Origin of the sequence: Deinococcus radiopugnans ATCC 19172 (assembly GCF_006335125.1) — a bacterium.
GTDB lineage: Bacteria > Deinococcota > Deinococci > Deinococcales > Deinococcaceae > Deinococcus > Deinococcus radiopugnans.
In genome coordinates, this window is record NZ_VDMO01000014.1 from 1 (window position 1) to 55,896 (window position 55,896).

The following is a 55,896-nucleotide window of genomic DNA, read 5'->3' on the forward strand; positions in this document are numbered from 1 at the left end:
AGGCGGCGGGTTTTGGTGGCTTCACACCTCAAAACACCGCCATTTCTCGTTTCTGTCGAGGGACAGACCGGAAGGTGACCTTCCCGCCGTCTGGGACGACTAAAAAATGAAGTTGTCAGCTACCGAGTATACGAGCATCTTTTTTGTCAAAAAAGTGAGATTCCATCTTTTTACAAATATTCTCAGCTTCTCCTCTACTCAATATTTCTACTTCCATACTATACCTCCTGATAAAAATAGCCAAGGGCTAAGTTTTCTGCTTCACATTTGAAGAATACTTATATGACTAGCTCTAATGTAGTAATTCCTCATCAAACCGCTGAACTTCCACCCTCTCCCCACTCGGCCCCTGCGCGTAGAAGTGGTAAATCCCGTACTCGGCGTTGTGCTTCGGCGCGGTCTCTGCCGTCACGCCCGCCGCCATCAGCCGTTCGTACACGCCGTCCACGTCGTCCGTCACCAGCGTCAGGACGACGGTGGGCGGCAGGGTTACGGCTTCGCGCAGGCAAAAGCCCAGGAACCCGCCGCCCGCCACCGCGTAGATGTGGCAGGTGCCCTGATCCCGCGCCAGCGTCAGCCCCAGCGTGCCGACATAGAAGCGGTGCGTGGCCGCCAGATCGGTGGTGGGGTAAAAGCCGATAAAGGCGTCGAAGGTGGGGGACATACGCCAGGATAGCGGGCGGGGGCGGGGCAGGTCAGACGGTTTGCATGGGCAGCCCCAGCGCGGGCGGCCTGTCCACAGCAGGCGTGCGGGGGGCGTATCCTCGCCACCATGACCCCCACCGTCTTTCTGGACATGAACGAGACGCTGCTGGATCTCTCGGCGCTGGACGGGCTGTTCGTGGCGGCGTTCGGCGATCCGGGGGCCAGAACGCAGTGGTTTGGCCTGCTGCTGCAACTGGCCCTGACCCACACGCTGCTGGGCGAGTACCGCGATTTCTCGGCGCTGGGCGGCGCGGCGCTGCGGGCGCTGGGCGAGGCCCGTGGGCTGGAGATCAGCGGGCAGTTTCAGGACGAGCTGTCGGCGGGCGTGCGGATGCTCCCGGCGCACCCCGACACCCGCGAGGGACTGGAAATCCTGCGCGCGGGCGGGGCGCGGCTGGTCTGCCTGACCAACAACCCCCAGCCCGTGCTGGACGCCCAGCTGGAAGGCGCGGGCTTTGCCGATCTGATCGACGGCGCGGTGTCGGTGGATCCGGGCCAGATGCTCAAGCCGGGGCGGGCCGCCTACGAGTACGGCCTGTCGCGCACCGGGGCGCACGCCCACGACAGCTGGCTGCTGGCGGCGCACGCCTGGGATATTGCGGGGGCCAAAGCGGCGGGATTGCGAACCGCCTTTGTGGAACGCCCCGGTCAGGCCCAGAATCCGCTGATGCGCGCCGACATCGCGGGGCCGCTGCCCGCCGTGGCCCGCGCGCTGATCGGGCGGCTGGGCGGCCAGGCATGATTCCGGCCCGGTCACAGCTTCGCCCCGGCCTGACCGTAGACATCGTGCAGAAGCACCACCAGCGGGGCGGGCAACTCACGCGCGGCGTGGTGGCGCAGCTGCTGACCAGTTCGGCCACGCACCCGCACGGCATCAAGGTGCGCCTGACCAGCGGCGAGGTGGGGCGCGTGCAGGCGCTGGTGACCTCTGAATCTGAGCGCCCCTGAATGAAGCGGCTCTGAATGAAGCGGCTCTGACGGTCTTTCTCACTCGCTGTCGCGGTCTCCCTCTTAACGTGCAGGGACAGGAGGGATTCCCATGCCAGACGCCTGGAGCAAGAAGGATGAACGCCAGTACCAGCACGTCAAGGACAGCGAGCTGAAGCGCGGCGAGAGCGAAGACCGCGCCGAGGAGATCGCGGGCCGCACGGTCAACAAGCACCGCCGCGAGGAGGGCCGCACGCCGAACAAGCGCACCCAGGGCACCGGCAACCCGGGCGCCGCGCTGTCTGACCTGACCCGCGACGAGCTGTACAACCGCGCCAGGGAAAAGAACATCAAGGGCCGCAGCAAGATGAGCAAGGCGGAGCTGGTGGAGGCGCTGGACTAGGGGGCTGGGGGCCTGAAGCACAGGCCAAAGCCGACACCCCCTGTCCTGTATTGGGCTTAGGCTCTGGGGCATGAGCGAAATTCTGCTGTTCCACCATGCCCAGGGCCTGACGTCCGGCGTCGTCGCTTTCGCGGACGCCTTGCGGAAGGCGGGCCACACCGTGCATACCCCCGATCTTTACGGGGGTCAGACCTTTGACACCCTGGACGATGGCATAGCCCACGCGAAGAAAGTCGGCTTCGGCAAGCTCGCGCAGAGTGGGGTGGACGCGGCCCAGAACCTTCCCAGTGCGCTCGTCTACGCCGGGTTCTCGCTGGGGGTTTCGCCCGCGCAGCAGCTCGCGCAGACCCGGCCCGGCGCCACGGGGGCGCTGCTCTTTCACGGCTGCCTGCCCGTCTCGGAGTTCGGCGCGTCGTGGCCGTCCGCCGTGCCGGTGCAGGTTCACGCGATGGAACACGATCCCTTTTTCGAGGAAGACGCCGAGGCGGCCCACGCCCTGGTGCAAGACGCGTCAGAGGGCGAACTGTTCCTCTACCCCGGAGACCAGCACCTGTTTACAGACCGCAGCCTGCCCGCCTACGACGAGGCCGCCACCTCGCTGCTGATGCGGCGGGTGCTGGCGTTCCTGCACAATCTGAGCTGACCGGCGGCGCGGCGGGACGCTCAGGCGTGAATGCGGCGCCCCCTCAGGCCTGCGCCCGGCGGCGCGGCAGCGTGATGCCCAGGCCCAGCAGCAGGCCGCCCACCACCGCCAATACGTAGGTGATCAGCACGTTGTTCAGCGGGGTGGGAAAGCTGGTGGAGCGGTTGGCGTTGGCGACGGCGTGCAGCTGGTTGATGTCGATGACGTCCTTGCCCAGCAGCAGCAGCGAGGCCACCAGCGCCACCAGCCCCAGCGCCACCACGATGCGGGAAACGATTTTCATGGCTGCATCTTACGGGCTGGCCTGTCACCCGGGTGGGAACCCCTGCCTGACCCCTTGAGGGGGACTTCAGAGGGCACCTTTCGGGGGCGGCAGAAGGGTATGCTAGGAGGCGTTATGACGCAGTGGCAGACCATCATGTCCGGCGGGAACGCGGCCTTTATCGAGGGGCTGTACGAGGCCTACCTGACCGATCCTGGAAGTGTGGACGCCGAATGGCGAACCCTCTTTGACGAGTTGCGCGGCGGGACACAGGAGGCCCTGCACTCGCCGGTTCAGCAGGCCTTCTATGACCTCGGCCAGAGCCGCCGGGGCGGGGCCTCCGTCACCGCCGCGCCCCCCGGCAACAGCGGCGCGCAGCAGGCCGGCAGCGCGCTGGTCACGGCGTACCGCGTGTACGGCCACATCAGCGCCCGCAACAACCCCCTCAAGATGCGCGGCCAGCCGGTGGTGCCCGAGCTGACCCCCGAGTTCTACGGCCTGTCCGAAGCTGACCTGAACGAGACCGTCACCGAGGGGCCGTTCAGCGGACCTTTGCGGGACGTGATCGCGCAGCTCCAGGCCACCTACACCGGCTCGATCGGCTTCGAGTTCAACTACCTGCCCGCCAACGAGCGCCGCTGGTTCCAGGAGCGCATCGAGCGCAGCCAGGGCCAGGGCCGCTACTCGTTTAGCACCGAAGAGCGCCGCCGCATCATGTTCAAGCTGAACGCCGCCGAGGGGCTGGAGCTGTACCTCAAGAACAAGTACCCCGGCGTCAAGCGCTTCGGCCTGGAAGGCTCCGAGAGCTTTATTCCGCTGATGGACCGCATCATCCAGCAGGCCGGGGTGTACGGGGTCAAGGAAGTCGTGATCGGGATGGCCCACCGGGGCCGCCTGAATACGCTGGTGAACATCTTCGGCAAGCCGCCCAGCGTGCTGTTCGACGAGTTCGACGGCAAGAAGAAGCTCAGCGACAACCCCGACGTGGCCGGCGACGTGAAGTACCACATGGGCTACTCGTCGGACGTGCGCACGCCCGGCGGCCCGATGCACCTGGCGCTGGCCTTCAACCCCTCGCACCTGGAAATCGTCTCGCCCGTCGTTCACGGCAGCGTGCGCGCCCGCCAGGATCGGCGCAATGATACCGAGCGCAAGACCGTGCTGCCGGTGACCATCCACGGCGACGCGGCGGTCAGCGGGCAGGGCGTGGTCATGGAAACGCTGAACCTGTCGCGCCTGCGCGGCTTCGCCACCGGGGGCGCGGTGCGCATCGTGATCAACAACCAGGTGGGCTTCACCATCAGCGATCCGCGCGACACCCGCAGCAGCCGCTACTGCACCGACATCGCCAAGGTGGCGAACGCCCCGGTGCTGCACGTCAGTGGCGACGATCCCGAAGCGGTGGTGTTCTGCGGCGACCTGGCGCTGGCCTACCGCCAGGAGTTCGGCAAGGACGTCTTTATCGACCTGATCTCGTTCCGCCGCAACGGCCACAACGAGGGCGACGAGCCGCGCATGACCCAGCCGATCATGTACCGCGAGATCGACAAGCACCCTGGCACGCGGGCGCTGTACGCCGCTAAGCTGGAAGAGGAAGGCGTGCTGGAGAAAGGCGAGGGCGACGCGCTGGTCGACCGCTTCCGCGACATGCTGGACGCCGGGAAGCCGGTAGTGGCCGAGATGGAAAACCTGGCCCAGAGCGAGCTGGCCGTGGACTGGTCTGAATATACCGGCACCCGCTGGGAGGACGAGGTCTCCACCGCCGTGCCGCGCCAGAAGCTGGAGGAGCTGGGCCTGAAACTCGCCAGCGTGCCGGAAAACTTCGTGCCGCACCGGGGCGTCGAGCGCGTGCTGAAGGCGCGGGCGGCGATGGCGCGCGGCGAACAGCCGCTGGACTGGGGCATGGGCGAGAATCTGGCCTACGCCACCCTGCTGGACGAGGGCTACGGCGTGCGGCTGGTGGGCCAGGACAGCGGGCGCGGCACCTTCGTCCACCGCCACGCCGTGCTGCACAACCAGAACGCCGACGATCCGCTGAACGAGGAGTACATGGCCCTCGCGCATCTGTCCCCCGATCAGGGCCGGGTGGAGGTGGTGGACAGCACCCTCTCGGAAGAGGCGGTGATGGCCTTCGAGTACGGGTATTCCACCTCCGAACCCAAGGGGCTGGTGGCCTGGGAAGGACAGTTCGGTGACTTCGCCAACGGCGCGCAGGCGGTCATCGATCAGTTCCTCAGCGCCGCCGAGAGCAAGTGGCTGCGCCTGAGCGGCCTGACCCTGCTGCTGCCCCACGGCTACGAGGGCGCGGGGCCGGAACACTCCAGCGCCCGCCTGGAGCGCTACCTGCAACTGTGTGCCCAGAAGAACATGCAGGTGGTGGTGCCCAGCAACGCCGCCCAGATGTTCCACCTGCTGCGCCGTCAGGTGCTGCGCCCCTACCGCAAGCCGCTGATCGTGATGACCCCCAAGAGCCTGCTGCGCAACAAGCAGGCCATGAACCCGCTGAGCGATTTCACGGAAGGCCGCTTCTCCGAGGTCATCGGCGATTACGACGTGACCGGCGCGCACCGCGTGGTCATCAGCAGCGGCAAGCTGCACTGGGAACTGGTGGAGGCGCGGGACGCCGATCAGGACGCCTACGCCGGCACCGCGCTGATCCGCCTGGAACAGCTGTACCCCTTCCCTACCGACGCCCTGCGCACCGAACTGGCCCGCCACCCCGGCGCGCAGGTGGTCTGGGCGCAGGAGGAACCGGAGAACCAGGGCGCGTGGCTGATGATCTGGGAAGACCTGGAAAGCGTCCTGGCCCCCGGTCAGGTGCTGAGTCACGCCAGCCGCCCGCGCAGCGCCAGCACCGCCGCCGGGTACGCCAGCGTCCACGCCCGCGAGCAGGCCGCCGTGATCGCCGCCGCGCTGGGCGAGCGGATCGATCCCGAAGTGATTGAGGATCAGGAACAGCTGGCCCAGGAAGCCGCGCAGCCGGGCTGAGGCTGACGGTTCAGAGGGCAGGGCCGGAATGACTTTCACTCCGGCCCTGCCTTTTGTAGTGGATCTTGTCGTAGGTCGAGGGTCTTTGCCCTTCCAGCTGATCCGGCCAGCCCTGAAGGCGCCGACGAAGGTCAGCGAAGGCGTTACCGCCGACCGCGCGCCCGCACCTTCTGACCCGGCACCGTCGCCTGCTTGAACTCCTTGCCCTGCAACTTGGCCTCGATGGCGCGGATCTGATCGCGCAGACTGGCGGCCCGCTCAAAGTCCAGATCTTCGGACGCCTGCCACATGTCCAGTTCCAGATCGGTGAGCTGGGCGGTCAGGGCGTCTCTGTCACCGCCGACGTTCGCGCTGCCGATCTCCTCGGGCTGTTCCTCGCCGCGAATGACGTTGCGCACGCCCTTGATGACCGTGGTGGGCGTGATGCCGTGTTCCTCGTTGTACGCCACCTGTTTCTCGCGGCGGCGGGACGTCTCGTCGATGGCACTGCGCATGGCCGGCGTGATCGTGTCGCCGTACAGGATGACCTCGCCGTTGACGTTTCGCGCCGCCCGGCCGATGGTCTGGATCAACGCGCGTTCGGAGCGCAGGAAGCCGGGCTTGTCGGCGTCCAGAATGGCGACGAGGGAAACCTCGGGCAAGTCCAGCCCCTCGCGCAGCAGGTTGATGCCCACCAGCACATCGTAGTGGCCCAGTCGCAGGTCACGGATGATCACCTGACGCTCCACGCTGTCGATGTCGCTGTGCATGTAGCGCGCCTTGACGCCCTTTTCCAGCAGGTACTCGGTCAGGTCTTCGGACATGCGCTTGGTCAGGGTGGTGACCAGGGTGCGCTCGCCGATGGCGGCCCGCTGCCGCACGCGGCCCAGCAGATCCTCGATCTGGCCGGTGATGGGCTGCACGGTCACGGGCGGATCGATCAGACCGGTGGGCCGAATGATCTGATCGGCCACGCTGTCGCTGATCTCGCGCTCGAAGGGGCCGGGGGTGGCCGACACGTAGACGGTCTGCCCGGTCTTGGACATGAACTCCTCGAAGTTCAACGGGCGGTTGTCCATCGCGCTGGGCAGGCGGAAGCCGTAGTCCACCAGCGTCTGTTTGCGCGCCCGGTCTCCGTTCGCCATCCCGCCGATCTGCGGCACGGTCACGTGCGACTCGTCGATAAAGGTGATGAAGTCGTCGGGGAAATAGTCGAGCATGGTGTACGGCGTCATGCCGGGGGCGCGGCCGTCGATGTGGCGCGAGTAGTTCTCGATGCCCGAGCAGTAGCCCAGCACCTTGAGCATCTCCAGATCGTAGAGGGTGCGCTCCTTGATGCGCTGGGCTTCGAGCAGCTTGCCGGTGGACTTGAAATACTCCAGCCGCCCCTCCAGTTCTTCCTGGATGGTCACGATGGCCCGCTCGATATTCCCCGCGCTGGACACGTAATGCTTGGCCGGGTAGACCACCGTGGCGTCCAGTTCGGCCAGCCGGTCTCCGGTGAGGGGATGCACCACGGCGATGCGCTCTACGTCGTCGCCCCACAGCTCAATTCTGAGCGGCTGCTCGTCGTAAGCGGGCCAGACCTCGATCATCTCGCCCTTGACCCGGAACCGGCCCGGCATCATCTCGATGTCGTTGCGCTCGTACTGCATGCCGATCAATCGGCCCAGAATCTCGTCGCGGCCCACCGCGTCGCCCTTCTTGAGAATCAGGTTGAGGGCCGTGTATTCCTTGGGATCGCCCAAGCCGTAGATGCACGACACCGAAGCCACCACAATGGTGTCGCGCCGCGTCAGCAGGCTGCGGGTGGTGGAGTGGCGCAGGCGTTCGATTTCCTGGTTGATCGCCGCGTCCTTCTCGATAAACAGATCCTTGCCCGGCACGTAGGCCTCTGGCTGGTAATAGTCGTAATAGCTGATGAAGAACTCGACGGCGGCGTCGGGGAAGAACTCGCGGAACTCGGAGGCCAGCTGCGCCGTGAGGATCTTGTTGGGGGCCATGATCAGGGCGGGGCGGCCCGTTTCCTCGATGACTTTCGCCATGCTGTACGTTTTTCCTGTGCCCGTCGCCCCCAGCAGCGTCTGAAACCGCAGGCCCGATTCCAGCCCCTCCACCAGCGAGCGGATGGCGGTGGGCTGATCGCCGGACGGCGTGAACTCGGATTTGACCTTGAGCATGGGGGAAACCTCCAGATGGGAAAGCGGGAGCAGTGGCAGACGCCGAAGCGTTTCCCACAGTTTACGCTCCGGACATAAGAGGAGTGTAGGCCAGATGGCGCATTTGAGAGACGGGCAAATGTGTGTTCGTCTCCCGGCCCCGAAGCTGTTGGCCTGCCCTCGGACGACTGATGATCAGGGCGCGCTGCATCACCTGAAGGAGGGCTATTCGGCTGGCTGGCCCTTCGCTGCCCCCAGCATCTCCTCCGCCACGCTTAAAAACGCCCGCACCACCGGATTGCGGCCCTCGTCGCGCCGCCACACGGCCACGATGTCCACCAGCGGGGCGTCCTCGACGGGGCGGTAGACCACGCCGGGCAGCGACAGGCGGTTGAAAAACTCGATGGGCAGAAACACGCCCACGCCCGCCGCCACCAGCGACAGCAGCGTGGGCACCTCGATGGCCTCCTGCACGACGTTGGGGGTGAAGCCGGCCCCGGCACACCAGCGCATCACCTGATCGAAATAGGTGGCGCGCAACTGACGCGGAAAGAACACGAAGGGTTCGGGGGCCAGATCGGAAATCTTGAGCCGGCGCTTGCGGGCCAGCGGGTGCCCGGCAGGCAGGGCCGCCACCAGCGGCTGCCGCCAGAGGGGGCGCGAATCCAGATTGGGCGCGCGAACGGGGAGCAGCATCAACCCCACGTCCAGCACGCCGCCGCGCAGCCCCGCCTCCTGCTCATGCGCGGTCAGTTCGCGCAGATCGACGCTGACGTTCGGGTACAGCTCGCGGAAGCGGCGCACGATTTCCGGCAGCCCACCGAAGGCCAGCCCACTCACGAAGCCCACGGTCAGGCGGCCCACCTCGCCCCGTGCGGCGCGGCGGGCGCGCTCCACCGTCTGCGCGGCCAGCGCCAGCGTCTCGCGGGCGCCCACCAGAAACTCCTGCCCGGCTGGCGTGAGTTGCACCCGGCGGGTGGTTCGCAGCACCAGCGGCACGCCCACCTCTTCCTCCAGGTTGCGGACGCTGTTGCTCAGGGCCTGCTGCACCACGAAGACACGCTCGGCGGCGCGCCCGAAGTGTTCCTCCTCGGCCAGCGCGACGAAATGGCGCAGGTGACGCAGTTCCATGTGCGCCCAGCTTGCCACATCGGGTGGGCGGAATGTCAAAGGCCCCGATCAGGGGGCCATCAACGTCCAGACGCGCATCTGCGGCGGGTGGCCTCAGACTTCCAGCGCCAGCTTGTCCACGTCGTTGAGCAGCGGGGTTCCCGCCGGGTACTCGCCGTTGAAGCACGCCAGGCACAGGCCCGGCCCGCCGACGGCCTCGCGCAGCCCGCGCTCGCTGATGAAGGCCAGGGTGTCGGCGCCGATCAGCGCCCGGATTTCCTCCTGGGTGTGCGTGCTGGCGACGAGTTCCTTGCGGGCCGCCGTGTCGATGCCGTAGAAGCACGGGTGGGTGATGGGCGGGCTGCACACCCGGAAATGCACCTCGGTGGCCCCCGCCTCGCGCAGCAGGTTCACGATCTGGCGCGAGGTGGTGCCGCGCACGATGCTGTCGTCCACCAGAATCACGCGCTTGCCCCGCACGGCGCTGGTGGGCGAGAGCTTCATCTTGACCTTCAGCTCGCGCGCCTCCTGCGTGGGGGCGATGAAGGTGCGGCCCGCGTAGGGGTTCTTGTACAGGCCGTAGTCAAAGGGAATCCCGCTCTCCCGCGCGTAGCCGATGGCCGCGCCAATGCCGCTGTCGGGAACCGGCACCACGATGTCGGCGTCCACCGGAAACTCACGGGCCAGTTGCTCACCCATGCGGATGCGGCTGGCATGGGTGTCGATGCCGTCAAGCTGGCTGTCGCTGCGGGCAAAGTAGATCCACTCGAAGGCGCAGGGCGTCGGCGCGCGCGGCTCCACCATCAGGCTGTGCAGGCCGCTTCGGTCCACCCACACCAGCTCGCCGGGCTGCACGTCGCGCAGCAGCCGCGCGCCCACCGCGTACAGGGCGCAGGGTTCGCTGGCCATGGCATAGGCGCCGTCGTCGCGTTGCCCGATCACCAGCGGGCGCACGCCGTGCGGATCGCGGAAGCCGATCAAGGTGTGGCGGTTCATCAGGACGCAGGCATAGCCGCCCTTGAGGCGCTGCATGGCGGCGGCGGTGGCCTCCACCAGATCCATGTGGCTCTCGCGGGCGATCAGGTTCAGCATCACCTCGGAGTCGTTGGTGGTCTGGAACAGCGCGCCTTCCTGGAGCATCTCGGCGCGCACTTCCAGCGCGTTCACGAAATTGCCGTTGTGCGCCATGCCCAGGATGCCCTTGTTGGTGCGGGTGGTCAGCGGCTGGGCGTTGAAGCGCAGGTTGCTGCCGGTGGTGCTGTAGCGCACGTGTCCGATGCTGACGCGGGCGTTGGGCAGCCGCACGCTGTCCAGACGGCGCTCGTCGAAGACCTGCGTCACCAGGCCCAGATCCTTCTCGACGTGGAACTTCTCGCCGTCGGACACGCACATGCCCGCCGCCTCCTGGCCCCGGTGTTGCAGCGCGAACATGCCCAGGTAGGTCAGCCATGCCAGATCGTTGGGCACCGGCGAGTACAGGCCGAAGACGCCGCATTCCTCGCGCGGCTTGTCGGTGCCGAAGTCGTTCTCGGACAGGGCGGCGAGGGAAGGCAGGGGGTTAGTGGGCATGGGTGGCTCCGGGGAGACAGAGGGAGGCAAGAGGACTTGCCAAATTTAGGGTCTGCCCCGTGGCCCCCTCACCCCCGGCCCCTCTCCCACGGGGGGAGAGGGGAGAAGGGCGGTAGATTGCGCTATGGCAACGCGCAACGTGACGCGGGGAACGCTGAGGGCGCGTGAATTGCGGCGGGATCAAACGCCAACGGAGCACAGGCTCTGGCGTGCTTTGCGAGGACGCTTCCTGAATGCGAAGTTCCGCCGCCAGTGGCCTATTGCTGGCTACATCGTTGATTTCGTCTGTTTTGAAGCGCGTCTGATCGTCGAACTGGACGGCTCTCAACATGCCGAAGATGCCGCCAGAGCTTATGACGAGGCGCGCACTCAAGTCCTGGAAGCAGGCGGTTTCAAGGTGTTGCGGTTCTGGAACAATGAAGTTAGCAGCAACCTTAGAGGCGTTTTGGAGGCCATCAACCTTCATCTGCAATAAGTCACCTTTCTCCCCTCTCCCCTTGTGGGAGAGGGGCCGGGGGTGAGGGGGACACCCCGCCAACGTTCCCGCCCAATTCATCCCAGAATCCCCACGAGCGGAGAGTCGTAGGCCAGGGTCAGCGCCGCGAGGTTCACGCTCAAGTGTAGGCCGCGCGCCGGGGCCGTGACCGTGACCGTATCGCTTCCGCTTTCGCCCAGTCGCACGAAGGGCACGTCCAGCTCACGCAATTTCTTTTCGGTGGCATCGGCTTCCTGCACCGCCACCACGACGCGGCTGTGCGCCTCGCCGAACAGCAGGGCGTCGGTGCGAACTTCTGCGGGCGAGTCCAGCGTCACGCTGAGGCCGATGCCCCCGGCCATCGCCATCTCGGCCAGGGCCACGGCCAGCCCACCCTCGGCGCAGTCGTGGGCGGTGTCGGTCAGGCCCGCGCGGATCAGGGCCAGCGTGCCGTCGATGACCTTTTGTTCCAGATTCAGATCCAGCGGCGGCACGTGTCCAGCCTCCAGCCCATGCACCGTTTCCAGATACTGCGAGGCCCCGATGCTGTTCGCGTGTTCGCCCAGCAGGTACAGCGTCTGGCCCGCCGCCTTCAGGCCCAGCGTCGCCCGTTTGGAGATGTCGGGCAGCACGCCCACCATGCCAATCGTGGGGGTGGGGTGGATCGCCACCCGCTCTTCGCCCTGGGTGTACTGGTTGTACAGGCTGACGTTGCCACCCGTGACCGGCGTGTTCAGCGCGCGGCAGGCGTCCGCGATGCCCTGCACCGACTGCTGAAGCTGGTAATAGACCTCGGGGCGGTGCGGGTTGCCGAAGTTGAGGTTGTCGGTGATCGCCAGCGGCGTGGCCCCCACGCAGGCCAAATTGCGCGCGGCCTCGGCGACGGCGGCGGCTGCGCCCGTGTACGGGTCAAGCTGCACGAAACGCGGATTGCAATCCGAAGTCGCGGCCACGCCCATGCCCGAACCCTTGACGCGCATCACGGCGGCGTCGGCGGCACCGGGAACAACAACGGTATTGGTCATCACCTGATGGTCAAAGCGCTGGAAGATCGGGCGCTTGCTGGCGATGGTGGGGTGGGACAGCAGTTCCAGCAGCACCGCGCCAGCGTCGCCGGGCTGGGGCACGCCGCTCAGATCACGCTCGCGGGCCGCCCTGATCTCTGAGGATTCCACGCCCTCGCGGGTGTATTTGGGGGCCTCGTTCAGCAGGGCCACGGGCAGGTCACACACCACCTCGCCCTTCCAGGTCAGGCGGTAGTTGTGATGTTCCTCCACCTGCCCGATATTCACCACGTCCAGTTCCCACTTGTCCAGCAGATCGTACAGCTCCTGCTCGCGCCCCGGCACCGGCACCAGGATCATGCGCTCCTGAGATTCGGACAGGCACAGTTCCATCGGCACCATGCCCGATTCGCGGGTGGGCACCTGATCCAGATCCATCGTGATGCCCAGGCCCGCGCGGTAGGCCATCTCGCACGTCGAGCTGACCAGACCCGCCGCGCCCATGTCCTGCACCCCGGCCACCACGCCGGATTCGATGGCCTCCAGCGTCGCCTCCAGCAGCAGTTTTTCCATGAAGGGATCGCCCACCTGCACGGCGGGGCGGTCGGCCTGGCTGGCCTCCGACAGGTCCGCCGAGGCAAACACTGCGCCGCCCAGCCCGTCGCGCCCGGTCTTGGAACCGACGTAGATGATCTGGTTGCCCACCTCGCCCATCGTGCCCGTCGCCAGATCCTCGTGCCTCAACAGGCCCAGGGCCATCACGTTGACCAGGGGGTTTTCCTGGTAGCTGGGGTGAAAGGTGACCTCGCCGCCCACGGTGGGCACGCCAATCGCGTTGCCGTAGTGGGCGATACCCTCCACCACGCCGTTGACCAGAAAGCGGGTGCGGGGGCTGTCGGGGTTGCCGAAGCGCAGGCTGTCCAGCACGGCAAAGGGCCGCGCCCCCATCGCGAAGATGTCGCGCAGGATGCCGCCCACGCCGGTTGCCGCGCCCTGCACGGGTTCCACGGCGCTGGGGTGGTTGTGCGACTCCATCTTGAAGGCCACGCCCCAGCCCTCGCCGATGTCCACCACGCCCGCGTTCTCGCCGGGGCCTTGCAAGACTTGCGGCCCGGTGGTGGGAAAGGCGGAAAACAGCGGGCGCGAGTTCTTGTAGCCGCAGTGTTCAGACCACATCGCACCCACGATGGCGGCCTCCAGCGCGTTGGGTTCGCGGCCTATGCGCGAGACGAGCAGATCGTATTCGTCGGTGGACAGGCCAAAGGTGGCGGCCTGGGGGCGGAGGGATTGGGTTGGGGGGGTGGATTGGGTCATGGACTCACCTCGGGAGAGCATTAGTTTTTGGCTGGATATTTGAGCTTGAGAAGGGTTGGGCTGACAATCTCAATTTCAACCACATCCATAACTCGGTAATGTTTTTGGAACCATTTTTTCAAGCCCTCACCCTTGACGCTAATACGAGCCGTGCCGTTGAGATTGGCCCGCCTGTTGACGTTGCCAGTGAATGTCACACTGGCATCTCCAGCGATGATCTTGATTTCGCCCTCGTCACCGCGGATAAACTGGTCATACGCGCGGACAACATTAAAGAAACCCTTTTCGTAATAGGTCCTTTGCAGAGTCAATTTAAAGATCGCTTTCTTCCGCATCCAATCAAATGCGTCAGGCATCAAAGCCTGTGCCACGGCATTAAGCTGGTCATCAAAACTGAGGAATTGCAACGTCTGTGTCTCTCGGATAATCAAGGCAGAGGCCAAGTGAAGGGCATCCATCGCACGCAGACCAGCGTGGGCTTTGAGAAGCTGGCTGGCGCGCGTGGACACGGAGTTCACGACGGCGATCTGGGTCACGGATTGCCAGTCCCGTTCGAAATCGGTGAAGTGCTCCTGGTAATCGGCCTCACTCACGCGGCCCTGATGGAAATTGCGGGCGAAGGCGCTGGCAACTTCGGCAAAAGCAATGGCAGAACTCGCCACCTCATCGGCATTGTCGGCCAGCGCTATAACCTGCTGGCGCTTCGCCTCGTCCTCGCGCAGATAGAGCTTGGCAAGGGCGCTGGAATCCAGATAGAGAACGCTCAAGGAAGCTGCCTGCCCCGGCCTTCGGCAATGATCTGCTCCACGGTTGGCCCGCCCTCAATAGACACGGCCCGCCCGCTGTACTGGAACTTTTTCGCTTTACTGGGATCGTAGACAGGCGCTTCATCCGCTACCTGCAAATGGGCGAGTGGGGAGGGCTTATCTTCCAGCATCTCCGCAAACTCCACTTTCTTCCCGGTCAACTGTTCCAACGCTTTCATCAGCACCCCAACCGTCGTGAGGTCAATACGCTGTGCCGGACGCCGAGCCAGCGCATAGACTGTATTCGGCGCAACCCGTCCCTCCACCTCTTTGACCAGACGGTAGGCAGTGATGTTGTGCTGCTCCAGATAGCTTCCGAGATTCAGCTTCAGCGTCATACTATCAACTTATCATACTGCAAGAAGTTGATAGTATAGTTCAAGCCTTCTGCCCCAGCACCACTTGGCCCCGGTGATAGGCCACATGCCGCAGGTGCAGTCCCACGGCAGCCAGGCGCGGGCGTTCGCCGCCTGGGGCGCTGGGCGAAAAGGTCATGCCCTCCATATCGGCGTCGCTGGCGTTTTGCAGGTAAGCCACAGCTTGCGCCCCCACCATCTCCAGCCGCGCCAGAATGTCGGCTTTGGAGGCGTCCTCCCGCACAGGGGCAGCGTCCGTTTTCATGGCCTGCGCCCAGGCCTTGTCCTCCCAGCCCAGGTAGTGGTAGTTGGCCGTCCGGTCACCCAGCACCGTCAGCCGCAGCCAGTCGGCAATGTGCAGCGCGTGCCACGCGGGGCTGTGGCCCAGGCGATCAACGCCAAACGCGTCTTCCGGGATGCCGGCCAGCACCGCGCGGAAGGCGGCGAGTTCGGTGCGGTAGTTGTCGGCCAGGAACTCCTGAAGACCCATCATTTGACCAGCGCTCCTTGCAGGCTCTGAAAGACGCCGCGCCCGTCCTCGCCGCCCAATAGCGCCTCTACGGCCCGCTCCGGGTGGGGCATCATGCCCAGCACGTTGCCGCGCTCGTTGACGATTCCGGCGATGTCGTTGAGGCTGCCGTTGGGGTTGTCCAGGTAACGGAACACCACGCGGCCCTCGCCCTCCAGCCGCGCCACGGTTTCGGCATCGGCGTAGTAGTTGCCCTCGCCGTGCGCAATGGGGATTTCAATGGTCTGGCCCTTCTGGTAGGCCGAGGTAAACGCCGTCGCGGTGTTCTCCACGCGCAGATGCACCGGCGCACAGTGAAAGTGCAGGTCACGGTTGCGGCCCAGCGCGCCGGGCAGCAGCCCCGCCTCGGTCAGCACCTGAAAGCCGTTGCACACGCCCAGCACGAAGCCGCCGCGTTCGGCGTGTGCTTTCACCGCTGCCATAATCGGGCTGCGGGCGGCAATCGCGCCGCTGCGCAGGTGATCGCCGTAGGAAAAGCCACCGGGAACGAAGACCAGTTCAGTGCCATTTGGCAGCCCCGCTTCGGTGTGCCACACGAACTGCGCGTCCGAATCCAGGGTCAGGCGGGCAGCGTGCAGGGCGTCGGCGTCGCAGTTGGAGCCGGGGAATTGAATCACTGCCGTTTTCATAGTCTTTGCAACTCCGCCACGGTGCGTTCGCTGGTGACATTGCCGGTGTTCAGGGTGCTGGCAGGCTCGAACATCATGATCCAGACTTCCTCGGTTTCCGCGACGGGCAGGTGTTCCACACCGCGCGGCACAACGATCAGTTCGCCCTCGTTGAGTACGGCCTCGCCGTCCCGGAACTTCAGCCGTAACACGCCCCGAACCACCATGAACAGCTCGTCCTCCTGCTCGTGGGCGTGCCACTCGAACTCCCCGGCAATCCGGGCAATCTTGACCTGCTGACCGTTCAATTCGGCCACGATCTTCGGTTGCCACTGTTCGGTGAACTGGCCGAATTTATCGGGCAGATTCACGGTCTGCGGCACGCTCACGCCGGCTCCAGCGCCACTTCTTCCAGCTCCCAGCGGGCGTCTTCCATGACGGGATTGCTCAGGACATTCTCGGTGATGTCGCGCAACTGGGCCTCGACTTCGGCACGTTCGCCGCTCAGGCGCAACTCGATCAGCTTGCCCACGCGCACGCCGCTGACATTGTCGTGTTCCAGATGCGACAGGGCGCGTTCCACGGTGCGCCCCTGCGGATCGAGAATGCTGGGCTTGAGGGTGACGTAAACGCGGGCTTGATAGTGGGGCATGGGGTCTCCAGGGAAAGAAGTTAGACGGCGCGGCAAACGTAGGCGGCAAAAATGCCCGATGGGCTGGAGGTGGCCTGCTCTATCTGAAATCCACTGCGCTCCAGCATGGGTTCCAGCAGCCAGGTAAAGGTGCTGTGTTCTTCCCGAATATGCGTTTCCAGCTCTGCACAGGGATAACCGCCCAGGGTGGACTTTTCCGCATGGCCCAACCAGGCGGCGAAGCGTTCTTCCGTTTGCGCCGGACTGAATGAGTAAACGAGATCCAGCAGACGCAAGACGCCGCCCGGCTTCAGGGCGGTTCGCAGCCTCATCAGGGCCTGGACTTTCCAGAAGTCGGGGAGATGATGGAGGGCGTTGCGGCAAAAGATGAAATCCACTGGCTTCACCTCGAAACTCAGAAATCCATCCTCGATTAGCGTGAGGTTCTGAATCCCCTCAGCCTGTGCTTTTCGCGCGGCGGCCTCCATCATGGCGGGCGACGGATCAACCAGAATGACCTGCTGACATTCCTTTGCCGCCTGGAGGGCAAAGGTGCCTGTTCCGCCTCCCACGTCCATCAGCCATGACGTCCGGGAAAGGCCCAGAACTTTCAGCAGCGCGAGGTCTGGCGCGGGATCGAACTGGGCCTTGGCGTCATAGGCTGCCACTTGTTCCGCGTCCAGATGTTCTCGCCCAGCTGCGGCAAGCTCATTGAAAAGCCAAGCGTGGGACATGAATTAAACCTCCTGCGTCACGCGCCGCAGCATCTCGGCATATGCATCTTCCACGCCGCCTAGATCGCGCCGGAAGCGGTCTTTGTCCATCTTCTCGCCGCTCTGGGCATCCCAGAAGCGGCAGGTGTCGGGGCTGATCTCGTCGGCCAGGATCACCGTGCCGTCGGGCAGCCGGCCGAACTCCAGCTTGAAATCTATGAGCTTCACACCGCGTTCCAGAAAAAACGGGGTCAGGAAGTCGCGCACTTTCAGCGCCAGCTCGCGCACGCGCGTCAGTTCGGGTTCGGTGGCCCAGTCCAGGGCGATGGCCGTATCGGTGTTGATCAGCGGATCGCCCAGCGCGTCGGATTTGTAGCAGTACTCGACGACGGGCCGGGACAGGGCCGTGCCTTCCTCCAGCCCCAGCTTCTTGGCAAAGCTGCCTGCAGCGACGTTCCGCACGATCACTTCCACTGGAATGATGGTCACGGCCTTCACGCGCTGCTCGGTCTCGGACAGTTTCTCGATAAAATGGGTGGGAATGCCCGCCGCCTCCAGCAGGGGGTACAGGTGGGCGGTGATGGCGTTGTTGGTGGCCCCCTTGCCCGCCCACTCGCCACGTTTCTGGGCGTTGAAGGCGGTGGCCTCGTCCTTGTACTGCACGGTGTACTCGGCGGGATTGGAGGAGGCGTACACGCGCTTGGCCTTGCCCTCGTACTTCAGCTCACCTGTGGTCATTGGCGCTCCTGGAAAAGAAACGTAGAACCGGCGCCCCCCGCACGGTATCGGGGCGACGCTCGGAAGTCGCGGCACTTGACATGTCTTTGCTCCATCTCCGCCTCACAGGGCGGACTGAACGGCTGTGGCAGCCGGGGCGCCTCACAGGACGCGGGTAGAGGTGATGTGCCGCCAGAGCCTGGAGGCCGGAAACCAGGGTAACACCCCCGGCAGCGCACCACACCGGGGATGTTCAGGGGAATCGGACGTTGGGCGGCAGACGGGTGGGCCGGGGGCCGCTCAGTGGATGTGTCCGCCGCCCCCGCCGCGCTTGCCCGCCACTTCCTCGCGGACCTCGGCCACCAGGAAAGTGCAGGCCTCGGCGCAGGGAATCGCGCCGGGCACGCCGCCGAAAAAGGTCTGCGGCAATTTGTCCCCGGCCCACAGACGGGTCCGCAGGCAGCCGCCGCACACATCCGCCGCCACCTCCTCCACCTGCGCGGGCGTGGCCTTCTGGACGCGGGCGTAGATGCCGGTCTGGCGGCGGGCGGTGGTCACCCAGGGGGTGGGGCGCAGCGTGTGGCAGCTGTGGGCGTAGGTTTCCTCGATCACGGCGGGGTACAGGTACTGCACGGCGCGCACCAGATCCGCCTCATTCAGCACCGCCCGCCAGCCGCGCGGCATGTTTCGCAGGGTATGCACCGGGCGGTGATGGCCGCCCTCATCGCGGCGGGTCTGATCGCGCACGCCTTCAGGGGTCACCAGCGTGTGCAGTTCGTGGCCGGGCCGCCCCTCGTCCAGCGCGTGACGCAGCTCGAACATGCCGCTTTCGGGAAACACCATGACCTCGCCAAAGCGCAGGCCCTCGCGGGCGCGGTCCATGAAGGTGGCCCAGGCGGCGTCGTGGGCGCGTTCGGTGTCGCCGTCGCTGCTGCTGGCCCCCGCCGCTTCCTCGGCCAGATGCAGGATCACGTCGGCCACCGCGCTGTGGGTGCCCACCGGCTTGGCGTAATACACCGTCTGCTCGCCGTGCGGATTGTCCGCGAACGTCGTGACCGCCCCTTCCAGCCCCATGTCCTCGGGAATGGTTTCCAGCGTGTGCCAGCCTTCAGAGGCGAAGAACGGCACGACCACGACGCGCGGAGCCTTGACCACGTCGGGCCACGTTCCCACCTTGGGATCTTCGTCCAGAAACAGGGCGTGGACCTCGGCAAATTGTCCGGCCTGCCTCAGCACCTCGGCGTTCTGGTACACGATCTTGTTGCTGTTCTCGTTGCGGGTGGTGCCGTGGCCCAGCACGATCAGGGCGGTGTCTTCGGGACTGGCGTCGGGCAGGGCCTCGTGGGCGCGGGCCAGAATCACTTCGCTCATGCTGGGATGCACGCCGTAAGGCAGGGTGTAGCGCACGGTGCGCCCACCCAGCACGCGGGCCACGCCCTCGGGCGGCACCGGCCCCTGGTGACCCAGTCCCATCTCACGGGGGATCACCGTCTCGGTGAAATACCCCTCCGAGATGAACATGGGAATCACGGTGACGTCCGTGCTGGCCACCGTTTTCAGCACCTGCCGCAGCGAGGGCTCCTCTTTCCAATACCCCTCGACGACCTCGTCGTACAGGCCGCGGGCGCGAATCATCTCGGCGTAGCGGTACACCGCCGAGGCCGACTCGCCGTTCAGGTGGGAGCCGTGACCGATCAGAACCAGGGAGCGCATATAGGCTGCACTGTATCGCCGCCCTCCGCCCGGAAATGTCCCGTTCGTTGCCGACTGGGAGACGGGAGATAAGTGAACCTGAACGCCCCCCTCACGCCGGCCCAATCCGGCACACGTAGCGTGGGAAACGCTACAAAGTTCAACGCCCCCTCAGGAGGTCCACCATGTTTTTCAACCAGAAAGACCGGCACGAACAGATGGCGAGAATCGATCCCCGCGACACCGACGGTGACGGCACCGTCAGCCCGCAGGAGGCCGCTGCCTACATTCAGGACTACATGCAAAACGCCTCGCCCGAGGAACGCCAGCAGATCCTGAAGGACTACATCGGCGGCATGTCGCCCGAGCAGCGCCAGCAGATGGGGGACGCTATCGTGAAAAGCCCGGCCAACCCGGTCCAGCGTGTCAACCACGACGATCCGGGCGATCTGGCCGACGCCTACGCCCGCACCGCGCAGGCCCCCCGGCAGGAAGACGGCAAGAGCCCGCTGGAAGCCGCGTTCAGCGAGGGCGGCATGCTCAGCAGCCCGCTGGTCAAGGCCGGCCTCGTGGGGCTGGCCGGCATGATCGGCAGCAAATTGTTGCGCGGCCGCTAGAGCATTTGTCAAAAGAGCTGTTTCCTTTTGACCGAACGGACTGGCACAGCTCGCAGAGAAGGAGTGAATTTCAACGAGCAGCTGGGACTGATACAGCTCCGAAAGAGAGAATGGAGGCATCAGAAGTCTTCTTTTCTGATGCTGCAATTCAGACACCTGCTCTAGGCCACAACCCAGAAGTTAAGACCCCACCGTTGCGTGGGGTTTTTTGTTGTCCTGGCAACAGTTATTCCAGCACCACGCCAAGCTGTGCCCGCAGGCGTTCGATGATGGCGCGGCGTATCTGAGCAGGCACATCCACTGTGCGCCACTCGAACGGTTCTCCGAAGGTGGGATCGTCAAAGATCAGGCCGCCAAACTCAACCGGCTGCGCGTAACGCGGCGTGAGGTGCCAGTGGACGTGCGGGTTGGGCCGGCCGCCTTTGAACGGCGGGTCCGGCTCGGCCACCCGGTAGGCCCAGTTGCGCTGGTATGCCATGTTGATCAGCGCCGCCCCGAAGGCCCGTTCCAGCGCGGGTTCCAGAGCGGCGGTCACCATCTGAAACTCCTGCCACTCGGCGGGGGTCAGGTCCGCCATGCGGGGAACGTGGCGGCGCGTTGCCAGCAGCACGTTGCTCAGCCCACACTGCGAGGGGTGCAGCACCACCTTCCAGCCCTCCGTGAAGAAGATGGTGTCCGGGTCATGCTGCGGCGGTGTGCAGGAGATGCACTCGCGGCTCAGCTGTGCGGGCAGCGGGGCGGCCAGCGCCCGAAGGACTGGCTTAGCGTCCCCCATAGTTCGGCGCTTCCTTGGTGATGGTGACGCCGTGCGGGTGGCTCTCGATCAGGCTGGCCCCGGTGATCCGCACGAACCGGGCCGTGTCTCGCAGCGCTTGCAGGTCCGGCGCGCCGCAGTAGCCCATGCTGCTCTTGAGGCCGCCGACGAACTGATAGATCACCTCGCCCGCCGTGCCCCGGTAGGCGATGATGCCCTCGATGCCTTCGGGAACAAACTTGCGGCTGCCGCTCTGGAAGTAGCGGTCACTGCTGCCCTGGTCCATGGCGCCCAGGCTGCCCATGCCCCGGTAGCTCTTGTAGCGCCGCCCATCGCGCAGGATGGTCTCGCCGGGGGCCTCGTCGGTGCCGGCCAGCATGCTGCCCATCATGACCACGCCCGCGCCCGCCGCAATCGCCTTGGGCACGTCGCCGGTCTGCTTGATGCCGCCGTCGGCGATCACCGGAATCCCGGCCTCCATCGCGGCGGCGCTGGCCTCGAAGATGGCGGTGATCTGCGGCACGCCGACGCCGGTCACGACGCGGGTGGTGCAGATCGAGCCGGGGCCGATGCCCACCTTCACCGCGTCGGCCCCCGCCAGAATCAGGTCCCTGGCTCCAGCGCGGGTGGCGACGTTGCCCGCGATCACGTCCACGTCGAAGGCGTCCTTGACCCGTGACAGCGCGTTCAGGATGCCCTGGCTGTGACCGTGGGCGCTGTCCAGCACCAGCACGTCTGCCCCGGCAGCCACCAGCGCCGCACTGCGGTCCATCAGGTCCGCGCTGACCCCGATGGCCGCCGCGACGCGCAAGCGGCCCAGCTCGTCCTTGGCGGCGTTGGGATACTTGACGCGCTTGGTCAGGTCCTTGATGGTGATCAATCCGCGCAGCATGTTCTGATCGTCCACCACCAGCAGTTTCTCGATGCGGTGGCGCTTGAAGATGGCCTGCGCCTGCTCCAGCGTCGTGCCCACCGGCACGGTCACCAGATTCTCGCGGGTCATCACGTCCTGCACCGGGGTGGAGAGGTCATCGATAAAGCGCATGTCGCGGTTGGTGATGATGCCCAGCAGTTTCCCCGCCGGATCGGTGATGGGCACGCCGCTGATGCGGTACTCGCCCATCATCCGGTCCGCCTCGCCCACCGTGGCCTGGGGCGGCAGCGTGATGGGATCGACGATCATGCCGCTCTCGCTGCGTTTGACCTTGCGGACCATCTCGGCCTGCGCGTCGATGTCCATGTTCTTGTGGATCACGCCGATGCCGCCCTCGCGGGCCATCGCCACCGCCATACCGGTCTCGGTCACGGTGTCCATCGCCGCGCTGACGAAGGGGATGTTCAGCCGCACCCGGCGGGTCAGCTGGGCCGACACGTCCACCTCGTGCGGCAGCACGGTGGAATGACGCGGCTGAAGCAGCACGTCATCGAAGGTGATGCCTTCCTGACCGAACTTGTAGGCGAAACGGTCCTGTTGTTCTTCGGCGGCGAACGACGGGGCAGCCGGGGCAGCAGTAGGCGCACTCATGGGTTCAGAGTACGCCCTTGGCCAGAGAGGGACGGTGACGGGGCCGCCGTCACGGAACGCTGGCCCCGCCCCCCTGGCCTGGACTGGTCAGTCCTCCTTGACCGTCATGATGCTCAGGCCCGCGTCCACGTACACCGTCTGCCCGGTCACGCCGCTGCCCAGATCGCACAGCAGGAACAGCGCCAGTTTGCCCACCTCCTGCGAGGTCGCGTTGCGCCCGAAGGCGGCGTTGCGTGCGCCCTTGTCGTACAGCCCGCCGAACCCGGGGATGCTGCGGGCGGCAATGGTCCGCATCGGCCCGGCGCTGATGGTGTTGATGCGGATCTCGCGCGAGCCGAAGTCGGCGGCCAGGTAGCGGGTGGCGGCCTCCAGCGCCGCTTTGGCCACGCCCATCACGTTGTACTTGGGCACCACCTGCTGCGAGGCGTGGTAGGTCAGGCTGACCACGCTGCTGCCCTCGCGGAACAGCGGCTCGGCGTGGCGGCACACCGCCACCAGCGAGTACGCACTGACCTGCAAGGAGGTGTTCCAGTCTTCCGGCGTGGTGTCCAGAAAGCGGCCTTCCATCGCGGTGCGCGGCGCGTAGGCGATGGCGTGGACCAGATAGTCCAGGCTGCCGAATTCCTCTTTCACGCGGGCGAACAGGGCCGTCAGGTCGGCTTCGGAGGTGGCGTCGGCCTGCTGGGTCCACACGCCTTCCTGGCCCGAGAGCAGCTTGTCCAGTTCGCCCTTCAGGCGCTCGCCCTGGTAGGAAAAGCCCACCCGGCAGCCTGCCAAGAGCAGTTGCTCGGCAATCGCCCAGCCCAGGCTGCGCCCGTTCGCCACGCCCATCACCAGGGCCGTCTTGTCTTTCAGGTCAATTTGCACGCTCATCTACAGCAGACTTTAGCGCCGCCGGGCCGACAGAGGTTGGAGCGGGTGCAAGCGGACGCGGCGCGATTGCACCCTGCATGCCCCCGGATGGGGGAGCAAACAGTCAGAATCCAGTGAGACATGCGAGCCGATACTGAACACCCGATGCTCCTGAACGCGCCCCACCTGACCGCGCCGCACGCCTTTTCCACGCGTGCCGGCGGCGTGTCTGTCGGTGCTTACCGGGGCCTGAACCTCGACGACCGCGAGGACGACGCGCCCCTGGTGACCGAGAACCGCCGCCGTCTGGCCGCCGCCCTGGGCTTTGATGCGGCGCAGGTGGCCCGGCTGGATCAGGTGCATGGAACCGACGTGATCGTGGTGACTGGCCCCGGCCTCTGGTCCGGCGACGCGCTGGTGAGCGCCACCCCCGGCGTGCTGCTGGCCATCGGCACGGCGGACTGTTACCCGCTGCTGCTGGAAGACCCGGCGGCGGGCGTGATCGGCGCGGCCCACGCGGGCTGGAAGGGCACGCTGGGGCGGATCGCAGAGAAGACCGTTCAGGCGATGACCGAACTCGGCGCGCGGCCTGGGCGCATCCGCGCCGCCGTCGGTCCTGGCATCTGCGGCGAGCGTTACGGCGTCGGGGCCGAGGTGGCCGCGCAGTTTATGGCTGCCGGTCTGGGCGACTTCGTTCACCAGAGGGGCGGGCAGCCCCATCTCGATCTGGCGGGCGCGAACCGGGCCGTGCTGCGGGAGGCGGGCCTGCCGGACAGCAACATCTGGCTGTCGGGCCGCTGCTCCACCGAACCCGAGTTCTACTCGTACCGCCGCGACGCCGGCAAGACCGGGCGGATGTGGGCCGTAATCGGTCTGCCCGCAGAGGCGTCCGCATGAGCCTGCTGCGCCCCCACGACGTGATCGACAATATTCTGGACATCACTCCGGAGTTCCTGGCGCGGCGCGGTCTGCGCGGGCTGCTGCTGGACCTGGACAACACGCTGGTGCCCTACGGCAGCTACGAGGAGGCCGCCGCCGCCGGGATGTTCCACTGGGCGCGCGAACTGCGCGACTCAGGAATCGGCCTGTACCTGCTGAGCAACGCCACGGGCCGCCGCGCCGCGTTCTGGCTGGAGCGGCTGGGCTTTTCCGGCGTGGGGCTGGCGGGCAAGCCGCATCCCCGCGCGTACCGCCGGGCGCTGGCCGAGCTGGGCCTGCCCGCACATCAGGTGGGCATGGTGGGCGATCAGCTGTTCACCGACGTGCTGGGCGGCAACCTCAGCGGCATGCACACCATTCTGGTGCGGCCCATGGTCAGCAATTCGTTGCCGCACACGCGGCTGGCGCGGCAACTCGAACGCGCGGTCCTGCGGAGGTACGGGCATGACTGGAAAACCTGAGGCCTGTTCGCCGCCCCAGCGCTCCCGGACACCCCGGACCCGGCGCACCCACCCGGCACACACTTCTATTCTCAACCGCTTCGATCTGCACGGCAAGGAGGGACGACATGGCACTTTCTATCGGTGACCGCCGACTGGGCGCGATTCTGCTCGAACAGGGGTACGTCAACGACGGCGACCTGCAAAAGGCGCTGGTGCGTCACTCTGAAGTCGGCGGACGGCTGGCCGAGATCCTGATCGATACCGGCCTGGTGGGCGAGAAGCGCATTGCGCGGGCCATTGAGGAGGCGCTGGGCATCCCGCTGGTCAACCTGATGGCGATCACGCCGGACCCGGTGGCGGTGGCGGCGATTCCGGCCCAGACCGCGCTGAACCTCCAGGCCATTCCCTTTGCGCTGGAAAACGGCACCCTGCGCGTGGCGCTGGTGGACCCCCTGTCCAGCCTGGCGCTGGAAACGCTGGAAGACGACAGCAACCTGACCATCGAGCCGTATCAGGCGCTGCGCGAGCAGGCGCTGTGGGCCGTGGCGCTGCACTACCCGGAACTGGGTCTGACGCCGGTCACGCCCGACGAGGCCGGCGAGGAGGTGGCGGGCGGCCAGCTGGGTCAGGCGCTGATCACGCGCGGCCTGATCACGGACGCGCAGCTGCAGGTGGCCCTGGACGCCCAGCAGCAGACCGGCGAGCCGCTGGGGACCACCCTGGTGGCGCAGCAGGCCATCAGCGAGGACCAGCTCTACGAATTGCTGGCCGAGCAGAGCGACGTCATCTACCTGAAAAACCCGCGTGACTTCCAGCCGGCCGAGGACGTGCTGGGCAGCATGCTGCGCGCCGACGCGCTGCGGCTCTCGGCCGTGCCGGTCGACGAGACCGCCGAGCATGTGGTGGTGGTGGCCACCGATCCGCGCAAACGCGAGGACATCGCCGCGCTGGTCGGGCGGCCCATCCAGCTGATCCTGGCGCGGCCGCACGACTTGGAAGTGCTGATCGAGCGCTTCTACCCGCAGCGCGGCCGGCTGGGCGAGCAGATGGTCCAGCAGGGCACGCTGTCACGCACGCAGCTGCGTGAGGCGCTGCAGGTCCAGGCCCGCCAGGGCAAGGTCAAGCCGCTGGGCGAGGTGATCCTGGAACTGGGCTTCGCCGACGCCAGTGAGATTGACAACGCCCTGCAAAAGCAGAACGTGGGCGGCGGCCGCCTGGAAGACACGCTGGTGCAGTCGGGCAAGCTGTCGCCGGAAATGCTGGCCCGCTCGCTGGCCGCGCAGCTGGGCTACGAATTCCTCGATCCGGTCCAGAACCCGCCGGACGCCAAGGTGGCGCTGCTGATTCCCGAGCCCACCGCGCGGCGCTACGGCGTGGTGCCGGTGAGGTTGCAGGGCGAGGCGCTGGTCATCGCCATGAAAGACCCGCGCAACGTCTTTGCGCTGGACGATCTCAAGCTGATCACCGGGCGCGAGATCATCCCCGCCGTGATGGCCGAGAAGGACATCGTGCGCCTGATCGAGCGCTACTTCGGCAATCAGGGCATGGCGGACCTGAACCAGCGCCTGCAGGCCGAATCGCTGCAGCGCGAGAAGGATTCCAAGCGCGGCGGCGACGTCGACGCAAACGCCAACTTCGACGACAACGCCGTCGTGAAGGTGGTGGACGGCCTGATTCGCGAGGCGGCCCTGCAGGAGGCCAGCGACATTCACATCGAGCCGACCGAATCCGCTCTGCGCGTGCGCTACCGGGTGGACGGCGTGCTGCGCGAGCAGAACGAGCTGCCCAAGGGCGCGGCCCAGAGCATCCTGGCCCGCATCAAGATCATGGGCAACCTCGACATCTCCGAGCGCCGCATTCCGCAGGACGGGCGCGTGCGCTTCCGCAAGGGCAGCATCGACATCGACCTGCGCCTGTCCACGTTGCCCACGGTGTACGGCGAGAAGGCCGTGATGCGCCTGCTGCAAAAGGCCAGCAACATCCCCGAAGTCGAGCAACTGGGCTTTTCCGACCACAACTTCCAGCGCTACCTGGACGTGATCGACAAGCCCAACGGCATTTTCCTGGTCACCGGCCCCACCGGTTCGGGCAAGTCCTTCACCAGTTTTTCCACCCTCAAGCGCATCGCCAAGCCCGAGAAGAACACCACCACCATCGAGGACCCGGTGGAGTACGAGATTCCCGGCATCATCCAGTCGCAGGTCAACCCGGTGGCGGGCCTGACGTTTGCCCGCGCGCTGAGGGCCTTCCTGCGCCAGGACCCCGACATCATCTTCGTGGGGGAAATCCGGGACACCGAGACGGCCAAGATCGCCGTGGAAGCGGCCCTGACCGGGCACCTGGTGCTGGCGACGCTGCACACCAACGACGCGCCCGGCGCCATCGTGCGCCTGGAGGAGATGGGCGTGGAGCCGTTCAACATCAGCGCCTCGGTGGTGGGCGTGCTGGCGCAGCGGCTGGTCCGCCGGGTCTGTCCCGACTGCAAGGCCCCCACCAACGCCGACCCGGACGTGCTGCGCCGCCTGGGCATCACCGAGCGCGACGTGCGCGGGGCCACCCTGATGCGCGGCGCGGGCTGCGCGCGCTGCGGCGGCACCGGCTACAAGGGCCGCATGGGCATCCATGAGCTGATGGTGGTGGACGAGCTGCTGCGCGTCGCCATCGGCTCGGGCCGGTCGGCCACGGAGATCCGCGACGTCGCCCTGGAACGCAGCGACATGCGGACCCTGCGCAACGACGGCATCGAGAAGGCCCTCAAGGGCCAGACCACGCTGGAAGAGGTGCTGGCCGTCACCAGCAACTAGGGCCGCCACCTCCCCTGTCCTGCCCACTGTCTCCCCTCCCCTGTCGCCCACCATCCCCTCCGAGGTACTTCCCCATGACCCAGCCCTCCGCCGACATCACCGACATCCTGCGAATCGCCGCCGAGAAGGGCGCGTCCGACGTGATCCTGACCGTGGGCATGGCCCCGCAGTTCAAGATCGACGGCGTGTACGGCCCGCAGGGGTTCGCCGATCTGGTGCCCACCGAGACGCGCAAGCTGATGTACTCGATGATGAACGAGAAGCAGCAGCGAACCTTCGAGGAACGCCGCGAGCTGGACTTCAGTTTTGCCCTGGGGGACCGCGCCCGCTTCCGCGTGAACTGCTTTATGCAGCGCGGCAACGTGGGCGGCGTGATGCGATTGATCCCCACCAAGATCAAGAGCGCCGCCGAGATGGGCCTGCCGCAGACGGTTGTCGATATCGCAGGCGCGCCGCGCGGACTGGTGCTGGTCACCGGGCCGACCGGATCGGGCAAGAGCACCACGCTGGCGGCCATGCTGGACCACATCAACTCCACCAAGAAGATGCACATCATGACCATCGAGGACCCTATCGAGTTCATGCACGCGCACAAGCAGAGCATCATCAACCAGCGCGAGGTCGGCTCCGACACCATGAGCTTCGAGAACGCCCTGCGCGCGGTGCTGCGTCAGGCCCCCGACGTGATTCTGGTGGGCGAAATGCGCGACCACGAGACGATCAAGGCCGCCGTCACCGCCGCCGAGACCGGGCACCTGGTGATGGGCACGCTGCACACCAACAGCGCCCCGGAATCGATTGACCGCATCGTGGACGTGTTCCCGGAAGAGCAGCAGGAGCAGATCCGGGTGCAGCTCGCCAACAACCTGGTGGCCGTGATGACCCAGCAGCTGCTGCCGCGACTGGACGGGCAGGGCCGCATCCTGGCCTACGAGCTGCTGATCGCCAACCCCGCCGTGCGCGCCCTGATCCGCGAGGGCAAGACGTATCAGATCACCAGCGTCATGCAGACCGGCGCACGCGAGGGCATGGTCACCATGGACGCCTTTCTGGCGAACCTGTACCGCCGCCGCATGATCAGCTTCGACGTGGGGGCCTCGCGCGCGGTCGATCCCAAGGAATTTGCGCGGCTGGCCAACGACGCCGGGGGGGCCGCCGCCGGAAATCAGCCGCAGGCCAGTTACACGCCTTCGCCGGCCACTTCTCCAGCTGCGGGGTCCACCAAGGCCACCGGCTGGGGGGAAACGGGGCGGGCGGCAGCCACCACCACCCCCGAAACAGGCTACGGCGGCCCCGCCAGCTACGGCCGGGGCAAACGCTGACCGTCCGCTTCCAGGCCCCAAAAAGCCGCCCCGCCGATGAACTGGCGGGGCGGCTTCTCTTCTCTGGGGTTACGCGCCCGGCTGCGTCACGCTCTTGCCGGTGCTGAGGGGCATGGTGGGCTGGGTGCCTTCGGGCTTGGGCAGCAGCAGCAGGTTCAGCACGTCGCCCACGCGCTCGGCGGGGTGCAGCTTCAGGTCGCCCCGGATGCTGTCGGGCACGTCCTGCAGGTTGGGTTCGTTGTCCTTGGGGAAGATCACTTCACGGATCCCGCCCTGGTGAGCGGCCAGCAGCTTTTCCTTGAGGCCGCCGATGGGCAGCACCCGGCCCCTGAGGCTGATCTCGCCGGTCATCGCCACGTCCATGCGCACCGGGCGGCCGGTGATCGCGCTGATCACGGCGGTGGCAATCGTGATGCCCGCGCTGGGGCCGTCCTTGGGCGTCGCGCCGTCGGGGAAGTGGACGTGCAGGTCCATGGTCTTGTGGAAGTCGGGGTCCGCGCCGTACTCGGCGGCGTGGGCACGCAGGTAGGCCACGGCGGCCCCCACGCTTTCCTTCATCACGTCACCCAGGCTGCCGGTCATGCTGATCTTGCCGCTGCCGGGGGTGGCCAGGGCCTCCACCAGCAACATGGTGCCGCCCACACTCGTCCAGGCCAGCCCCTGCGCCACGCCCACCTGCGGTTCCTTCTCCATCTTGTCGGGGCGGTGCAGCGGCACGCCCAGGTAGTCGGAAACCTGCGGGGCGTCGATGACCTTCACGCCCTCCCAGGGCTGTTCCAACAACTGACGGGCGGCCTTGCGCGCCAGCTTGCTGATCTGACGGTCCAGGTTGCGCACGCCGCTCTCGGCGGTGTATTCCTCGACAATGCGGTTCAGCGCCCCGTCGGTGATCTCCAGCTTGCCCAGCAGCCCGTGGCTCTTGATCTGGCGCGGCACACGGTAACGGCGGGCGATCTCCACCTTCTCCACCTGCGTGTAGCCGGGAATCTGGATCACTTCCATGCGGTCCAGCAGCGGGCGGGGAATGGTCTGCAGCGTGTTGGCGGTGGTGATGAACATCACCTGCGACAGGTCGTAGGGGACTTCCAGATAGTGGTCCTGGAAAGTGTGGTTCTGCTCGGGGTCGAGGACTTCCAGCATGGCACTGCTGGGATCGCCGCGCCAGTCGCTGCTCATCTTATCGATCTCGTCCAGCAGGATCACCGGGTTGGTCACGCCCGCGTTCTTCATCGACTGGATGATCCGCCCCGGCATCGAGCCGATGTAGGTGCGGCGGTGGCCGCGCACCTCCGACTCGTCGCGCACGCCGCCCAGGCTCATGCGGACGAACTTGCGGTTCAGGCTGCGGGCGATGCTCTTGCCCAGCGAGGTCTTGCCCACGCCGGGAGGGCCGACCAGGCACAGGATCGGGGCGCGCAGTTCGGCGTCGTCGGTGCGCTCCTCGGCGGTGCGTTCCTTGCGCTGCTCCTCGGTCTCGCCGTCCTTCTGGGTCAGCTGGCGCACGGCCAGGAATTCCAGAATGCGGTCTTTCACGTCGTCGAGGGCGTAGTGGTCATCGTCGAGGATGCTGCGCGTGCGGGCGATGTCCAGCACTTCCTCGTCGCGCTTGCTCCACGGCACGTCCACCAGCCAGTCGATGTAGTTGCGAACCACAGTACTTTCGGGGCTGCCGCCGGGGGTGCGTTCCAGGCGCTGCAGTTCCTTGAGGGCCTTTTCCTTGACCGACTCGGGCATGCCCGCTTCCTCGATCTTCTCGCGCAGCGCCTCGACTTCGGCCGGGCCGTCCTCGCCGCCGCCCAGTTCCTTGCCGATGGCCTTCATCTGCTCGCGCAGGTAATATTCGCGCTGGTTGGCGTCCATCTGCTCCTTGACGCGTCCGGCGATCTTCTTGTCCATATTGAAGCGCTCGGTGTCGCGGGTCAGGAACTTGAGGGTGGCTTCCAGGCGGGCGCGTAAGCCCACGGCCTCCAGGATTTCCTGCTTTTCCTCGGGCGTCCAGGTGGCGTGGTGGGCCACCTGATCGGCCAGCGCGCCGCCGTCGGTCAGGGCCTTCATGCCTTCGATCTGGTAGTTGTCCAGGCGCAGGTTCTTGTTCTGGCGCTGGTACTCCTCGAAGGCCGACTTGACCTCGGTGGTCAGCACCACGACCTCACGGCTGTCGTCGTCGGGGGTGGGCTGCGTCTCGGCGCGCACGCGCATGTAGGCGGCAGGCACCTCGTCCTGCACGGCGGCGCGTTCCTGGGCCTCAATCAGCACCTGATAGGTGTTGTCGGGCATGCGCACCACCTGCTTGACCACGGCCAGCACGCCCATGTCGTACAACTCGGCCTTGGTGGGATCGTCGGTGCGGGCGTCGCGCTGGGTCAGCAGCAGCACGCGGCGGTCCGAGGCCTGCGCCTCGTCCACGGCGCGCTTGCTCTTGGGACGGCCCACGTCCACGTTCATGGTGACGCCGGGCAGGATCACGATGTTTCTCAGTGCAACTACGGGAAGTTCCCAGATCATCTTTGCTCCTTGGGACTGTGCTCCGCCGGGGCGGGGACAGTTGAATAGATCAGTCTAACGCGGGGACATGAATGAAAACGACACCCCCGCAGGGTGTCCCAGAATTCTAGGAGTCACCGCGCGGGGATGCTGTAAGCTCGGTTGCCTTTTACGCAGACTTCTTGAGTCCCTTAGACTCAAGCAATTGGAGTGGGGCGTCGATGTGTTCGCCGTCGAAGCGCAGCTCCTTCAGCCCCGGAGCAGGCAACTCGAACAGCAGGTCGGTCATGGCCTTTTCCAAGACCGCCCGCAGGCCGCGCGCCCCGGTCTTGCGCTCCTTGGCGCGGTGGGCGACTTCCCGCAGGGCAGATTCGGTGAAGCTCAGATCCACGTCCTGAAAGCCGAACAGCGCCTGATACTGCCGGATGATCGCGCCCTGCGGCTCGGTCAGGATGCGGATCAGGGCGGCCTCGTCCAGATCCTGCAGCTGCACCACCAGCGGCAGGCGGCCCACGAACTCGGGAATCAGGCCGTACTTGACCAGATCCTCGGGCAGGAAGCGCAACTCGGCCTTCTCCTCGCCCTTGTGTTCGGCGCCGAAGCCCACCGCGCGCACGTTGGTGCGGGCGCGGGCGATCTCGGACATGCTCTCGAAGGCCCCGCCCACAATGAACAGGATGTTCTTGGTGTTGACCTGCACCAGCTCCTGCTGCGGGTGCTTGCGGCCCCCCTGCGGCGGCACCTGGGCCACGGTGCCCTCGATGATCTTCAGCAGCGCCTGCTGCACGCCCTCGCCGGACACGTCGCGGGTGATGCTGGTGCCCTCGGACTTGCGGGCGATCTTGTCGATCTCGTCGATGTAGATGATGCCGCGCTCGGCCGCGGAAACGTCATACTCAGCGGCCTGAAGCAGGCGCACGATCACGTTCTCCACGTCGTCGCCCACGTACCCGGCCTCGGTGAGGGTGGTGGCGTCGGCGATGGCGAACGGCACCTCCAGCATCTCGGCCAGCGACTGCGCCAGCAGCGTCTTGCCCGTCCCGGTGGGGCCGACGAGCAGGATGTTGCTCTTCTGCAGGTTCACGTCCGGGTGCGCCAGCCGCTGGTAATGGCTGACCACCGCCACCGCCAGCGCCTTTTTGGCCTCATCCTGACCGATCACGAACTCGTCCAGGTACGCCTTGATCTCCTTGGGACTGGGCAGTTCCTCCAGCACGAACTCGCTGCCCGCCTTCTTGTTCTGCTTGACCAGTTCGGCGGCGCGGTCGGTGCATTCGTTGCAGATAAAGGCCGCGCGGCCCGGCGCCTCGATCAGTTGCGCGATCTGGGGGTGCTGCCGCCCGCAGAACGAGCAGCGATCCCCACTTCCGGCTTTCGTGGTCATACGCCCACCTCCTCGATCTGACGGGTGTTCTCGATCACGCTGTCGATCAGGCCGTACTGCTTGGCTTCCTCGGCGGACATGAAGTAGTCGCGCTCCATGTCGCGCAGCAGCTTGTCGTGCGGCAGATCGGTGTGCTTGTTGTAGATGCTGACCAGACGGTCGCGCAGGTGCAGCACTTCCTTGGCCTGCACCTCCAGATCGGGGGTGTTGCCCCGGAAGCCCGCCGAACCCTGGTGGATCATGATCCGGCTGTTGGGCAGGGCCATGCGCTTGCCCTTGTCCCCGGCCATCAGCAGCACGCTGCCCATGCTCATGGCGATGCCGACGCAGATGGTGGACACGGGCGCCTTGATGTAGCGCATGGTGTCGTAGATCGCCAGTCCGGCGTAGACCTCGCCGCCGGGGCAGTTGATGTACATCTGGATTTCCTGCTCGGGGTTCTGGCTGTCCAGCAGCAACAGCTGCGCCACGATGCTGTTGGCCATCTGGGATTCAATCGGCGTCCCCACGAAGATAATCCGGTCTTTCAGCAGGCGCGAGTAGATGTCATAGCTGCGCTCGCCGCGCCCGGTCTGCTCGATCACGTAAGGAATGATGCCCATGCGCGCGATTATAGGGCGGATGCGGCGGGGAAACGTGGGGAATGCGGGGGTGGGCTAGCCTCTGGAAGCGCCCAGCACGTTGCCCACCCAGATCAGCCCAAAGCAGACGCTTCCGGCGATCAGGGCGAGGAGCACGTCCTTGAAAGGCAGCGCCACGGCGGGCGTGCCCTGCCCCACACGCGCCCTGTCGCCCGCCTCCTGTCCCTGGCTCTGGAAGGCCCCCCACACGAAGATTCCCGCCATCACCCACAGCCCGGTGCCTGCAACATTCAGCGCCGAGACCATGCCGTCCCAGCCCCGCTGGCTGACGGAAGAGGCATACAGGGCGGCCAGAGCAGACGCGCCCAGACCGTAGAGAACGCCTCGCAGGAGCAGGGTCAGCAGGAAGGCCAGGCGTGTCTGGGGCAGCTCCTGGCCTCCCTTCGAGATCCGCATAGGGCAAGTATGCCGCTGCACCGTGCGGCGTGTGGCGCGCTCTTCCCAGTCGGCCTCCTGGCCGCCGCGAGGCGGAACGGCAGCGCGTGGACGTGCAAGCGGGGGTGTGGAAGAGCAGAGGGAGGGCATCCGGGGGCAGCTCCATCCCCGGCCAGCCCTTGACTTTCCTGCTGCTGGAACGCTTAGGGTTCCGATATGCAAGGTCAGCTGATCATCTCCCGCTTTGCTGTACTCACGGGCCTGTCCCCAAAGACCCTGAGGTATTACGACGAGATCGGCCTGCTCCGTCCTGAATCGATCGACGAAGCCACCGGGTACAGGTATTACGGCGTCTCTCAGGTTCAGCGGGCCGTCAACGTGCGGCGCTGGCGACAACTGGGCATGCCGCTCGACGACATTCGGCAGCTGATGCATCAGCCTGACCGCGTCAGGGAGGTCTTGCTTCGTCATGAACAACGTTTGAAGGTCGAGATTGAACACCGCCAGCAGGCCATCACGCACCTGCACCGTTCCCTTCAGGAGGTTTCCATGAACTACCGGATAGAACAGCTTCCCGTCGTTCAGACCCTGACCATCTCCACCCGTCTCCAGCCGCCACATTACAAGGTGATCCCCGAAGCCTTGCAGGAGCTGATGCGCTACAAGAAGGCCCAGGGCTACACGAGCGACTCACCGAGCTTCTTCGTGCATCACAACGACGACCATGAAGGGGGGAGTCTGGTGGAGGTCTGCCTGCCCGTCACGGGTCGGGTAAAACCCGAGGGGCGAATCGAGGTGAGGACGTTCGGAGGTGAAAAGGCCTTCATCGGGCGGTTTGTAGGCCCTTACGATAGAACTGGGGCCGCCTACTCGGTGGTGGTGGAAGAGGCGTTGCGACGTGGCCTGAGCATCACAGGGGTGACGGCAGAGTTCTACGTCAAAAGCGTTCCAGACACGCCGAATCCCGCAGAGTACGAAACCGATATCGCGTTCTTTCTCCAGTGATCTCTGGCCTCATGTCAATATAAAAAGGCGAGGCGGAATCAAATCCAGCCTCGCCCTTATGTGATTCTCCTTCAGTCCACGATCATCGGAATCAAGACCGGATTGCGGCCCGTCACCTTCCGCACGAACCGCCGGACGGCCCCGTACATATCGTCGCGCACGTCTTCCAGGCGCTTCTTCTCGCGCGTGCCCTGCTCGATGGCGTCCAGGGCCACCTTGCGGATCTGGTTGTCCAGATCGCGGTTGGCGCGCACGAAGCCGCGCGAGACGACTTCCACATGCGGCGTGGGGTGCAGCACGGCGGTCATGATCAGGATGCCCTCCTGGCTCATGTTCACGCGGTCCAGCAGCACGTCGTCGCCGATGTCGCCTACACCCAGGCCGTCCACGTACACCGCCCCGGCGGGCACGGTGCCGGTGACCTTGAACTCGTCGGCGCTCAGGCGGATCACGTCGCCGTTCTTGGCGATCAGCGTGCGCTTGGGCGGGCGCGGCAGGGTCTGGGCCAGCTTGGCGTGGTTGATCTGGTGGCGGGGTTCGCCGTGCCAGGGCAGGAAGAATTTGGGCCGCGCCAGATTCAGCACGGTGGCCAGCTCTTCCTGACTGCCGTGACCGGAGGCGTGAATCCGGTACGCGGGCGGGTAGTACACGTCCACGCCGATCTCGTACAGGCGGTTGATGACCAGATTAACGGCTTCCTCGTTGCCGGGAATCGGGTTGCTGGACAGGATCACGCTGTCGCCGCGGCGCAGGGCGATCTTGGCGTGGTTGCCGAAGGCCAGCCGCGACAGCACGCTCATGGGCTGGCCCTGTGACCCGGTGCAGATGTACAGCACCTGCTGGTCCTGCATGCCGCCCACTTCATCGTTGGTCAGGAAGGGATCGGGGGCATTCATGTGGCCCACCGCCTGCGCCACCTGCGCGTATTTCAGCATGCTGCGGCCTTCCATGATCACGCGGCGGCTCTGGCGGTGGGCGATGTTCAGGATGTTCTGGATGCGGTTGACCTGCGAGGCGAAGGTGGTCAGGAACACCCGGCCCTTGCAGTTGGCAATCACGTCTTCCAGATTCACGGCGATCTCGGCCTCGCTGGGGGTGCGGCCCGGACGCTCGGCGTTGGTGGAGTCGCTGATGAGGAGCAGCACGCCGTCCTTCCCGGCCTGCTCAATGCGGCCCAGGTCACTCAGCTGCCCGTCGGCGGGGTGCTCGTCCAGCTTGAAGTCCCCAGTGTGCAGCACGCGGCCGGCCGGCGTGGTCAGGATGTACCCGGCGTTGTCGGGAATCGAGTGGGTCATGCGGAAGTACTCGATCTCGAAGTGCTTGCCGATCTTGAACCTGGCGTTCAGATCCACCTCGCGCAGGTCGGTCTCGTGATCCTTGATGCCGAATTCCGAGAGCTTCTCGCGTACCAGCCCCAGCGTCAGCGGCGCGCCGTACACCGGCACCTTGGGCAGGCGGGGCAAGATGTAGGGCAACCCCCCGATGTGGTCCTCATGACCGTGGGTCAGGATCCAGCCGCGGATCATGCCAGCGTTCTGCTGCAGATAGTCAATCCGCGGGATGATCAGGTCGATGCCCATCTGGTGCGAATCGGGGAAGGCCAGTCCGGCGTCGACCACCATAATCTCGTCCTCGTAGCGGTAGGCGGTGATGTTCTTGCCGATCTCGCCCATCCCACCAAGCGGAATCACTTCCAGGTGGGGGGTCTTGGTGTCGTCTGTGTGGGTCATTTGGAAATCTCCGTGTTGCGTGGCCCGTCATGGGGGCCAGATGCTCTGAATGCAGCGGTGGCCCAAGAAATGCGGCCTGGAGGCAGTCAGGAAGGGTGTTTCTGAACTGCTGCGGTTGTGTCGCCCGTTCCCAGCTTTGGCAAGCCGAACTCATGGCGCGATGTCAGCAGGCTAGCACGTCAGGCGGTGAGGCACGCGCACGGGCGGCGGTGCCCCCAGTACGCCCCGCCCATTGGCCGCGTCCTCAAACGGCGTAAGGGCGTATCATGAGGGCGTGACCTCCCCTTGCATTCTGATCATCGAAGATGACCTGGACATCGCCAACGTCCTGAAAATGGACCTGACCGACGCCGGGTTCGAGGTCGAGCATGCCGATTCGGCCATGAACGGCCTGATCAAGGCCCGTGAAGACCACCCCGCGCTGATTCTGCTGGACCTGGGCCTGCCTGACTTCGACGGCGGCGATGTGGTTCAGCGCCTGCGCAAGAACAGCGCCGTGCCGATCATCGTGCTGACCGCCCGCGACACCGTAGACGAGAAGGTGCGCCTCCTCGGCCTGGGCGCCGACGATTACCTGATCAAGCCCTTTCACCCCGACGAGCTGCTGGCCCGCGTCAAGGTGCAGCTGCGCCAGCGCACCACCGAGAGCCTGAGCATGGGCGACCTGACCCTCGATCCGCAAAAGCGGCTGGTCACCTACAAGGCCGAGGAACTGCGGCTGTCGCCCAAGGAATTCGACATCCTGGCACTCCTGATCCGGCAGCCGGGCCGGGTGTACTCGCGCCAGGAGATCGGCCAGGAGATCTGGCAGGGCCGCCTGCCCGAGGGCAGCAACGTGGTGGACGTGCACATGGCGAACCTGCGGGCCAAATTGCGCGATCTGGACGGCTACGGCCTGCTGCGAACGGTGCGCGGCGTCGGCTATGCCCTGCGCGGCTGAGCCGTCTTGCCTGACGTGAGCGCCCCGACCGACGTGCCCGACCTGCCCGCCGAGACCCCATCCGCCGCTGCCCCCTTTGTCGGGGCCGAGGCCGCCGCCCTGCTGTCGGCCCTGCCCGACCCCACGGTGTGGGTGCGGGCGGACGGCCAGTTCACGCTGAACGCCGCCGCGCACGAGCGTCTGGGGGCCGCAGACGGCCAGCCGCACAACTGGACCGCCCTGTTTCTGCCGGAAGCCGCCCAGGCGCTGCGCGGCGCCACCGCCCTGGCGCTGCGCGGAGAGGCCTCCCGGCTGTCGGTCACCATGCCCGGCGCGGTGGCCCCCGCGCTGGCCACCGTCACCCCCGCCGGGCCAGGGGCGGCGCTGCTGCATTTCCGGGAGTCGCACGACCCGCTGGAAGTGGCGCTGGAGATCATGGACAGCCTGGGCCTGGGCATGACCGTGCAGGGGTCAGACACCCGGATTCTGCACGCCAATGCCTCGGCCCCGGCCATCCTGGGCCTCAGCCCCGAACAGCTCAGCGGGCGCGATTCGCTGGACCCGCGCTGGCAGGCCGTCCACCCCGACGGTTCGGCGTTTCCTGGCACCACCCATCCGTCGGTCCAGGCGCTACAGACCGGGCAGGCGCAGCTGGAGGTGCCGATGGGCGTGTTCCACCCGGCCACCGGAGAATGGCGCTGGCTGGAGGTCACCGCCATTCCGCGCCGCGCGCCGGGCATGGACCGCCCCGCCCAGGTCACCACCGTGTTCGCCGACGTGACCGAGCGGCGACACACCCGCGAGGAGCTGCGCCGCAGCGAGCAGCGCTTCCGCTCGCTGGTGGAGGCCACCGCGCAGATCGTGTTCACGGCGGACGCGCAGGGCCACTTTGCTGGCCGTCAACACGACTGGGAAGCGTTCACCGGCCAGGCCCCAGCGCAGTACCTGAACCCCGAGGCCGCCGTCGAGGCCATTCATCCGGAAGACCGGGAGCCGACGCTGCGGGCCTGGGCCGAAATTCTGGACAGTGGGCAGGCCTACACCATCGAACACCGCCTGCGCCGCGCCGACGGCGTGTACGTGCCCATGCAGATCCGCGCGGTGCCGCTGCGCGGCGAGGACGGCAGCGTGCGCGAATGGGTGGGCACCTACACCGACATCAGCGCCGTGCGCGAGGCCGAGGCCGCCCTGAAGGCGCTGAATGCCCAGCTGGAGGGCCGCGTGGCGGTCCGCACCCAGGAGCTGGCCGACGTCACGCGCTTTTCCACGCTGCTGCTGACGGCGGCGGGCGAGGGCGTGTTCGGGCTGGACGCCTCGGGCCGCACCACCTTCGCCAATCCGGCGGCGGCGCGGCTGCTGGGATACAGCGTCGAGCGCCTGATCGGCAGCCATCAGCACGCGCTGATCCACCACAGTCACCCCGACGGCACGCCGTACCCGGTGACCGAGTGTCCCATCCACCAGACCCTGCAAGACGGCCAGACCCGCCGCCTGGAACACGACGTGCTGTGGCACGCCCAGGGCCATCCGGTGCCGGTGTCGTGCGTGGTCACGCCGATGCACTCGGGCACCGGGCAGATCACAGGCGCGGTGCTGATGGTGCAGGACACCACCGAACGCCTGCGCGTCCAGACCCAGCTGCAGGAGGCCATCGCGGAGCTGGAGCGCAGCAACACCGATCTGGAACAGTTCGCGTACATCGCCAGCCATGACCTGCAGGAGCCGCTGCGGACGCTGGGCAGCTACGCCGAGCTGCTGGGCCGGCGCTACGAGGGCCAGCTCGACGAGCGCGCCGGCCTGTACCTGGGCTTTATGCAGGACGCGGTGGGGCGTATGCGCGGCCTGATCCAGGACCTGCTGGAATTCTCGCGGGTGGGCCGGGGCGAGAGCGCGCCCGCGCCGCTGGCGCTGGACGCGGCCATGCAGGCGGCGGTCCACAGCGTGGAGGCGGCCCTGCAGGGCGACGGCACGCCGGGGGACCGGGCCAGCCTGACGTGGGAGACCCCCCACACCGTGCTGGCCCACGCCCCGCTGATCGCGCCGCTGCTGACCAATCTGGTGGGCAACGGCCTGAAATTCACCGCCCCCGGACAGCCCGCGCGCGTGCAGGTCCAGTCGCGCCGCGAGGGTGACCTGATCCACATCACGGTGCGCGACAACGGCATCGGCATCGCGCCGGAGTACCAGGAGCGGGTCTTTGATATCTTTCAGCGCCTGCACCGCCGCGAGGATTACGCCGGAAACGGAATGGGGCTGGCCATCTGTCGTAAGATTGTCGAGCATCACGGGGGAACGCTGTGGCTGGAATCCGTGCCGTTGCCCGCCCCGGACCACGGCAGCACCTTTCACTTCACCCTGCCTGCCGCCCCCGAAGAGTCCTCCCCCTCCACCCCGGTACCCCCAGAACCCCACCATGCCTGACACCCCCCTGCACCCGCCCGCCATGCGCCAGGTCGAGATCCTTCTCGTCGAGGACAGCGAACCCGACATCCTGCTGACCCTGGAAGCCTTCGAGGAAGCCCGCGTGCCCAACCGGCTGCATGTGGCGCGCGACGGCGTGGAGGCCCTGCGTTTCCTGCGGAGCGAGGGCGAATATGCCGATGCCCCGCGTCCGGACCTGATTCTGCTGGACATCAACATGCCGCGCAAGAACGGCCTGGAAGTGCTGCGCGAGATCAAGGCCGACCCGGCGCTGGGCAGCATTCCGGTCCTGATGCTGACCACCAGCCAGGCCGACGACGACGTGCGCCACTCCTACGAACGCCACGCCAGCGGCTACATGGTCAAGCCGGTGGGCTTCGAGAACTTTTTGCACGCCATCCGCGCCTTCGAGGACTTCTGGTTGACCTTCGTGCGCTTCCCGCCGCGCGTGTAACGAAACTGCACCCAGACCCAGGGGCGAAGGCCCTCTCGCCCCGGCAGAGGGCCTTCGCCGTGCCCTGGACCGCCGTGTCATACGGATTCCGTTTGTTTCGTGTAGAGATCGGGACAGCTCCGATCTCTACACTCCACGTCCGGAACCCGTCTTTCTCCTCCTCGCTTTGCTCGGATTTCCAGGTGTTTTCAACACCTTTCAATCGGAGTCCGTATCACACCGGCGCGGAGTCCATCTCCCGCATGGCCGTCAGGACATGGGCCATGTGCTCGTCGAGGTCCACGTCCAGTTCCTGCGCGCCCTGCTGCACCTCTTCCCGGTTGACGCCCGCCGCGAAGGCCCGGTTCTTGAAGCGCTTTTTCAGGCTTTTTAGCTCCACCTGCCGCACGTCGCCGTCCGGGCGGACCAGCGCCGCCGCCTGCACCAGTCCGGTCAGTTCGTCCACCGCGAACAGCGTCTGTGCCAGCCGGGTGGTGCGCGGCGTGCCCGTGTAGGCCGCGTGGCCCATGATCGCGTCCAGCACCTCGGGGGAAGTGTCGGTGTTCTGCCGCAGGTACTGTACCCCCCACGTCGGATGTTCTTCGGGATGCAACTCGTAGTCGAAGTCGTGCAGCAGCCCGGTCACGGCGTACTGTTCCTCGTCCTCGCCCCAGTGGCGGGCGTACCAGCGCATGGCGGCCTCCACGTTCAGCATGTGCCGCCGCAACGACGCCGACGGGGTGTGTTCCAGCATGAGCGTGTAGGCCTGTTCGCGGTTCATGGGCCGCAGTCTAATGAATGGAGGCCACCCGCGCGTCTGCGGCTGGCTCCCGTACCTCGCGGTGCGCCCTTCTGCCCGCCGCGTTCAGCCCTCAGCTCAGCGGATGTAGTTGGCCCACTCCGGCTGCCAGTGGGCGAACTGGCCGTGCGCGTAGACGCCGAAGGTGGGGGCGTGCGGACGGGTCCGCAGCGGCATGGCGGCCTCGTCGGGGGTGCGGTCCCCCTTGCGCTGGTTGCAGGCGCGGCAGGCGGTGACCACGTTGTCCCAGTTGTGCCGCCCACCGCGCGAACGGGGCAACACGTGGTCCATGGTCAGTTCCTCGGAGGCGCCGCAGTACTGGCAGGTGAAGGTGTCGCGGCGCAGGACGTTGCGGCGGTTGAACGGCACCGGATGCACGCGTGGGCGGCGCACGTAACGGCGCAGGCGGATCACGCTGGGCACGGTCAGGGTGGTGCTGGGCGAGCGGATCACGTCGCCGCTGTCTTCCAGCACCTCGGCCACGCCGTACTGCAGCAGCGTGATGGCCCGCTTGGTGCTGGTGACGTGCAGCGGCTCGTAAGAGGCATTCAGCACCAGCACGCGCGGCGCGTTCAGGTCCGGCACCACGCGCGCCCCGGCGTTGACGTCCGGAACTGCGGCGGTGCCGTGAGATGGTCGCCCGAGTTCTTCCACCTTGCCCTTGACTGTCATGCCCCGCATTCTATGGCCTGAAATTCATAAGAATGTTGGCCAGGGTGCCTAGGGCTGGGACGGCGGGAATACGTGCAATGACTCAGGCGGGAGCAGCGTGTGCGGCGCGAAAAAGGGAAGCAGCGGGAAAGCAGGCTGCGCTCTAGCCGGTCCGCAGCCCGCCGCGCAGCAGTTCCAGCACGCCGTCGGCGACGTATTGCACGGCCAGCGCGCCCAGCAGCACGCCCAGCACGCGGGTCACCACGTGCACGCCGGTCACGCCGATCACGCGGGCGATCTGGCCGCTCAGGCGCAGGGCCAGGTAGCACAGCAGCAGCACGGCGGCGGTCACCAGAAACACCACCGTCAGCAGCAGCACATTGCCGTGCGCGGTGTTGGCCTGAATCATGATCGAGGCCAGCGTGCCGGGACCGGCGATCAGCGGAATCGCCAGCGGAAACACGCTGATGTCCTGGCGCTCCTGGGCCTCCTGCTCCTCCTCGGCGGTTTCCTTGCTGCCGCTGGGCCGCGCGAACACCATGTCCAGCGCGATCAGGAACAGCAGCACCCCGCCCGCCACCCGGAAGGCGCTCAGGCTGATGCCCAGGTGCTCCAGCAGCGCGCGGCCCACCAGCCCGAACACCAGGATGATGCCCCCGGCCACCAGCGCGGCCTTCAGGGCCACCCGTCTCCGCTCGAAACTGGGCCGGTTGCCCGCCAGCCCGATAAAGATCGGCGCGAGGCCAATCGGGTCCATGACCACCAGCATCGTTAAAAATGTTTGCAGGGCAATGCTGGAGACCTCGGTCACGTTCACGCGGCTTACCGTAACACCCGGGAAGGCGGGCATGTGCGGGTCACCGCGACGCCGGGGGCTCACCCGCGCCGGCGCAGCTCTACTTGACTTCGGCGGGGCGGACGTTGACCTCCAGCGTGCCGTCCGCGCTGATCGTCCGGCCGTCCCTGACGACGCGGCCCTGCACCCCGGCGGTGTAGGTGTTGATGCCCGTGCCCGGCTGAACCGTGATGGTCAGCGGAAACACCTCGCCGGCACGCGCCGTGGTCTTCGGCAGGGTCACGACGATGCCCGCCGCGCTGCCCTGGCCGCTCAAGGTGAACTCGCCGGGGTAATCCTGCGCGGTAAAGCCGCCGATGCGCCCGGTCAGTTCGCGCGACTCACCCACCCGCAGCGTGACGCTGGAAATGGAATCCCCCCCCGCCGGGGCCAGCACGACGTAGCCGCCCGCGCAGCCGCTGCCGCGCAGCACCGCGATGTCACGCGCGCCCACGAACAGCGCGGGCAGCAGCGAGGCCACCACCAGCCCCAGCCCCAGCGCCGCCCGCCCCGCCCGCCGCCAGTTGACGGCCGTGAACGCCAGCCCCCCCGGCCCCAGCAACAGCGGCACGATCAGCGCCAGCAGCGTGCGGCCCTCGCAGGGGGTGGTCAGCAGCGCGTCGGCCAGCGCGCGCACCGCGAAGGTGACCAGCGTGCCCAGGCCCCAGCCCAGCAGAAAAGACGGCAGGAATTCCTGAACGCGGTAGGTCGGGAATTCCTGCGGGGTGGGCTGCGGGTCGGTCATAACGGGGGGCAGCGTAGCGCGGCCAGGGGGGGACGAATGCCGCCGAACCGAACCTCCGGCCCCGCGCACTCCGGCTGCCGGGCGATGCGGCGGCGCGCCCCTGGGCCTCGCTCAGGTGCTCCCAGACGTGCTCGCACAGCAGCGCGTTGGCCCGGCGGTCCCCGAACCACGCATTCCAGCCCGCCCGGTCCAGCAGATCGAGGTCCTCGCGCCCGGTGGGAATCCAGCCGTCCCAGCGCTGCTCACCCGCGCCGATGATGACCACGGCAGCCCCGATAGCTGTCCGGCAGGGGCCAGGGTCACGCCAGCGCTTTGTGCATCTGCCGGATGGCCCCCAGGTGGTAGGCGACATGCGCCACCGCGCCGGTCAGGCCGCCGGCCATGTCGCCGGTGGCCTCCGTTTCCTGCTGGGTGCGGACAAAGGCGCACAGGGCGTCGTAGGCCGCGCGCAGGCGCACCCGCAACTCGTCCCACTGGCCGTCATCGACCTGCGCCGGCTCAAAGCTGCCCTTCCAGTCGAACGGCCCCCGGTCCCCGTCGCGCTCCCAGCGGACCATCACTTCCATATGAAAGGCGCTGTGACGGGCGTGTCCGGCGATGGACGTGCCGTGAATGTCCTGGCTGGCCTGCTCGGCGCTCAGGCGGTCCAGCGTGGCGAGCAGGCCGTTGTTGCCGCTGCCGTCCGCCGCCGTGCCGTCCAGAAAAGCGGTGCCCTGGCCGGGCGCGCCGCCCTCCACCGCTTCGGTCAGGATGTCGAGAATGCCCTCCAGAACATGCTGGGGCTGCGGATCTTGCGTGGATTCGGTCATGGTTCAGCGTACCCGGACGGCGGCGCCAGCGCCAGCCACCCCCTGCGGCCCCGCCGCCGGCAGTGATACACTCGGGGGTGCGCCCGCGCCCGGCACGCAGAATGTGTGCCACTGGCCGAAAAGACAGGCCGAACCCGTCCGGAATTCGCCGCCAGGGTCATGCACGACAGGTGGCAGGGAAACAGCGCAGGCACCATCAGCCGCGCCAAAAGGAGAAACACCATGACCGACAACAACGAGACGCGCCAGGGCCAGACCGCCGACGACCAGATGCCCACCGAGGTGCGCGACATTCTGCCCGAATTGCAGGGTGAACCCGACGAGGACCTGGTGCTGGACGCCCAGGAAGCCCAGACCGAGGGTGAAGACGGCGAGGACGTCATGCACGCCCAGGGCGAGGACGCCGCAACAGACGGCGAGGACAGCGAGGAAGACGAGTACATCGACGCCGACGATCTGCTGGAACTGCTGGGCGAGATGAAGGAAATGCTCGAAGCCCAGGGCAAGGAAATCCGTGGCCTGCGCCGCGAGATGCGCGAACTGCGCGAGGGCCAGGGGCAGGGCGGCTTCAAGAGCGGCGAGCGCACCAGTGCCGAGCGCCCCATGGGGGACCGGCCCAGCCCGCAGGGTGGCGGCTTCCGTCCGCGTGAAGACCGCGGCGGTCAGGGCGGTTACGGCGGCGGGGACCGTCAGGGTGGCGGCTACCGTGGCGGCAATGACCGTGGCGGGTACCAGGGCCGCGACGACCGTGGCGGCTCGCAGGGCGGCGGCTTCCGTCCCCGCGAAGACCGGGGCGGACAGGGTGGCGGCTACCGCGGCGGCAGTGACCGTGGTGGACAGGGCGGCGGCTATCAGGGCCGCGATGACCGTGGCGGCTCGCAGGGCGGCGGTTTCCGTCCCCGTGAAGACCGGGGCGGGCAGGGTGGCGGTTACCGCGGCGGCAATGACCGTGGTGGACAGGGCGGCGGCTACCAGGGCCGGGATGACCGTGGCGGCTCGCAGGGCGGCGGTTTCCGTCCCCGTGAAGACCGTCCGGCCTTCCGCCCGCGCGAGGACCGGCCCCGTGACGCCGCGCCCGCGCCCCGCGAAGGCAGCGAGGGAGGCACCGACGGCGGCTTCCGCCCCCGCGCCCGCGCGGACCGGGGCTGGAGCAACAACCGCCGCGACGACGAGTAAAGTTTCTGGCCCTGCAAGGCTGTGAAGAGAAGGCCGGGAGAAACATTCCGGTCTTTTTTGTTGTCCAGATGGCGGAGACTGGATTCCGCCCCCGGATCTTCACCCCCTGTACACTCCGGCGGTGAGGCTCTTTTCTTGAACCCGGCCCTGAGCGGCCTGCTGTCGGCGCTGACCTACGGCGTCGGCGATTTTCTGGCGGGGCTGGCCAGCCGGCGCGATTCGCCGCTGCGGGTGGTCGCCCTGACCCACCCGATCAGCGCGGCGATCATGCTGCTGCTCGCGGTGCTGATGGGTCAGCAGATGCCGCCGCTGGGCGATCTGCTGTGGGGCGCGGCGGCGGGCGCGGTGGGCCTGTTCGCGGTGCTGGCGTTTTACCGCGCGCTGGCGCTGGGGCCGATGGGCGCGGTGTCGGTGGGGGCGGGCGCGCTGTCCGCGCTGGTGCCGGTGGTGATCGGCGTGCTGGGCGGCGAGGTGCTGGGACTGCTGGGCTGGCTGGGCGCCCTGGGCGTGCTGCTGGGCACCGGCCTGCTGAGTTACAGCCCTGGCGAGGGCGGCAGCACCGGCCGCTGGCAGGACAACGGCGTGCTGATCGGGCTGGCGGCGGGCCTGGGCTTCGGCTTCTTTTTCGCCATGCTGGGGCAGGCGCAGTCGCCGGGGGTGTTCTGGACGCTGGGGGCCGCGCGCCTGTGCAGCTCGCTGATCTCGCTGGTGCTGGCCGCACGGCTGGTGGGCCTGCGCCCTAAGAATCCGGCGCTGATTCTGGCCTCCGCGCCGGGCGACACGCTGGGCAACCTGTTCTACCTGCTGGCGGTGCAGGGGGGCGGGCTGGCGGTGGGCTCGCTGCTGTCCAGCCTGTACCCGGCCTTTACCACCCTGCTGGCCGTCACCGTGCTGCGCGAGGGCTTGCGGGCCGCGCAGTGGGTGGGCGTGGTGCTGGCGCTGGTGGGCGCGGGGCTGATCGCGGGGCGGTAGGAAGGTCAGGCCGAGGGCACGGGCTGCCCTGGGGCGCCAGCAACGACGGCGCGGGCCTCGTCCGCAATCTCCTCCCACTCCACCGCCGTCTGACGGCCCGCCTCGAAGTCGGCGCCCAGCCGGGCGTGCAGGGCGCGCAACCCCGCGTCGTCCTTGGACAGCTCGTGGCCGGTATGCTGCCGGATCAGGAAGATCAGCCCGGCCAGCCCGCTGTCGGCCGTCAGGCTCAGTTCCAGCGGGCGGCCCAGCAGCCCCGGCACGTCGAAGGGCGCGTACATCGGCCAGAACTTGTTGAGGCCGTCGGCGTGGATGCCCGCGCGGGTGCGGTGGGCGTCGCGGCCGTACAGCGGGTATTTGGCCGGCACGCCCTGGCCCAGCCGTTCGTACAGTTCGTTCAGGCGGTTCAACACGGCGAAATCGGGGCGTTGACTGCCGCCCTGCCCCACCAGATTCAGACCCACCAGATGCAGCAGCACGCCTTCCAGCGGCGCGTTGCCGGTGCGCTCGCCCTTGCCCAGCAGCGTCCCGTTGATGGCCGCGCATCCGGCCAGCACGGCGGCCAGGCAGTTCGCCACCACCAGATGGGTGTCGTTGTGGGGGTGGAACTCCAACCGCTCGCTGTCCACGCCCGCCGCCCGCAACTCCCTCACCAGGCCGGGTATGCTGCGCGGCCACGCCACCCCGTCCAGCGGCAGGCCCAACCCCATCGTGTCGCACACGCGGAATTTGGGGGCCTGCTGTGCCGGGTACCTTGCAGCCAACTCCTGTACCGCCGCCACGAAGGGCAGGATGAATTCGCGCGGCGCGCGGGTGGCGTCCTCCAGGTGCAGGCGGGGGCGCAGGCCCGCGTCCAGCACCGCCCCCACCGCATCCAGATAGGTGCGGGCGGCCTGGGCGCGGCCACCGGGTTTGAACTTGTAGAAGGTGTGGTAGTCGCTGGCGCTGGCGAGCATTCCGGTTTCCCGCACGCCCAGCCCGGCCACCAGTTCGGCGTCCCCCCGGGTGGCGCGAATCCAGGTGGTGGGTTCCACCGGATGGCCGCCGCGCCAGCGTTCCAGCGCCCCTTCCAGCATGGCGCGGTCGGCCGGGCGGTAGACGAAGAACTCGGCCTGCCGCAGCGCCCCCGACTGGCCGGTGAAGGCCCCCATCAGGTCGTAGATCGCCAGCCCATCGGCCTCGGTCAGCGGCAACCCGCCCTGCTGGCCGTCGCGGTGCGTGGTCTCGGTCGTCCAGGCCTGTTCGGGCAGCGTGGCAGGCCGCTCCCCCTCCTCCCACACGAACTGCGGGAAGCTATCGGCGGGAAAAGCCTGGGGAAAGAGGTTGGCTTCGGGCACGTCGGCAACGGGGGGTGTCATGCCTGAACGCTAGTCCTTCATTGATATGCCGTCAATCTTGATTACTCAATCAATGTTAGCCTGGGGCATGGCCGAAACCCTGCTCAGTGCCGCCGAGGCCACCGCCCTGCTGGACGTAAAACCGGCCACCCTGTACGCCTACGTGTCCCGCGGGCTAATTCGCTCTGAGGCCGGAGTCGGCCAGCGCCGCCAGCGCCTGTACCACGCCGAGGACGTGCGCGTCCTGCTGGCCCGGCAGACCCTGAAACGCGATCCGGCGGGGGCGGTGCAGGGCGCGGCGGCCGGGGCGCTGGAATGGGGCATGCCCGTGCTGGACAGCGCCCTGACCCGCATCGCGGGCGGCACGCTGGCCTACCGGGGGCAGGACGCCGTGGCCCTGGCGGACACGGCGACGGTGGAGGAGGTGGGCGCGCTGCTGTGGACGGGCGAGGCGGACGGCTGGGCCACGCTGCCCCTGCGCGCCCGCCTGAACCTGGGGGCCACCTTTCCGCGCGGAACCACCAGCGCCTCCATCAGCAGCACGGAAGCGTTTGCCCACGCGCTGGCCCACGCCGGGGCGCAGGACATCGGCGCGCAGGAAGGCCGCCCGGAACAGCTGGCCGCCCGCGCTGCCCGCGTTCTCAGCCTGCTATACGCCACGCTGGAGCGCCGCGAGCGCCGTCCCTCGGCCCCCGATCTGCCGCTGCACATGCGGCTGGCACGGGCCTGGGGCGCAGCTGCCGACGCCGATCTGCTGCGCCGCACCCTGGTGTTGCTGGCCGATCACGAGTTGAACGTCAGCACCTTCGCCGCCCGCGTGACCGCCAGCAGCGGCGCGGGATTGCCACACGCCACGCTGGCCGCGCTGTGCGCCTTGCAGGGGCCACGGCATGGACTGGCGGCGTTTGCGGCCCACGAACTGCTGACAGGGACGCTGGCGACGGACGCCCGCACCGCCCTGAAGGCGGCCACCCAGCGCCACGCCTTCGTGCCCGGCTTCGGCCACCGCCTGTACCCGGACGGCGATCCGCGCGCCCGCGCGCTGCTGGCGGCGCTGGACACCGCGCGTCCCGGCGCTCCTGCCGTTCAGGCCGCGCGTGGGCTTCAGGCGGTGGCACGGGCCGAGACGGGCGAACACGCCAACATCGATCTGGCACTGGCCGCGCTGACGCACACGCTGGGACGCGGCCCCGAGGACGCGCTGACGCTGTTCGCCGTGGCCCGCGCGGCAGGCTGGCTGGCCCACGCCATCGAAACGGTGCTGGGCGGAAGGCTGATCCGGCCACGGGCGCGTTACGTGGGGCCGTAGCGCGTCAGGCAGGCAGGCGCCCCCGCCCTACTCTTCCCCGCTCTCTTCCCCACCCAGCTCGTTGAAGGTCCGCTCGGCTTCCCGCTTGATGGGGTTGTGGCGGGTTACGAACGTCTCGGCCTCGCGGCCCGGCACGCCCTGATCGCTGGCGGTGGGGGCAGGCAGCAGGCGGGTGGACAGCGCCAGCACGTCGGCGGTGAGCTGCGGGGCCAGCGCCTGCGCGTAGCCCAGCAGCAGGGCGGAGCCGCCCACAAAGGCCTCGGCGTGGCCGCGCACCAGGGCGTCCACCATGCGGCGGGCGGCCACGTCGGCGTCCAGCGAGATCAGCGGCGAGTTGTCCACCGTGGCGAACAGCGCGTACTCCTTCTCGTGCTGGCCCTTGACGGTGGCCTGCCGGGGACTGCCGGTGCGCATTACGGTGGGATGGACGGTGGTCACATTCACACCGTGCTGGGCAAATTCGGCATGCAGCGCCTGACCCAGCCCGCTCAGAGCGAACTTGCTGACGCTGTAGGGGGCCAGATGTGGCACGGCCACCTTGCCCCCCACCGAGGACACCAGCAGCACCCGCCCTTGGCGGCGGCGCAGTTCGGGCAGGGCCAGGCGGGTCAGTCGCAGCGGCGCGAAGGTGTTGACCTCCATGATCCTGCGGAAGTCGGCCTCGGTCATATTGGCCAGCGGGCCGCTCTGGATCAGGCCCGCGTTGTTGACCAGCACGTCCAAGCCGCCGAAGACCCGCGTCACCTCGGCCAGCGCCCGCTGCAGATCGTCCTCACGGGTGACGTCGCCCGCCACGGTGTGTACCCGCCCGCCCGCGCCCAGCTGCTCCGCCGCACGCTCCAGCTCGGCCGGGTCACGGGCCAGCAGGGCCACCCGCGCCCCGCGTTTCAAGAATTCGGCGGCCAGCGCCAGCCCCAGCCCGCGCGAGCCACCGGTGACGAGCACGCTCCTGCCAGTCAGGCCATAGCGCGGCACGAATTGGCGCCGCGCGGCGAGGGCCGTCACCGCAGCGGCCAGAATCAGACGTTTGGGAATTCGCATCCCTCCATTCTGGAGAGTTCCACCTGCCCCCAACCGCCACGTAAAGGACGCCTCAATCTGCCGTGGAACTGGGTTGCAAAACGCCTGCCCCGTGCGCGGCCAGCGCAGCACGTGGGGCAGGCGGAATGCAGACCGTCTATAGGTCAAGCCCAGGGGTCGAGCACCACCTTGATGCAGCCGTCGTGTTTCTCGCGGAAGGTCTTGTACAGTTCCGGCCCTTTGGACAGCGCGGCGCGGTGGGTGATCACGAAGCTGGGATCGATCTCGCCGCCCTGGATGCGCTGCAGCAGCGGGCGCACGTAGCGGTGCGTGTGCGTCTGGCCCATCTTGAGGGTCAGGCCCTTGCTGAAAGCCGCGCCCAGCGGCAGCTTGTCCACCAGCCCGCCGTACACGCCCGGCATGCTGACCGTGCCGCCCTTGGCGCAGCTCAGGATCGCCCAGCGCAGCGCGGTGATGCGGTCAAAGGACAGTCTCAGCTTCTGCTCGGCGGTGTCCAGCAGCGCGCCGGGGCCGTGGCCGTGGGCTTCGAGGCCCACCGCGTCGATAACGTGATCGGGGCCGCGCCCCCCCGTCGCCTCGCGCAGGGCCTCCAGCACGTCGGTCTGCTCGTAGTTGACCGTGCGCGCCCCCGCCGCCTCGGCCAGCCGCAGCCGTTCGGGCACGCGGTCGACCACGATCACTGAAGCGGCCCCCAGCATCTGGGCGCTGCGAAGCGCAAACTGGCCGACTGGCCCGGCCCCGAACACCGCCACCACGTCGCGGCCCGGCACGATGGCGCAGTTCTCGGCGGCCTGATATCCGGTGGGGAAAATATCGGTTAAAAACAGCACCTGATCGTCGCGCAGGTCAGACTCGATGGCAAAGCAGCTCACGTCGGCAAACGGCACCCGCACGAACTGGGCCTGCCCGCCCGCGTAGCCGCCGAACAGGTGCGAGTACCCGAACAGCCCGCTGGCGCTGGTGGCCCCGTACAGCGCCTCGGCCATGCGGTGGTTGGGGTTGGAGTTGTCGCAGGCGCTGAACAGCCCGCGCCGGCACGGATCGCACACGCCGCAGGCCAGGTTGAAGGGCATGATCACCCGCTCGCCTGGCCGCACCTTTTTGACGTCCGCGCCGACTTCCACCACCTCGCCCATGAACTCGTGGCCCAGGATGTCGCCCTTTTCCATGCTGGGGATGTAGCCGTCGAGCAGGTGCAAGTCCGAGCCGCAGATGGCGGTGGAGGTCACGCGCACGATGGCGTCGGTGGGCAGCAGCAGCGCGGGATCGGGGACGGTTTCCACGCCCACATGGTTGGTGCCCTGCCAGACGATGGCCTTCATGCTTTGCCTCCCTGCCCGGCCCGCCCGCTGCTCTGGCCCTCGGTGGTGGGGTGATAGCCCAGTTCCTGCTCGCGCTTGAAACGCATCAGATCGTCGCGCAGTTGCTGCGACGGCTCCTGCCCCAGCATGCGGGCCAGCAACGCCCCCGCCGAGCCGCCGGGCGGACGGTAGGTCAGGCGCACCACCACTTCCGTTCCCCGGTCACCGGGGGCCGCGCGGAACAGCACCTCGCCGCTGTTCTCGATCTGCGCGCCGGGCAGTGACCGCCACGCGATGCGCTGGCCCGGCTCGTCGGCGGTCAGTTCGGCCTCCCAGCTCACCTCGCCGCCGCTGTAGCCCGCCGGGGCCTTGACCGTCCAGCGCGAGCGGCGCTCGTCCAGCACCTCCACCCGCTCCAGGTGTTTCATCAGCCCAGGCAGATTTTCCAGCTTGCGCCACACGGCGTACAGTTCGTCCGCCCCCTTGCCGATGGTCACGGCGTCACCCACCAGCGTCTCGCCGTCCGTGTTCTGCCGGATTTTCAGGGCCGTCGCCACCGGACTCTGCCCCTTCAGCGCCAGGGCGGTGAGTCCCGCCCCCAGGCTGCCGAGCAGCAGCTTCTGAAAGGACGAGCCGGAGCGCAGGCCCGCCGTCAGCAGAAAAACGCCCATCACGCCGAAGAGGCCGCGTTCTGCCGTCGGCATGGCGGCCCCGGTGCTGCGACGTTCTGGCGGCGTCACCCGCGCCCCGCCCCTTGCGTCGCCAGCACTCACCGGCTTTCCCCCACATCTTTGCGTGTCATGGGCTATTTATGGCGGGGCCACGGCGGCACAAGGTTCCCCAGCCCACCAAGTCTGCGGCCCGCCAAGAAACGGTCAACGCCGCGTGATGGGCGCACTCATGGCATGTTCAGCAGTGACGCCACCAAAAAGAGGGGCAAGGCCCGCAAGCCTCGCCCCCTTCCCTGCACAAGCCCCGGTCTTACTTGACCAGACCCAGCTTGCGAACCTCGTCGCGCTCTTCCTGCAACTCCTGGGCGGTGGCGTCCATCTTGCCCCGGCTGAAGTCGGAGACGTCCAGGCCCTGCACGATCTCGTATTTGCCGCCGCTGCACTTGACCGGGAAGCCGTAGATCAGGCCTTCGGGCACGCCGTAACTGCCGTCCGACGGAATGCCCATGCTGACCCACTGGCCTTCCGGGGTGCCCAGCGCCCAGTCGCGCATGTGGTCGATGGCCGCGCTGGCGGCACTGGCGGCGCTGCTGGCCCCGCGCGCCTCGATGATGGCCGCGCCGCGCTTGGCGACGGTGGGGATGTACTCCTTCTCGTACCACTCGCGGTCCACCAGATCCAGGGCGGGCGTGCCGTCCACGGTGGCCGCGCTCAGATCCGGGTACTGGGTGCTGGAGTGGTTGCCCCAGATGGTCAGGTTCTGGATAGAGGTGACGGGCTTGCCGGTCTTCTCGGCCAGCTGCGACACGGCGCGGTTGTGATCCAGCCGCACCATCGCCGTGAACTGTCCCGGGTTCAGATCGGGGGCGTTCTGCTGGGCGATCAGGGCGTTGGTGTTGGCGGGATTGCCCACCACCAGCACCTTGACGTCGCGGCTGGCCACCTTGTTCAGCGCCTCGCCCTGCGGCTTGAAGATGCCGCCGTTGGCCGACAGCAGGTCACCGCGTTCCATGCCGGCCTTGCGCGGCATCGCGCCCACCAGCAGGGCGTAGTCGGCGTCCTTGAAGGCCACTTCTGCGTCGTCGCTGGTCACGATGTCCGCCAGCAGCGGGAAGGCGCAGTCGCGCAACTCCATCACGACGCCCTGCAGCGCCTTGAGGGCCGGGGTCACTTCCAGCAGTTGCAGGATGACCGGCTGATCCTTGCCCAGCATGTCGCCGGACGCGATACGAAACAGCAGGCTGTAGCCGATCTGACCAGCCGCACCGGTCACGGCCACACGAACAGGTTCTTTATTCGTCATGAAAATCCCTCCAGAAGAATGGTTTTACGATTCACAATAACGCGGCGGGGGCAGGAGCGGGGTACAGCGTTCCTTGAGGGGAGACAGCGGAGAGCGCTGCGCCGACGTGCTGGTTCGCCTAGATCGGCGCGTCCTCCGCGAAGTTCGGGGGACGTTTCTCGCGCAGGCTGCTCAGGCCCTCCTTCACGTCGGGGCCGGTGAAGCCCAGAAATTCCAGGGCGAGGCTGGCGTCGAACGTCGGCCCCATCGCGCGCAGCCAGTTGTTCAGGGCGTACTTCGTCCAGCGAATGGCGGTGGGGCTGCCCGCCGCCAGGGTACGCGCCACCTTCCAGGCACGGTCTAGGAGTTCCTCGTCCGGCACGCACAGGCTGACCAGCCCGATGCGTTCGGCCTCCTCGCCAGACACCGGTTCGCCGGTCAGCAGGTGGTACTTGGCCTTGTTCAGCCCACACAGCAGTGGCCAGATGATCGCGGCATGATCCCCGGCGGCCACGCCCAGCCGCACATGGCCGTCCAGAATCCGGGCCGTTTTGGCGGCCACGCTTACATCCGAGAGCAGCGCCACCGCCAGCCCGGCGCCCACGCAGGGGCCGTGGATGGCGCTGACGATGGGCTTGCCGCAGTTGACGACGTTATAGACCAGATCCCGCGCCTCGCGCCACACGCGGGCCAGGGCCGTGAAGTCGCTGCTCATCTCCTCGATCAGGGTAAAGTCCCCGCCCGACGAGAAGCCGCGCCCCTCGCCCCGGATCAACACGCAGCGCACGCCCTCGGCGGCGTCAATGTCGCGCCACACCTGGGTCAAGGCGCGGTGGGCCTCGGCGTTGACACTGTTCAGCGTTTTCTCGCTGCGGATCACGATTTCCAGGATGCCGCTGCCGCTCTCGGTCAGGTCATGGGCTTCGAGGTGCAGGCCGGGATACGCGCCGGGGGCGCACAGTTGCTGGATCTTCATAGGGTGAGGCTAGCTCATACGGATTCCGTCTGTTTCGTTCACCAACCGGGAAAGCGCCGGTTGGTGAACTCCACGTCCGGAACCCGTACTGCTCCTTCTCGCATCCGCTCGGATTTCATCGTTTTAACAAACGATTCCATCGGAGTCCAGATCAGACCGCGCCGCTTTTCCGCCAGCCCAGCAGTCCCACCACCCCGGCCAGCGCCATGCTGCCGGTGACCAGCCCCACCACCGACGGCCAGCCGCCGCCCTCGTAGGCGTGCCCGGCCAGCACGCTGGCGGCGGCGGCTCCGCCGTAGTACGCCGCGTGGTACAGCCCCGACGCCAGGCTGCGCGCCCGCGTGACCTCGCGCTGCACGGCGCTCAAGGCGGCGGACTGCGCCAGAAAGACGCCGCAGGCCCCCGCCGCCACGCCCACGATGATCACGGGCAGGGGCGCGGCCAGGGTCAGCAGCAGCCCCACCAGACTGGCCCCCACCGCCGTCAGCAACGCGACGCGGGGGCCGCGCAACGCCAGCAGCGGCCCGGCAATCGGAGTAATGACCACGCCCAGCAGGTACACGGCGAAGATCAGGCCGGTCTGCGCGGTGTTCAGCCCGTAGGGCGGGGCCGCCAGCCGCAACGTCAGCGTGTTGAACACGCCCACCAGCGTGAACAGGATCAGGAAACCCACCGCGCAGGTTGCCAGCAGCGCCCGGTTTCGCAGGTGGGCCCCCAGCGCCTCCAAGACCACGCGTCCGTCTTTCTGCGGCGTGAAGTGCTGCTCGGGAGGCAAGCCGGCGCGGGCCAGCACGAAGCCCCCCAGCGAGGCCAGCGCCAGCAGCCAGAACGCCGCGTGCCAGCCCCACGGCGCCGCCACCAGCCCAGCCAGAAAGCGCCCCAGGAAGCCGCCCAGCACCGTGCCCGTCACATACAGCGACAGCGCGCGGGCACGTCCGGCGGGCGGGACTTCCTCGGCGATCAGGGCGTTCAGGGCCACCATGACGCCGGGAATCAGCAGGCCCTGGGCAAAGCGGGCGGCGTTCAGGGTCGCCAGCGTGGGCGCGAACACCGCCAGCACCGCTGGAACCGTCAGCAGCGCGAAGGCCCAGACCACCACCCGGCGGCGGCCCACCGCGTCGGCCAGCACGCCCACCAGCGGCGAGGCCAGCGCCATCGCCAGGGTGGTGGCGCCCACCACGAAGCCCACCTCCGCCGCGCCCGCACCGAAGTCCCGCGCCAGCACCGGCAGCAGGCTCTGCGGCGCGTAGACGTTCAAGAAGACCAGCGTGCCCAGCGCGGCGAACAGCAGGGGGTGGGGGGCAGCGGGCCGGGCGGTCACAGCGCTCAGGGCAGGCCGACGAGGCCCACCTCGTTGACCAGGGCCGTCGGCACCCCCAGCGCCCCCGCCATCAGTGGGTCGGGCGTGCCGGTCAGGCCGGGCAGGACCAGGGTGGGCCGGGCGTCCAGACCCACACCGCCGGTCTCGTCCAGCCGGGTCAGCACCGCGCCGAAGGCCCAGTCGCTGGCCCACAGCCGCTTGAAGGCCTGCAGAGCCGCCGTGCCGGGAGGCGTGACCTGCGCCTCCTCGGTGGGCAGATGGCCTGGACGGCGCACATGCACCGCGCCGCGATCCAGCCCGGCGTTGCGCAGCGCCCGGTAAAAAAGCTGCACCGCGTCGTCCATTAGAAAGCTGGTGCGGATCAGGGCCTCGGCCCGCGCGCTCAGCTCCTCTAAGGCGTCCTCATCGACGCGCCGGGGATTGATGGGCGCGAACA

At 67.4% G+C, this 55,896-nt stretch carries 54 protein-coding genes (1 of these 54 only partly in view); 18 read left to right on the forward strand and 36 right to left on the reverse strand.

Going from position 1 to position 55,896, the window contains the following annotated elements:
- Positions 1-292 precede the first annotated feature (292 nt).
- A complete protein-coding gene (locus FHR04_RS13130; protein WP_139403842.1) occupies positions 293-664 on the reverse strand; it encodes a VOC family protein in 372 nt (123 codons plus the stop codon).
- 108 nt (positions 665-772) lie between these two features.
- On the opposite strand from FHR04_RS13130, the gene FHR04_RS13135 reads away from it, so the two are divergent.
- From FHR04_RS13135 to FHR04_RS13150, 4 genes are all read left to right on the forward strand, one after another.
- Positions 773-1,447 carry a haloacid dehalogenase type II gene (locus FHR04_RS13135; RefSeq protein WP_139403843.1) on the forward strand — a complete coding sequence of 225 codons (675 nt, stop codon included), beginning with the start codon at positions 773-775 and terminating at the stop codon, positions 1,445-1,447.
- Positions 1,444-1,653: a YwbE family protein gene (locus tag FHR04_RS13140; protein WP_139403844.1), complete on the forward strand. Its 210-nt coding sequence runs from the start codon at positions 1,444-1,446 to the stop codon at positions 1,651-1,653. The genes FHR04_RS13135 and FHR04_RS13140 overlap by 4 nt, the downstream gene beginning before the upstream one ends.
- 91 nt (positions 1,654-1,744) lie before the next feature.
- Positions 1,745-2,035, forward strand: a complete 291-nt coding sequence (locus FHR04_RS13145) for an addiction module toxin RelE (RefSeq protein ID WP_139403845.1) — start codon at positions 1,745-1,747, stop codon at positions 2,033-2,035.
- Positions 2,036-2,105: 70 nt separating this feature from the next.
- Positions 2,106-2,678 (forward strand): dienelactone hydrolase family protein, encoded by a 573-nt coding sequence (locus FHR04_RS13150; protein WP_139403846.1) that lies wholly within the window; start codon positions 2,106-2,108, stop codon positions 2,676-2,678.
- Positions 2,679-2,721: 43 nt separating this feature from the next.
- Here FHR04_RS13150 and FHR04_RS13155 read toward each other — a convergent pair whose 3' ends face one another.
- Positions 2,722-2,961: a hypothetical protein gene (locus tag FHR04_RS13155; protein ID WP_039685612.1), complete on the reverse strand. Its 240-nt coding sequence runs from the start codon at positions 2,959-2,961 to the stop codon at positions 2,722-2,724.
- A gap of 114 nt (positions 2,962-3,075) precedes the next feature.
- Between FHR04_RS13155 and FHR04_RS13160 the strand changes: the two genes are divergently transcribed.
- Entirely contained in the window at positions 3,076-5,928 is a 2,853-nt protein-coding gene (locus FHR04_RS13160; protein ID WP_170213953.1) for a 2-oxoglutarate dehydrogenase E1 component, read from the forward strand.
- Between the two features lie 143 nt (positions 5,929-6,071).
- On the opposite strand, the gene uvrB is transcribed toward FHR04_RS13160, so the two are convergent.
- From uvrB to purF, 3 genes are all read right to left on the reverse strand, one after another.
- Complete coding sequence (gene uvrB / locus FHR04_RS13165; protein WP_139403848.1) at positions 6,072-8,087, reverse strand: excinuclease ABC subunit UvrB; 2,016 nt, start codon at positions 8,085-8,087, stop codon at positions 6,072-6,074.
- A 204-nt stretch (positions 8,088-8,291) separates the two neighbouring features.
- Positions 8,292-9,197 (reverse strand): LysR family transcriptional regulator, encoded by a 906-nt coding sequence (locus tag FHR04_RS13170; protein WP_139403849.1) that lies wholly within the window; start codon positions 9,195-9,197, stop codon positions 8,292-8,294.
- Positions 9,198-9,290: 93 nt separating this feature from the next.
- Positions 9,291-10,745 carry an amidophosphoribosyltransferase gene (purF, locus tag FHR04_RS13175; protein ID WP_139403850.1) on the reverse strand — a complete coding sequence of 485 codons (1,455 nt, stop codon included), beginning with the start codon at positions 10,743-10,745 and terminating at the stop codon, positions 9,291-9,293.
- 124 nt (positions 10,746-10,869) lie between these two features.
- Between purF and FHR04_RS13180 the strand changes: the two genes are divergently transcribed.
- Positions 10,870-11,220 carry an endonuclease domain-containing protein gene (locus tag FHR04_RS13180; RefSeq protein ID WP_139403851.1) on the forward strand — a complete coding sequence of 117 codons (351 nt, stop codon included), beginning with the start codon at positions 10,870-10,872 and terminating at the stop codon, positions 11,218-11,220.
- Positions 11,221-11,297: 77 nt separating this feature from the next.
- Here FHR04_RS13180 and purL read toward each other — a convergent pair whose 3' ends face one another.
- From purL to FHR04_RS13230, 10 genes are all read right to left on the reverse strand, one after another.
- Complete coding sequence (gene purL, locus FHR04_RS13185) at positions 11,298-13,538, reverse strand: phosphoribosylformylglycinamidine synthase subunit PurL (RefSeq protein ID WP_139403852.1); 2,241 nt, start codon at positions 13,536-13,538, stop codon at positions 11,298-11,300.
- Between the two features lie 20 nt (positions 13,539-13,558).
- A complete protein-coding gene (locus FHR04_RS13190) occupies positions 13,559-14,305 on the reverse strand; it encodes a type II toxin-antitoxin system VapC family toxin (RefSeq protein ID WP_139403853.1) in 747 nt (248 codons plus the stop codon).
- Positions 14,302-14,682: a helix-turn-helix domain-containing protein gene (locus tag FHR04_RS13195; RefSeq protein ID WP_139403854.1), complete on the reverse strand. Its 381-nt coding sequence runs from the start codon at positions 14,680-14,682 to the stop codon at positions 14,302-14,304. The genes FHR04_RS13190 and FHR04_RS13195 overlap by 4 nt, the downstream gene beginning before the upstream one ends.
- A gap of 40 nt (positions 14,683-14,722) precedes the next feature.
- The gene (locus FHR04_RS13200) at positions 14,723-15,193 is read right to left on the reverse strand and encodes a DinB family protein (RefSeq protein WP_139403855.1); all 471 of its coding nucleotides are present in this window, start codon (positions 15,191-15,193) and stop codon (positions 14,723-14,725) included.
- Positions 15,190-15,858, reverse strand: coding sequence for a phosphoribosylformylglycinamidine synthase subunit PurQ (gene purQ / locus FHR04_RS13205; RefSeq protein ID WP_039685641.1), 669 nt, complete (start codon positions 15,856-15,858; stop codon positions 15,190-15,192). The genes FHR04_RS13200 and purQ overlap by 4 nt, the downstream gene beginning before the upstream one ends.
- The gene (locus tag FHR04_RS13210; protein WP_039685643.1) at positions 15,855-16,226 is read right to left on the reverse strand and encodes a cupin domain-containing protein; all 372 of its coding nucleotides are present in this window, start codon (positions 16,224-16,226) and stop codon (positions 15,855-15,857) included. Before FHR04_RS13210 ends, purQ begins: the two co-directional genes overlap by 4 nt.
- Complete coding sequence (purS, locus tag FHR04_RS13215; protein ID WP_139403856.1) at positions 16,223-16,489, reverse strand: phosphoribosylformylglycinamidine synthase subunit PurS; 267 nt, start codon at positions 16,487-16,489, stop codon at positions 16,223-16,225. Before purS ends, FHR04_RS13210 begins: the two co-directional genes overlap by 4 nt.
- A 20-nt stretch (positions 16,490-16,509) precedes the next feature.
- Positions 16,510-17,202, reverse strand: coding sequence for a class I SAM-dependent methyltransferase (locus FHR04_RS13220; RefSeq protein ID WP_139403857.1), 693 nt, complete (start codon positions 17,200-17,202; stop codon positions 16,510-16,512).
- Positions 17,203-17,205: 3 nt separating this feature from the next.
- A complete protein-coding gene (gene purC, locus FHR04_RS13225) occupies positions 17,206-17,919 on the reverse strand; it encodes a phosphoribosylaminoimidazolesuccinocarboxamide synthase (RefSeq protein WP_139403858.1) in 714 nt (237 codons plus the stop codon).
- Positions 17,920-18,198: 279 nt separating this feature from the next.
- The gene (locus FHR04_RS13230; RefSeq protein WP_139403859.1) at positions 18,199-19,611 is read right to left on the reverse strand and encodes a DR2241 family protein; all 1,413 of its coding nucleotides are present in this window, start codon (positions 19,609-19,611) and stop codon (positions 18,199-18,201) included.
- 164 nt (positions 19,612-19,775) lie between these two features.
- On the opposite strand from FHR04_RS13230, the gene FHR04_RS13235 reads away from it, so the two are divergent.
- Positions 19,776-20,207 carry an EF-hand domain-containing protein gene (locus FHR04_RS13235; RefSeq protein WP_139403860.1) on the forward strand — a complete coding sequence of 144 codons (432 nt, stop codon included), beginning with the start codon at positions 19,776-19,778 and terminating at the stop codon, positions 20,205-20,207.
- 226 nt (positions 20,208-20,433) lie between these two features.
- Here the strand turns inward: FHR04_RS13235 and FHR04_RS13240 are convergent, their stop codons facing one another.
- The 3 genes from FHR04_RS13240 to FHR04_RS13250 all read right to left on the reverse strand — a co-directional run bounded on the left by FHR04_RS13240 (position 20,434) and on the right by FHR04_RS13250 (position 23,359).
- On the reverse strand, positions 20,434-20,982 hold the full coding sequence (locus tag FHR04_RS13240) for an HIT family protein (protein WP_139403861.1): 549 nt from the start codon (positions 20,980-20,982) through the stop codon (positions 20,434-20,436).
- Positions 20,969-22,486, reverse strand: coding sequence for an IMP dehydrogenase (gene guaB, locus FHR04_RS13245; RefSeq protein WP_139403862.1), 1,518 nt, complete (start codon positions 22,484-22,486; stop codon positions 20,969-20,971). The genes FHR04_RS13240 and guaB overlap by 14 nt, the downstream gene beginning before the upstream one ends.
- Before the next feature lie 87 nt (positions 22,487-22,573).
- Positions 22,574-23,359: an enoyl-ACP reductase FabI gene (locus tag FHR04_RS13250; protein WP_039685655.1), complete on the reverse strand. Its 786-nt coding sequence runs from the start codon at positions 23,357-23,359 to the stop codon at positions 22,574-22,576.
- 120 nt (positions 23,360-23,479) lie between these two features.
- On the opposite strand from FHR04_RS13250, the gene pgeF reads away from it, so the two are divergent.
- The 4 genes from pgeF to FHR04_RS13270 all read left to right on the forward strand — a co-directional run bounded on the left by pgeF (position 23,480) and on the right by FHR04_RS13270 (position 28,846).
- Positions 23,480-24,235, forward strand: coding sequence for a peptidoglycan editing factor PgeF (gene pgeF, locus FHR04_RS13255; RefSeq protein WP_139403863.1), 756 nt, complete (start codon positions 23,480-23,482; stop codon positions 24,233-24,235).
- Positions 24,232-24,738, forward strand: coding sequence for a YqeG family HAD IIIA-type phosphatase (locus FHR04_RS13260; protein WP_039685659.1), 507 nt, complete (start codon positions 24,232-24,234; stop codon positions 24,736-24,738). Before pgeF ends, FHR04_RS13260 begins: the two co-directional genes overlap by 4 nt.
- A gap of 107 nt (positions 24,739-24,845) precedes the next feature.
- Entirely contained in the window at positions 24,846-27,524 is a 2,679-nt protein-coding gene (locus FHR04_RS13265; RefSeq protein WP_139403864.1) for an ATPase, T2SS/T4P/T4SS family, read from the forward strand.
- Between the two features lie 74 nt (positions 27,525-27,598).
- On the forward strand, positions 27,599-28,846 hold the full coding sequence (locus FHR04_RS13270) for a type IV pilus twitching motility protein PilT (protein WP_139403865.1): 1,248 nt from the start codon (positions 27,599-27,601) through the stop codon (positions 28,844-28,846).
- Positions 28,847-28,915: 69 nt separating this feature from the next.
- Here the strand turns inward: FHR04_RS13270 and lon are convergent, their stop codons facing one another.
- The 4 genes from lon to FHR04_RS13290 all read right to left on the reverse strand — a co-directional run bounded on the left by lon (position 28,916) and on the right by FHR04_RS13290 (position 33,751).
- Positions 28,916-31,351 carry an endopeptidase La gene (gene lon, locus FHR04_RS13275; RefSeq protein ID WP_139403866.1) on the reverse strand — a complete coding sequence of 812 codons (2,436 nt, stop codon included), beginning with the start codon at positions 31,349-31,351 and terminating at the stop codon, positions 28,916-28,918.
- A gap of 148 nt (positions 31,352-31,499) precedes the next feature.
- Positions 31,500-32,714, reverse strand: coding sequence for an ATP-dependent Clp protease ATP-binding subunit ClpX (gene clpX, locus FHR04_RS13280; protein WP_039685667.1), 1,215 nt, complete (start codon positions 32,712-32,714; stop codon positions 31,500-31,502).
- Positions 32,711-33,316, reverse strand: coding sequence for an ATP-dependent Clp protease proteolytic subunit (gene clpP, locus FHR04_RS13285; RefSeq protein WP_039685669.1), 606 nt, complete (start codon positions 33,314-33,316; stop codon positions 32,711-32,713). The genes clpX and clpP overlap by 4 nt, the downstream gene beginning before the upstream one ends.
- 54 nt (positions 33,317-33,370) lie before the next feature.
- A complete protein-coding gene (locus tag FHR04_RS13290) occupies positions 33,371-33,751 on the reverse strand; it encodes a hypothetical protein (protein ID WP_139403868.1) in 381 nt (126 codons plus the stop codon).
- A gap of 195 nt (positions 33,752-33,946) precedes the next feature.
- Between FHR04_RS13290 and FHR04_RS13295 the strand changes: the two genes are divergently transcribed.
- A complete protein-coding gene (locus FHR04_RS13295; protein WP_139403869.1) occupies positions 33,947-34,735 on the forward strand; it encodes a MerR family transcriptional regulator in 789 nt (262 codons plus the stop codon).
- A 71-nt stretch (positions 34,736-34,806) separates the two neighbouring features.
- On the opposite strand, the gene FHR04_RS13300 is transcribed toward FHR04_RS13295, so the two are convergent.
- Entirely contained in the window at positions 34,807-36,465 is a 1,659-nt protein-coding gene (locus tag FHR04_RS13300) for a ribonuclease J (RefSeq protein WP_139403870.1), read from the reverse strand.
- Positions 36,466-36,739: 274 nt separating this feature from the next.
- Between FHR04_RS13300 and FHR04_RS13305 the strand changes: the two genes are divergently transcribed.
- From FHR04_RS13305 to FHR04_RS13315, 3 genes are read left to right on the forward strand one after another with little or no spacing between them, the layout of a single operon-like run.
- Positions 36,740-37,405 carry a response regulator transcription factor gene (locus FHR04_RS13305; protein ID WP_039685678.1) on the forward strand — a complete coding sequence of 222 codons (666 nt, stop codon included), beginning with the start codon at positions 36,740-36,742 and terminating at the stop codon, positions 37,403-37,405.
- A 15-nt stretch (positions 37,406-37,420) separates the two neighbouring features.
- A complete protein-coding gene (locus tag FHR04_RS13310; protein ID WP_249039122.1) occupies positions 37,421-39,805 on the forward strand; it encodes a PAS domain-containing sensor histidine kinase in 2,385 nt (794 codons plus the stop codon).
- Positions 39,798-40,259 (forward strand): response regulator, encoded by a 462-nt coding sequence (locus FHR04_RS13315; protein WP_170213954.1) that lies wholly within the window; start codon positions 39,798-39,800, stop codon positions 40,257-40,259. The genes FHR04_RS13310 and FHR04_RS13315 overlap by 8 nt, the downstream gene beginning before the upstream one ends.
- Positions 40,260-40,473: 214 nt before the next feature.
- Here the strand turns inward: FHR04_RS13315 and FHR04_RS13320 are convergent, their stop codons facing one another.
- The 5 genes from FHR04_RS13320 to FHR04_RS13345 form a co-directional block, all read right to left on the reverse strand.
- Positions 40,474-41,019: an HD domain-containing protein gene (locus FHR04_RS13320; RefSeq protein ID WP_039685680.1), complete on the reverse strand. Its 546-nt coding sequence runs from the start codon at positions 41,017-41,019 to the stop codon at positions 40,474-40,476.
- Between the two features lie 96 nt (positions 41,020-41,115).
- Positions 41,116-41,709: an HNH endonuclease gene (locus FHR04_RS13325; RefSeq protein WP_081995219.1), complete on the reverse strand. Its 594-nt coding sequence runs from the start codon at positions 41,707-41,709 to the stop codon at positions 41,116-41,118.
- Between the two features lie 142 nt (positions 41,710-41,851).
- The gene (locus FHR04_RS13330) at positions 41,852-42,505 is read right to left on the reverse strand and encodes a MarC family protein (RefSeq protein ID WP_039685682.1); all 654 of its coding nucleotides are present in this window, start codon (positions 42,503-42,505) and stop codon (positions 41,852-41,854) included.
- Positions 42,506-42,584: 79 nt separating this feature from the next.
- Positions 42,585-43,268: a hypothetical protein gene (locus FHR04_RS13335; RefSeq protein ID WP_139403871.1), complete on the reverse strand. Its 684-nt coding sequence runs from the start codon at positions 43,266-43,268 to the stop codon at positions 42,585-42,587.
- Positions 43,269-43,567: 299 nt separating this feature from the next.
- A complete protein-coding gene (locus tag FHR04_RS13345) occupies positions 43,568-44,077 on the reverse strand; it encodes a DinB family protein (RefSeq protein WP_039685686.1) in 510 nt (169 codons plus the stop codon).
- Between the two features lie 222 nt (positions 44,078-44,299).
- Between FHR04_RS13345 and FHR04_RS13350 the strand changes: the two genes are divergently transcribed.
- Positions 44,300-45,253: a hypothetical protein gene (locus FHR04_RS13350; protein ID WP_139403872.1), complete on the forward strand. Its 954-nt coding sequence runs from the start codon at positions 44,300-44,302 to the stop codon at positions 45,251-45,253.
- A 135-nt stretch (positions 45,254-45,388) separates the two neighbouring features.
- Positions 45,389-46,225, forward strand: coding sequence for a DMT family transporter (locus FHR04_RS13355; RefSeq protein WP_039685691.1), 837 nt, complete (start codon positions 45,389-45,391; stop codon positions 46,223-46,225).
- A gap of 5 nt (positions 46,226-46,230) precedes the next feature.
- On the opposite strand, the gene FHR04_RS13360 is transcribed toward FHR04_RS13355, so the two are convergent.
- Positions 46,231-47,580 carry a beta/alpha barrel domain-containing protein gene (locus FHR04_RS13360; RefSeq protein ID WP_139403873.1) on the reverse strand — a complete coding sequence of 450 codons (1,350 nt, stop codon included), beginning with the start codon at positions 47,578-47,580 and terminating at the stop codon, positions 46,231-46,233.
- 67 nt (positions 47,581-47,647) lie between these two features.
- Between FHR04_RS13360 and FHR04_RS13365 the strand changes: the two genes are divergently transcribed.
- On the forward strand, positions 47,648-48,868 hold the full coding sequence (locus FHR04_RS13365) for a citrate synthase family protein (protein ID WP_139403874.1): 1,221 nt from the start codon (positions 47,648-47,650) through the stop codon (positions 48,866-48,868).
- A gap of 27 nt (positions 48,869-48,895) precedes the next feature.
- On the opposite strand, the gene FHR04_RS13370 is transcribed toward FHR04_RS13365, so the two are convergent.
- The 7 genes from FHR04_RS13370 to FHR04_RS13400 form a co-directional block, all read right to left on the reverse strand.
- Positions 48,896-49,909 carry an SDR family NAD(P)-dependent oxidoreductase gene (locus tag FHR04_RS13370; protein ID WP_139403875.1) on the reverse strand — a complete coding sequence of 338 codons (1,014 nt, stop codon included), beginning with the start codon at positions 49,907-49,909 and terminating at the stop codon, positions 48,896-48,898.
- Between the two features lie 143 nt (positions 49,910-50,052).
- Complete coding sequence (locus tag FHR04_RS13375; protein WP_139403876.1) at positions 50,053-51,231, reverse strand: zinc-dependent alcohol dehydrogenase; 1,179 nt, start codon at positions 51,229-51,231, stop codon at positions 50,053-50,055.
- Positions 51,228-51,983 (reverse strand): SRPBCC family protein, encoded by a 756-nt coding sequence (locus FHR04_RS13380; protein WP_249039123.1) that lies wholly within the window; start codon positions 51,981-51,983, stop codon positions 51,228-51,230. Before FHR04_RS13380 ends, FHR04_RS13375 begins: the two co-directional genes overlap by 4 nt.
- 208 nt (positions 51,984-52,191) lie before the next feature.
- On the reverse strand, positions 52,192-53,184 hold the full coding sequence (locus FHR04_RS13385) for a malate dehydrogenase (protein WP_139403877.1): 993 nt from the start codon (positions 53,182-53,184) through the stop codon (positions 52,192-52,194).
- 118 nt (positions 53,185-53,302) lie between these two features.
- Positions 53,303-54,139, reverse strand: coding sequence for an enoyl-CoA hydratase/isomerase family protein (locus tag FHR04_RS13390; protein WP_139403878.1), 837 nt, complete (start codon positions 54,137-54,139; stop codon positions 53,303-53,305).
- Positions 54,140-54,290: 151 nt separating this feature from the next.
- Complete coding sequence (locus tag FHR04_RS13395; RefSeq protein WP_249039124.1) at positions 54,291-55,460, reverse strand: MFS transporter; 1,170 nt, start codon at positions 55,458-55,460, stop codon at positions 54,291-54,293.
- Between the two features lie 5 nt (positions 55,461-55,465).
- A protein-coding gene (locus FHR04_RS13400; protein WP_039687550.1) for a hypothetical protein crosses the window boundary here: on the reverse strand, positions 55,466-55,896 show its 3' portion. 157 nt of this gene lie beyond the right edge of the window; only the last 431 of its 588 coding nucleotides appear in the window; the start codon falls outside the window, past its right edge — the gene reads right to left on this strand; the stop codon is at positions 55,466-55,468.

Excerpts from the sequence above, each read along its gene's own strand:
- FHR04_RS13130 (WP_139403842.1), bottom strand. The coding sequence starts at position 664 with ATGTCCCCCACCTTCGACGCCTTTATCGGCTTTTACCCCACCACCGAT.
- FHR04_RS13135 (WP_139403843.1), top strand. The coding sequence starts at position 773 with ATGACCCCCACCGTCTTTCTGGACATGAACGAGACGCTGCTGGATCTC.
- FHR04_RS13140 (WP_139403844.1), top strand. The coding sequence starts at position 1,444 with ATGATTCCGGCCCGGTCACAGCTTCGCCCCGGCCTGACCGTAGACATC.
- FHR04_RS13145 (WP_139403845.1), top strand. The coding sequence starts at position 1,745 with ATGCCAGACGCCTGGAGCAAGAAGGATGAACGCCAGTACCAGCACGTC.
- FHR04_RS13150 (WP_139403846.1), top strand. The coding sequence starts at position 2,106 with ATGAGCGAAATTCTGCTGTTCCACCATGCCCAGGGCCTGACGTCCGGC.
- FHR04_RS13155 (WP_039685612.1), bottom strand. The coding sequence starts at position 2,961 with ATGAAAATCGTTTCCCGCATCGTGGTGGCGCTGGGGCTGGTGGCGCTG.
- FHR04_RS13160 (WP_170213953.1), top strand. The coding sequence starts at position 3,076 with ATGACGCAGTGGCAGACCATCATGTCCGGCGGGAACGCGGCCTTTATC.
- uvrB (WP_139403848.1), bottom strand. The coding sequence starts at position 8,087 with ATGCTCAAGGTCAAATCCGAGTTCACGCCGTCCGGCGATCAGCCCACC.
- FHR04_RS13170 (WP_139403849.1), bottom strand. The coding sequence starts at position 9,197 with ATGGAACTGCGTCACCTGCGCCATTTCGTCGCGCTGGCCGAGGAGGAA.
- purF (WP_139403850.1), bottom strand. The coding sequence starts at position 10,745 with ATGCCCACTAACCCCCTGCCTTCCCTCGCCGCCCTGTCCGAGAACGAC.
- FHR04_RS13180 (WP_139403851.1), top strand. The coding sequence starts at position 10,870 with ATGGCAACGCGCAACGTGACGCGGGGAACGCTGAGGGCGCGTGAATTG.
- purL (WP_139403852.1), bottom strand. The coding sequence starts at position 13,538 with ATGACCCAATCCACCCCCCCAACCCAATCCCTCCGCCCCCAGGCCGCC.
- FHR04_RS13195 (WP_139403854.1), bottom strand. The coding sequence starts at position 14,682 with ATGACGCTGAAGCTGAATCTCGGAAGCTATCTGGAGCAGCACAACATC.
- FHR04_RS13200 (WP_139403855.1), bottom strand. The coding sequence starts at position 15,193 with ATGATGGGTCTTCAGGAGTTCCTGGCCGACAACTACCGCACCGAACTC.
- purQ (WP_039685641.1), bottom strand. The coding sequence starts at position 15,858 with ATGAAAACGGCAGTGATTCAATTCCCCGGCTCCAACTGCGACGCCGAC.
- purS (WP_139403856.1), bottom strand. The coding sequence starts at position 16,489 with ATGCCCCACTATCAAGCCCGCGTTTACGTCACCCTCAAGCCCAGCATT.
- FHR04_RS13220 (WP_139403857.1), bottom strand. The coding sequence starts at position 17,202 with ATGTCCCACGCTTGGCTTTTCAATGAGCTTGCCGCAGCTGGGCGAGAA.
- purC (WP_139403858.1), bottom strand. The coding sequence starts at position 17,919 with ATGACCACAGGTGAGCTGAAGTACGAGGGCAAGGCCAAGCGCGTGTAC.
- FHR04_RS13230 (WP_139403859.1), bottom strand. The coding sequence starts at position 19,611 with ATGCGCTCCCTGGTTCTGATCGGTCACGGCTCCCACCTGAACGGCGAG.
- FHR04_RS13235 (WP_139403860.1), top strand. The coding sequence starts at position 19,776 with ATGTTTTTCAACCAGAAAGACCGGCACGAACAGATGGCGAGAATCGAT.
- FHR04_RS13240 (WP_139403861.1), bottom strand. The coding sequence starts at position 20,982 with ATGGGGGACGCTAAGCCAGTCCTTCGGGCGCTGGCCGCCCCGCTGCCC.
- guaB (WP_139403862.1), bottom strand. The coding sequence starts at position 22,486 with ATGAGTGCGCCTACTGCTGCCCCGGCTGCCCCGTCGTTCGCCGCCGAA.
- FHR04_RS13250 (WP_039685655.1), bottom strand. The coding sequence starts at position 23,359 with ATGAGCGTGCAAATTGACCTGAAAGACAAGACGGCCCTGGTGATGGGC.
- pgeF (WP_139403863.1), top strand. The coding sequence starts at position 23,480 with ATGCGAGCCGATACTGAACACCCGATGCTCCTGAACGCGCCCCACCTG.
- FHR04_RS13260 (WP_039685659.1), top strand. The coding sequence starts at position 24,232 with ATGAGCCTGCTGCGCCCCCACGACGTGATCGACAATATTCTGGACATC.
- FHR04_RS13265 (WP_139403864.1), top strand. The coding sequence starts at position 24,846 with ATGGCACTTTCTATCGGTGACCGCCGACTGGGCGCGATTCTGCTCGAA.
- FHR04_RS13270 (WP_139403865.1), top strand. The coding sequence starts at position 27,599 with ATGACCCAGCCCTCCGCCGACATCACCGACATCCTGCGAATCGCCGCC.
- lon (WP_139403866.1), bottom strand. The coding sequence starts at position 31,351 with ATGATCTGGGAACTTCCCGTAGTTGCACTGAGAAACATCGTGATCCTG.
- clpX (WP_039685667.1), bottom strand. The coding sequence starts at position 32,714 with ATGACCACGAAAGCCGGAAGTGGGGATCGCTGCTCGTTCTGCGGGCGG.
- clpP (WP_039685669.1), bottom strand. The coding sequence starts at position 33,316 with ATGGGCATCATTCCTTACGTGATCGAGCAGACCGGGCGCGGCGAGCGC.
- FHR04_RS13290 (WP_139403868.1), bottom strand. The coding sequence starts at position 33,751 with ATGCGGATCTCGAAGGGAGGCCAGGAGCTGCCCCAGACACGCCTGGCC.
- FHR04_RS13295 (WP_139403869.1), top strand. The coding sequence starts at position 33,947 with ATGCAAGGTCAGCTGATCATCTCCCGCTTTGCTGTACTCACGGGCCTG.
- FHR04_RS13300 (WP_139403870.1), bottom strand. The coding sequence starts at position 36,465 with ATGACCCACACAGACGACACCAAGACCCCCCACCTGGAAGTGATTCCG.
- FHR04_RS13315 (WP_170213954.1), top strand. The coding sequence starts at position 39,798 with ATGCCTGACACCCCCCTGCACCCGCCCGCCATGCGCCAGGTCGAGATC.
- FHR04_RS13320 (WP_039685680.1), bottom strand. The coding sequence starts at position 41,019 with ATGAACCGCGAACAGGCCTACACGCTCATGCTGGAACACACCCCGTCG.
- FHR04_RS13325 (WP_081995219.1), bottom strand. The coding sequence starts at position 41,709 with ATGACAGTCAAGGGCAAGGTGGAAGAACTCGGGCGACCATCTCACGGC.
- FHR04_RS13335 (WP_139403871.1), bottom strand. The coding sequence starts at position 43,268 with ATGACCGACCCGCAGCCCACCCCGCAGGAATTCCCGACCTACCGCGTT.
- FHR04_RS13345 (WP_039685686.1), bottom strand. The coding sequence starts at position 44,077 with ATGACCGAATCCACGCAAGATCCGCAGCCCCAGCATGTTCTGGAGGGC.
- FHR04_RS13350 (WP_139403872.1), top strand. The coding sequence starts at position 44,300 with ATGACCGACAACAACGAGACGCGCCAGGGCCAGACCGCCGACGACCAG.
- FHR04_RS13360 (WP_139403873.1), bottom strand. The coding sequence starts at position 47,580 with ATGACACCCCCCGTTGCCGACGTGCCCGAAGCCAACCTCTTTCCCCAG.
- FHR04_RS13365 (WP_139403874.1), top strand. The coding sequence starts at position 47,648 with ATGGCCGAAACCCTGCTCAGTGCCGCCGAGGCCACCGCCCTGCTGGAC.
- FHR04_RS13370 (WP_139403875.1), bottom strand. The coding sequence starts at position 49,909 with ATGCGAATTCCCAAACGTCTGATTCTGGCCGCTGCGGTGACGGCCCTC.
- FHR04_RS13375 (WP_139403876.1), bottom strand. The coding sequence starts at position 51,231 with ATGAAGGCCATCGTCTGGCAGGGCACCAACCATGTGGGCGTGGAAACC.
- FHR04_RS13385 (WP_139403877.1), bottom strand. The coding sequence starts at position 53,184 with ATGACGAATAAAGAACCTGTTCGTGTGGCCGTGACCGGTGCGGCTGGT.
- FHR04_RS13390 (WP_139403878.1), bottom strand. The coding sequence starts at position 54,139 with ATGAAGATCCAGCAACTGTGCGCCCCCGGCGCGTATCCCGGCCTGCAC.